At 71.3% G+C, this 54,005-nt stretch carries 58 protein-coding genes, 1 tRNA gene and 1 other RNA gene (1 of these 60 running past the window's edge); 18 read left to right on the forward strand and 42 right to left on the reverse strand.

The features are described from left to right. Positions 1-346: 346 nt before the first annotated feature. A tRNA-Leu gene (locus ACHAAC_RS11655) sits at positions 347-428 on the forward strand. Positions 429-475: 47 nt separating this feature from the next. Here the strand turns inward: ACHAAC_RS11655 and ACHAAC_RS11660 are convergent. Continuing rightward, positions 476-1,831 (reverse strand): ice-binding family protein, encoded by a 1,356-nt coding sequence (locus tag ACHAAC_RS11660; RefSeq protein ID WP_435716408.1) that lies wholly within the window; start codon positions 1,829-1,831, stop codon positions 476-478. Positions 1,832-2,134: 303 nt separating this feature from the next. Between ACHAAC_RS11660 and ACHAAC_RS11665 the strand changes: the two genes are divergently transcribed. Beyond that, positions 2,135-2,563 (forward strand): GAF domain-containing protein, encoded by a 429-nt coding sequence (locus tag ACHAAC_RS11665; RefSeq protein WP_435716409.1) that lies wholly within the window; start codon positions 2,135-2,137, stop codon positions 2,561-2,563. Between the two features lie 7 nt (positions 2,564-2,570). Here ACHAAC_RS11665 and ACHAAC_RS11670 read toward each other — a convergent pair whose 3' ends face one another. After that, positions 2,571-3,800: a Fic family protein gene (locus ACHAAC_RS11670; protein ID WP_435716410.1), complete on the reverse strand. Its 1,230-nt coding sequence runs from the start codon at positions 3,798-3,800 to the stop codon at positions 2,571-2,573. A 76-nt stretch (positions 3,801-3,876) separates the two neighbouring features. Between ACHAAC_RS11670 and ACHAAC_RS11675 the strand changes: the two genes are divergently transcribed. After that, entirely contained in the window at positions 3,877-4,785 is a 909-nt protein-coding gene (locus tag ACHAAC_RS11675) for a carbohydrate kinase family protein (RefSeq protein WP_435716411.1), read from the forward strand. Here ACHAAC_RS11675 and ACHAAC_RS11680 read toward each other — a convergent pair. Further along, positions 4,782-5,222 carry an SRPBCC family protein gene (locus ACHAAC_RS11680; RefSeq protein ID WP_435716412.1) on the reverse strand — a complete coding sequence of 147 codons (441 nt, stop codon included), beginning with the start codon at positions 5,220-5,222 and terminating at the stop codon, positions 4,782-4,784. The two genes, ACHAAC_RS11675 and ACHAAC_RS11680, sit on opposite strands and share 4 nt — an antisense overlap. A 26-nt stretch (positions 5,223-5,248) precedes the next feature. Here ACHAAC_RS11680 and ACHAAC_RS11685 point away from each other — a divergent pair, with 26 nt between their 5' ends. Then, complete coding sequence (locus tag ACHAAC_RS11685; RefSeq protein ID WP_435716413.1) at positions 5,249-5,713, forward strand: tRNA (cytidine(34)-2'-O)-methyltransferase; 465 nt, start codon at positions 5,249-5,251, stop codon at positions 5,711-5,713. Between the two features lie 102 nt (positions 5,714-5,815). Here ACHAAC_RS11685 and ACHAAC_RS11690 read toward each other — a convergent pair whose 3' ends face one another. Continuing rightward, positions 5,816-6,967, reverse strand: a complete 1,152-nt coding sequence (locus ACHAAC_RS11690; RefSeq protein WP_435716414.1) for an acyl-CoA dehydrogenase family protein — start codon at positions 6,965-6,967, stop codon at positions 5,816-5,818. 100 nt (positions 6,968-7,067) lie between these two features. Between ACHAAC_RS11690 and ACHAAC_RS11695 the strand changes: the two genes are divergently transcribed. After that, positions 7,068-7,775, forward strand: coding sequence for an SGNH/GDSL hydrolase family protein (locus tag ACHAAC_RS11695; RefSeq protein ID WP_435716415.1), 708 nt, complete (start codon positions 7,068-7,070; stop codon positions 7,773-7,775). A gap of 18 nt (positions 7,776-7,793) precedes the next feature. On the opposite strand, the gene rdgB is transcribed toward ACHAAC_RS11695, so the two are convergent. The 7 genes from rdgB to ACHAAC_RS11730 all read right to left on the reverse strand — a co-directional run bounded on the left by rdgB (position 7,794) and on the right by ACHAAC_RS11730 (position 14,157). Further along, positions 7,794-8,438: an RdgB/HAM1 family non-canonical purine NTP pyrophosphatase gene (gene rdgB, locus ACHAAC_RS11700; RefSeq protein WP_435716416.1), complete on the reverse strand. Its 645-nt coding sequence runs from the start codon at positions 8,436-8,438 to the stop codon at positions 7,794-7,796. Next, a complete protein-coding gene (rph, locus tag ACHAAC_RS11705; protein ID WP_435716417.1) occupies positions 8,438-9,175 on the reverse strand; it encodes a ribonuclease PH in 738 nt (245 codons plus the stop codon). The genes rdgB and rph overlap by 1 nt, the downstream gene beginning before the upstream one ends. A 59-nt stretch (positions 9,176-9,234) precedes the next feature. Then, positions 9,235-9,984, reverse strand: coding sequence for an MBL fold metallo-hydrolase (locus ACHAAC_RS11710; protein ID WP_435716418.1), 750 nt, complete (start codon positions 9,982-9,984; stop codon positions 9,235-9,237). Beyond that, the gene (gene murI / locus ACHAAC_RS11715) at positions 9,981-10,787 is read right to left on the reverse strand and encodes a glutamate racemase (RefSeq protein ID WP_435716419.1); all 807 of its coding nucleotides are present in this window, start codon (positions 10,785-10,787) and stop codon (positions 9,981-9,983) included. Before murI ends, ACHAAC_RS11710 begins: the two co-directional genes overlap by 4 nt. Before the next feature lie 56 nt (positions 10,788-10,843). Beyond that, positions 10,844-11,623, reverse strand: a complete 780-nt coding sequence (locus tag ACHAAC_RS11720) for an amino acid ABC transporter ATP-binding protein (protein ID WP_435716420.1) — start codon at positions 11,621-11,623, stop codon at positions 10,844-10,846. Continuing rightward, positions 11,620-13,086 (reverse strand): ABC transporter substrate-binding protein/permease, encoded by a 1,467-nt coding sequence (locus ACHAAC_RS11725; RefSeq protein WP_435716421.1) that lies wholly within the window; start codon positions 13,084-13,086, stop codon positions 11,620-11,622. The genes ACHAAC_RS11720 and ACHAAC_RS11725 overlap by 4 nt, the downstream gene beginning before the upstream one ends. Positions 13,087-13,179: 93 nt before the next feature. Next, the gene (locus tag ACHAAC_RS11730; RefSeq protein WP_435716422.1) at positions 13,180-14,157 is read right to left on the reverse strand and encodes a ribose-phosphate diphosphokinase; all 978 of its coding nucleotides are present in this window, start codon (positions 14,155-14,157) and stop codon (positions 13,180-13,182) included. 360 nt (positions 14,158-14,517) lie between these two features. On the opposite strand from ACHAAC_RS11730, the gene ACHAAC_RS11735 reads away from it, so the two are divergent. After that, complete coding sequence (locus ACHAAC_RS11735) at positions 14,518-15,096, forward strand: ArsR/SmtB family transcription factor (RefSeq protein WP_435716423.1); 579 nt, start codon at positions 14,518-14,520, stop codon at positions 15,094-15,096. After that, complete coding sequence (locus ACHAAC_RS11740) at positions 15,093-16,352, forward strand: MFS transporter (RefSeq protein ID WP_435716424.1); 1,260 nt, start codon at positions 15,093-15,095, stop codon at positions 16,350-16,352. The genes ACHAAC_RS11735 and ACHAAC_RS11740 overlap by 4 nt, the downstream gene beginning before the upstream one ends. Positions 16,353-16,800: 448 nt before the next feature. Here ACHAAC_RS11740 and ACHAAC_RS11745 read toward each other — a convergent pair whose 3' ends face one another. Further along, a complete protein-coding gene (locus ACHAAC_RS11745; protein ID WP_435716425.1) occupies positions 16,801-17,595 on the reverse strand; it encodes a helix-turn-helix domain-containing protein in 795 nt (264 codons plus the stop codon). A gap of 196 nt (positions 17,596-17,791) precedes the next feature. On the opposite strand from ACHAAC_RS11745, the gene ACHAAC_RS11750 reads away from it, so the two are divergent. After that, positions 17,792-18,718, forward strand: a complete 927-nt coding sequence (locus ACHAAC_RS11750) for an SDR family NAD(P)-dependent oxidoreductase (protein WP_435716426.1) — start codon at positions 17,792-17,794, stop codon at positions 18,716-18,718. Positions 18,719-18,834: 116 nt separating this feature from the next. Here ACHAAC_RS11750 and ACHAAC_RS11755 read toward each other — a convergent pair whose 3' ends face one another. Genes ACHAAC_RS11755 through ACHAAC_RS11765 form a run of 3 tightly spaced genes read right to left on the reverse strand, consistent with a single transcriptional unit; the run spans position 18,835 to position 20,591 of the window. After that, positions 18,835-19,785, reverse strand: coding sequence for a PLP-dependent cysteine synthase family protein (locus ACHAAC_RS11755; RefSeq protein ID WP_435716427.1), 951 nt, complete (start codon positions 19,783-19,785; stop codon positions 18,835-18,837). Continuing rightward, positions 19,782-20,096 carry a MoaD/ThiS family protein gene (locus ACHAAC_RS11760; RefSeq protein ID WP_435716428.1) on the reverse strand — a complete coding sequence of 105 codons (315 nt, stop codon included), beginning with the start codon at positions 20,094-20,096 and terminating at the stop codon, positions 19,782-19,784. Before ACHAAC_RS11760 ends, ACHAAC_RS11755 begins: the two co-directional genes overlap by 4 nt. Beyond that, positions 20,097-20,591 carry a Mov34/MPN/PAD-1 family protein gene (locus tag ACHAAC_RS11765; protein WP_435716429.1) on the reverse strand — a complete coding sequence of 165 codons (495 nt, stop codon included), beginning with the start codon at positions 20,589-20,591 and terminating at the stop codon, positions 20,097-20,099. A gap of 130 nt (positions 20,592-20,721) precedes the next feature. Between ACHAAC_RS11765 and ACHAAC_RS11770 the strand changes: the two genes are divergently transcribed. Next, the gene (locus ACHAAC_RS11770; RefSeq protein WP_435716430.1) at positions 20,722-21,366 is read left to right on the forward strand and encodes a GntR family transcriptional regulator; all 645 of its coding nucleotides are present in this window, start codon (positions 20,722-20,724) and stop codon (positions 21,364-21,366) included. Then, complete coding sequence (locus tag ACHAAC_RS11775; RefSeq protein WP_435716431.1) at positions 21,363-22,646, forward strand: ankyrin repeat domain-containing protein; 1,284 nt, start codon at positions 21,363-21,365, stop codon at positions 22,644-22,646. The genes ACHAAC_RS11770 and ACHAAC_RS11775 overlap by 4 nt, the downstream gene beginning before the upstream one ends. 17 nt (positions 22,647-22,663) lie before the next feature. On the opposite strand, the gene ACHAAC_RS11780 is transcribed toward ACHAAC_RS11775, so the two are convergent. Next, positions 22,664-22,798, reverse strand: coding sequence for a hypothetical protein (locus ACHAAC_RS11780; protein ID WP_435716432.1), 135 nt, complete (start codon positions 22,796-22,798; stop codon positions 22,664-22,666). A gap of 101 nt (positions 22,799-22,899) precedes the next feature. Between ACHAAC_RS11780 and ACHAAC_RS11785 the strand changes: the two genes are divergently transcribed. Next, positions 22,900-23,568 (forward strand): metal-dependent transcriptional regulator, encoded by a 669-nt coding sequence (locus ACHAAC_RS11785; RefSeq protein ID WP_435716433.1) that lies wholly within the window; start codon positions 22,900-22,902, stop codon positions 23,566-23,568. Positions 23,569-23,602: 34 nt separating this feature from the next. On the opposite strand, the gene ACHAAC_RS11790 is transcribed toward ACHAAC_RS11785, so the two are convergent. Beyond that, positions 23,603-24,181: a DUF2017 domain-containing protein gene (locus tag ACHAAC_RS11790; RefSeq protein WP_435716434.1), complete on the reverse strand. Its 579-nt coding sequence runs from the start codon at positions 24,179-24,181 to the stop codon at positions 23,603-23,605. After that, positions 24,181-24,462 (reverse strand): ATP-dependent Clp protease adapter ClpS, encoded by a 282-nt coding sequence (gene clpS, locus ACHAAC_RS11795; protein ID WP_435716713.1) that lies wholly within the window; start codon positions 24,460-24,462, stop codon positions 24,181-24,183. Before clpS ends, ACHAAC_RS11790 begins: the two co-directional genes overlap by 1 nt. A gap of 70 nt (positions 24,463-24,532) precedes the next feature. Here clpS and ACHAAC_RS11800 point away from each other — a divergent pair, with 70 nt between their 5' ends. Both ACHAAC_RS11800 and ACHAAC_RS11805 read left to right on the forward strand, forming a co-directional pair. Further along, positions 24,533-25,834 (forward strand): nicotinate phosphoribosyltransferase, encoded by a 1,302-nt coding sequence (locus ACHAAC_RS11800; RefSeq protein WP_435716435.1) that lies wholly within the window; start codon positions 24,533-24,535, stop codon positions 25,832-25,834. Beyond that, on the forward strand, positions 25,831-26,391 hold the full coding sequence (locus ACHAAC_RS11805; protein WP_435716436.1) for an isochorismatase family protein: 561 nt from the start codon (positions 25,831-25,833) through the stop codon (positions 26,389-26,391). Before ACHAAC_RS11800 ends, ACHAAC_RS11805 begins: the two co-directional genes overlap by 4 nt. A gap of 77 nt (positions 26,392-26,468) precedes the next feature. Here the strand turns inward: ACHAAC_RS11805 and ACHAAC_RS11810 are convergent, their stop codons facing one another. From ACHAAC_RS11810 to ACHAAC_RS11845, 8 genes are all read right to left on the reverse strand, one after another. Continuing rightward, positions 26,469-26,597, reverse strand: coding sequence for a hypothetical protein (locus ACHAAC_RS11810; protein WP_435716437.1), 129 nt, complete (start codon positions 26,595-26,597; stop codon positions 26,469-26,471). A gap of 82 nt (positions 26,598-26,679) precedes the next feature. Continuing rightward, positions 26,680-27,720 (reverse strand): LLM class flavin-dependent oxidoreductase, encoded by a 1,041-nt coding sequence (locus ACHAAC_RS11815; RefSeq protein ID WP_435716438.1) that lies wholly within the window; start codon positions 27,718-27,720, stop codon positions 26,680-26,682. Between the two features lie 114 nt (positions 27,721-27,834). Further along, entirely contained in the window at positions 27,835-28,419 is a 585-nt protein-coding gene (locus ACHAAC_RS11820) for an acyltransferase (protein WP_435716439.1), read from the reverse strand. Next, complete coding sequence (locus ACHAAC_RS11825; protein WP_435716440.1) at positions 28,400-29,302, reverse strand: oxygenase MpaB family protein; 903 nt, start codon at positions 29,300-29,302, stop codon at positions 28,400-28,402. Before ACHAAC_RS11825 ends, ACHAAC_RS11820 begins: the two co-directional genes overlap by 20 nt. Positions 29,303-29,361: 59 nt before the next feature. Further along, complete coding sequence (locus ACHAAC_RS11830; RefSeq protein WP_435716441.1) at positions 29,362-30,306, reverse strand: alpha/beta hydrolase; 945 nt, start codon at positions 30,304-30,306, stop codon at positions 29,362-29,364. 28 nt (positions 30,307-30,334) lie between these two features. Further along, the gene (locus ACHAAC_RS11835; RefSeq protein WP_435716442.1) at positions 30,335-32,029 is read right to left on the reverse strand and encodes a DEAD/DEAH box helicase; all 1,695 of its coding nucleotides are present in this window, start codon (positions 32,027-32,029) and stop codon (positions 30,335-30,337) included. After that, complete coding sequence (locus tag ACHAAC_RS11840; protein ID WP_435716443.1) at positions 32,022-32,303, reverse strand: DUF3039 domain-containing protein; 282 nt, start codon at positions 32,301-32,303, stop codon at positions 32,022-32,024. The genes ACHAAC_RS11835 and ACHAAC_RS11840 overlap by 8 nt, the downstream gene beginning before the upstream one ends. A 30-nt stretch (positions 32,304-32,333) precedes the next feature. Next, on the reverse strand, positions 32,334-32,885 hold the full coding sequence (locus tag ACHAAC_RS11845) for a YqgE/AlgH family protein (protein ID WP_435716444.1): 552 nt from the start codon (positions 32,883-32,885) through the stop codon (positions 32,334-32,336). A gap of 17 nt (positions 32,886-32,902) precedes the next feature. On the opposite strand from ACHAAC_RS11845, the gene ACHAAC_RS11850 reads away from it, so the two are divergent. Further along, positions 32,903-33,688: a MerR family transcriptional regulator gene (locus ACHAAC_RS11850; protein WP_435716445.1), complete on the forward strand. Its 786-nt coding sequence runs from the start codon at positions 32,903-32,905 to the stop codon at positions 33,686-33,688. A gap of 74 nt (positions 33,689-33,762) precedes the next feature. Here the strand turns inward: ACHAAC_RS11850 and ACHAAC_RS11855 are convergent, their stop codons facing one another. Further along, positions 33,763-34,290 (reverse strand): hypothetical protein, encoded by a 528-nt coding sequence (locus ACHAAC_RS11855; RefSeq protein ID WP_435716446.1) that lies wholly within the window; start codon positions 34,288-34,290, stop codon positions 33,763-33,765. Between the two features lie 142 nt (positions 34,291-34,432). Here ACHAAC_RS11855 and ACHAAC_RS11860 point away from each other — a divergent pair, with 142 nt between their 5' ends. Beyond that, positions 34,433-35,092: a TetR/AcrR family transcriptional regulator gene (locus tag ACHAAC_RS11860; RefSeq protein WP_435716447.1), complete on the forward strand. Its 660-nt coding sequence runs from the start codon at positions 34,433-34,435 to the stop codon at positions 35,090-35,092. A gap of 14 nt (positions 35,093-35,106) precedes the next feature. Here ACHAAC_RS11860 and ACHAAC_RS11865 read toward each other — a convergent pair whose 3' ends face one another. Both ACHAAC_RS11865 and ACHAAC_RS11870 read right to left on the reverse strand, forming a co-directional pair. Next, positions 35,107-36,102: a DUF3048 domain-containing protein gene (locus ACHAAC_RS11865; protein WP_435716448.1), complete on the reverse strand. Its 996-nt coding sequence runs from the start codon at positions 36,100-36,102 to the stop codon at positions 35,107-35,109. Positions 36,103-36,234: 132 nt separating this feature from the next. Then, positions 36,235-36,768 (reverse strand): DUF664 domain-containing protein, encoded by a 534-nt coding sequence (locus tag ACHAAC_RS11870; protein ID WP_435716449.1) that lies wholly within the window; start codon positions 36,766-36,768, stop codon positions 36,235-36,237. Between the two features lie 56 nt (positions 36,769-36,824). On the opposite strand from ACHAAC_RS11870, the gene ACHAAC_RS11875 reads away from it, so the two are divergent. Then, positions 36,825-41,450 carry an ATP-dependent helicase gene (locus tag ACHAAC_RS11875; RefSeq protein WP_435716450.1) on the forward strand — a complete coding sequence of 1,542 codons (4,626 nt, stop codon included), beginning with the start codon at positions 36,825-36,827 and terminating at the stop codon, positions 41,448-41,450. Next, entirely contained in the window at positions 41,437-42,216 is a 780-nt protein-coding gene (locus ACHAAC_RS11880) for a DNA-formamidopyrimidine glycosylase family protein (protein ID WP_435716451.1), read from the forward strand. Before ACHAAC_RS11875 ends, ACHAAC_RS11880 begins: the two co-directional genes overlap by 14 nt. 8 nt (positions 42,217-42,224) lie before the next feature. Here the strand turns inward: ACHAAC_RS11880 and ACHAAC_RS11885 are convergent, their stop codons facing one another. Further along, positions 42,225-42,833, reverse strand: coding sequence for a DUF998 domain-containing protein (locus ACHAAC_RS11885; protein WP_435716452.1), 609 nt, complete (start codon positions 42,831-42,833; stop codon positions 42,225-42,227). 34 nt (positions 42,834-42,867) lie between these two features. Continuing rightward, on the reverse strand, positions 42,868-44,355 hold the full coding sequence (locus tag ACHAAC_RS11890; protein WP_435716453.1) for a flavin-containing monooxygenase: 1,488 nt from the start codon (positions 44,353-44,355) through the stop codon (positions 42,868-42,870). A gap of 117 nt (positions 44,356-44,472) precedes the next feature. Between ACHAAC_RS11890 and ACHAAC_RS11895 the strand changes: the two genes are divergently transcribed. After that, entirely contained in the window at positions 44,473-45,099 is a 627-nt protein-coding gene (locus tag ACHAAC_RS11895) for a vitamin K epoxide reductase family protein (protein WP_435716454.1), read from the forward strand. A gap of 19 nt (positions 45,100-45,118) precedes the next feature. Here the strand turns inward: ACHAAC_RS11895 and ACHAAC_RS11900 are convergent, their stop codons facing one another. From ACHAAC_RS11900 to ACHAAC_RS11950, 11 genes are all read right to left on the reverse strand, one after another. Further along, positions 45,119-45,661, reverse strand: a complete 543-nt coding sequence (locus ACHAAC_RS11900; RefSeq protein WP_435716455.1) for a hypothetical protein — start codon at positions 45,659-45,661, stop codon at positions 45,119-45,121. A 182-nt stretch (positions 45,662-45,843) separates the two neighbouring features. After that, complete coding sequence (locus tag ACHAAC_RS11905) at positions 45,844-46,131, reverse strand: 4a-hydroxytetrahydrobiopterin dehydratase (RefSeq protein ID WP_435716456.1); 288 nt, start codon at positions 46,129-46,131, stop codon at positions 45,844-45,846. 25 nt (positions 46,132-46,156) lie between these two features. Further along, positions 46,157-46,996, reverse strand: coding sequence for an alpha/beta fold hydrolase (locus ACHAAC_RS11910; protein ID WP_435716457.1), 840 nt, complete (start codon positions 46,994-46,996; stop codon positions 46,157-46,159). Between the two features lie 33 nt (positions 46,997-47,029). Continuing rightward, entirely contained in the window at positions 47,030-48,196 is a 1,167-nt protein-coding gene (locus ACHAAC_RS11915; RefSeq protein WP_435716458.1) for a hypothetical protein, read from the reverse strand. A 75-nt stretch (positions 48,197-48,271) separates the two neighbouring features. Then, the gene (locus ACHAAC_RS11920) at positions 48,272-49,096 is read right to left on the reverse strand and encodes an alpha/beta hydrolase (protein ID WP_435716459.1); all 825 of its coding nucleotides are present in this window, start codon (positions 49,094-49,096) and stop codon (positions 48,272-48,274) included. A gap of 44 nt (positions 49,097-49,140) precedes the next feature. Then, a complete protein-coding gene (locus tag ACHAAC_RS11925; RefSeq protein ID WP_435716460.1) occupies positions 49,141-49,530 on the reverse strand; it encodes an SRPBCC family protein in 390 nt (129 codons plus the stop codon). A gap of 73 nt (positions 49,531-49,603) precedes the next feature. After that, positions 49,604-49,879: a YrhK family protein gene (locus tag ACHAAC_RS11930; protein WP_435716461.1), complete on the reverse strand. Its 276-nt coding sequence runs from the start codon at positions 49,877-49,879 to the stop codon at positions 49,604-49,606. A 295-nt stretch (positions 49,880-50,174) separates the two neighbouring features. Then, positions 50,175-50,544, reverse strand: a transfer-messenger RNA (tmRNA) gene (gene ssrA / locus ACHAAC_RS11935). A 113-nt stretch (positions 50,545-50,657) separates the two neighbouring features. Continuing rightward, the gene (locus ACHAAC_RS11940; RefSeq protein WP_435716462.1) at positions 50,658-52,031 is read right to left on the reverse strand and encodes an MFS transporter; all 1,374 of its coding nucleotides are present in this window, start codon (positions 52,029-52,031) and stop codon (positions 50,658-50,660) included. A gap of 70 nt (positions 52,032-52,101) precedes the next feature. Continuing rightward, positions 52,102-53,553 (reverse strand): cryptochrome/photolyase family protein, encoded by a 1,452-nt coding sequence (locus ACHAAC_RS11945; RefSeq protein ID WP_435716463.1) that lies wholly within the window; start codon positions 53,551-53,553, stop codon positions 52,102-52,104. A gap of 65 nt (positions 53,554-53,618) precedes the next feature. Beyond that, positions 53,619-54,005, reverse strand: partial view of an amidohydrolase family protein gene (locus ACHAAC_RS11950; protein WP_435716464.1) — the final stretch only. Its footprint extends 492 nt past the window's final position; only the last 387 of its 879 coding nucleotides appear in the window; the start codon falls outside the window, past its right edge — the gene reads right to left on this strand; its stop codon occupies positions 53,619-53,621.

Here is a 54,005-nt window from a genome sequence, read left to right on the forward strand (position 1 = left end):
AGCTGCACGGAATTCCTTCGTCTGCACGGGTTGCTTCCCGTGCAGATCGAGGAAACCGTGCAGGTGATGCGTGAGACGGAGGGCTTCCTCACGGCCCCTGCCGGACTCTCGTGGTCATCTCCCGCAGCGTGATCCGTCCTGCCACCGTTCTCCATCCCGGTGCGCGATCTCCGCGGCGTGGTTGACGAAGGGGCGTTTCCCCTGCGGCCCCTGCCGGACCCTGGAAGTCCTCCCCGGCAGCGCGATCCGTCCTGCCACCGTTCTCCATCCCGGTGCGCGAGTCTTGCTCGGGATGGATGACGGAGGGGCTCCGTCATCGTGGGCGTCGCCTATTGTCTTGGTGCGGGCCGGTGTGGTGGAACTGGTAGACACGCAGGATTTAGGTTCCTGTGCCCCAGGGCGTGCAGGTTCGAGTCCTGTCATCGGCACCCTCGTCCCCGGGGCGGTGGAGACCACCCGCCCCGGGGCGAAGCCCTCAGTGGCGACGAGGTGACAGCCGCCGAGCCAGGAGGATGCCGGCTCCCGCGAGCGCGACCAGCGCTCCGGCGACGATGAGGATCAGTGACGGTCCCCCAGCCTCCGGAAGCCAGCCACCCGGCGTCGAGCCTCCGGTGCTCGTCCCACCGTCCACGGACGTGCCGTCGGCATCCGCACCGTCCGCACTCGTGACATCGGCATCCACGTCGCTCCCAGCAGCATCCGCGCGCGCATCTGCGTCAGCGCCCGCATCGGTGCCGTCCGCATCGACGTCGGTACCGGCGTCTGCATCCGCGCCCGCATCGGCGTCGGTGCCATCAGCGTCGGTGCCATCGCCATCGGTGCCATCCGCATCCGCATCGCCGACATCTCCGTCGGCGTCGGCGACACCGCCATCGGCGTCGGCGTCGGTATCCGTGCCATCGGTATCCGTGCCATCGGTATCCGTGCCATCGGTATCAGTATCGTCACCGACAGTGTCGGTGTCACCGTCGTCGGCATCTCGCACACACGGCTCGGGTCGCGTGATCGTATTGGTGTCCAGCGTGACGGCGCCATCTATCGCCAGGAGCCGGCCTTCGAAGGTCGCCCCTGTCTGCGCCGTGATGGAGGCCTGGGCCATCACCGTGCCAACGAAAGGGGCAGTACCGGTGCCGGTGCCGGTGCCGAAGGTCGCGGAGCTGCCGACTTGCCAGAACACGTTGCAGGCCTGTGCTCCACCGGTCAGGGCCACCCCGCTGTTAGTTCCTATGGTGGTCAGGGTCTCGCTGGTCTGGAAGATGAAGACGCTGTTGGAGGGGGATCCGTCGGTGTTCCCGCCGTCGAGCGTCAGGGTCCCGTTGCTGAGCAGGAACGAAACGGGGGCTTCGTAGACGCCCCCAACGAGCCTCTCCCCGGCCAGCTCCGCGCCGATGCTCTCCCCCTCGGCAAGTGCGGCCTCCTCGTACGCCGTGTCGAGGTCGAGTTTCGCCTCCTGGGTGACCGCGTCACCCCCACGGTTCTGGCTCGGCGGAACGAGGTTCTGCTCGTCGTCGATGCCGGTGATGGGCGACGGAGGCTCGGACACGCCGATGTCGCCTTCGATCCTCGTCCGGTCGAGCACGGTGTCGGTGTTGGTGATGGCGGAGTAGGCCAGCACCCCGAACTGGTCGGCTGTGCCGAGCTCGACGGGTGTGCTGGCGTCCGCTGCTCTGGCATCGCCGCCGAACGAGGCAGTCATGGCGATGAGTGCTGCGGCGCCGACGCAGGCCACGAGGGGCTTCAGGCGTCTCAGGTCATGGGGTGTTCTCGTGCTGGTCATGGATCCTCCGAGGAGGCCGACGAGGTCGGCCGGGCAGTCGCTGGTCTTCGACACCTTCTCGACCTCGTCCCATGAGACGAGCGAACCGGTGCCGATCCTCTGCGCGAGTGGTTCCGGCGGGCCCAAGGGGGCCAGAGGCGCCGTGCGCTCACTGCGGGCCACCACGTGGCACCTGTGGCGCGTCGACCCTCCTTGGCCGCGCGACCTCGTCAGCACGGGGTCCGAAGGCCGGGTGCGGCGAATCTGGCGACTCGCTCCCTGGCGTGAGCCGCACCACAACTGTCTCACAAGTTCTGCAGAACTCGCGGTTACATTTTGCAGAGGCCATCTGGCCCCTGAAGGAACTACCGTCGTCACATGGACGAGACCACGGTGCTGCGGGCGCCGATGCGCTCGCGCCGCGACGAGGTTGACGTGGCCGCGACGGTCGCGCGGGCGCTGGCGCTGGGCCTCGTGGGGATGGGCCGGGCCAGCGACGCGCAGGCGGAGCGACGGCTCGAGCGCTACGCCCAGGCCGCGGACGGCTCCTTCGCCTGGACGCAGAGCGAGCAGGGCTTCCACCTCGGCCGGATCACGGGGGCCCTGCGCACGGACGACTCCCCCGAGGCCGTACGCGTCGACCTCGTCCACGTCCGTCCCTGCACCTGGGTGGCGGACGCGGTCGATCCAGTCCTGGTGCCGGAGCAGGTGACGTACGCCTTCTCCCGCGGCGGCCGGAACCTACAGACCATCGGCCTGGCCGGCGCCCTGGAGGCGACCCGGGACACGTGGCACCGACTCGCCTGAGACGGCCTCAGACGTTCCAACGACTCTTGGTGCGGCTCAGCGCGCCGATGCGGTCATTGAGGTCGGCGAGCTCGTCCAGGATGGACTGCGCCGCCCAGACGCGATCGCGCTTGCGCCTCGACGTCGGCTCGAGCACCCCCGCCTCGTGCAACCGGTTGATCGCCGAGTGCACGGTGCTCGTGGCGAGGTCGAGCCGCTCGGCCGCGTCGTCCGCGGTGAGGATCGGCCTCGACGGCAGGGAGGAGAGGATCCGGTGCACGCTCGATCCCGGCCGGACCGGGCCGAGGGCCTCGTCCCACTCCTGGCGGATATCCAGCAGGTTGGAGGCCGTGCGACGGGACTCGTGCGTCGCGATGGTCATGGCGGAGGTCAGCATCGCGATGAGCGTGTAGGCGTAGCCGGCCCGGTAGTCCCCCAGCGCGTCGAAGTACTGCTCACGGTGTGCCACGAGTCCCGAGGCGATCGGGACGGTGAGATTACGGGTGGTCTTGCGGCGACGCAGCACGGCGTGGATGAGGGTGCGCCCGATGCGACCGTTGCCGTCGATGAAGGGGTGGATGGACTCGAACTGCGCGTGCACGACGGCTGCTTGGACGATGACCGGGACATCGTCGCGATTCGCGAAGACGAAGAGGTCGTCGAGGTAGCCGTCCACGGTCTCCGGGGGCGGCGGGACGTAGAGCGCGTTGCGCGGCGAGTAGTCGCTGCCGCCGATCCAGTTCTGCACGGTCCGGACCTCCCCCGCGTGGTGCTGCTGCGAGGAGTGGTGGCGAAACAGGTCCCGATGGGCTGCGTGCAGCGCCTCCCGCCGGATCTCGCCGGTCTCGTCGACGTCGCGGATGATGCCCGAGAGCGCCTCGGTCGCGGCGGCCATCGAGACCGCGGAGGCGTTCGCGGCCGAGCCCATGACGGCCCGACCGTAGTCGGCCAGGCTCGCCTCGACGTTCTCGATCTTCGACGACGCCACGGACTCGGTGCGCAGCAGCAGCTGGTTCAGGCCGCCGAGCCGCCCCCGGTGCGTGCGGTCCAGCTGGGCGATGCCGCCGAGGGTGTTCTCCATCATCACGCGCAGCGGGCGATCGGCCGTGAACCGGGCGTCGCCGATGAACGGGGGGCGCCGGACCTCGATCTCCCGCAGGTCCCGGTCGGCCTTGGGGCCACGCCGCACGGACTGCTGCCAGGAGCGGATCTCGGGGGTGTGGGCCGGCCAGTCCCGCGAGCCGGGCTGCGACGTCATCACTCCGTCATCCTTCCAGACTCGCCGGGAGGACTGGGCGAACGACCCCGCACCGAGATGAGGCAGGATCGTGGGCATGATCCTCATCGCCGGAGAGGCCCTCGTCGACGTGGTGCATCGCGCCGACGGATCGACGAGCGCGCACGCCGGTGGGTCACCGGCGAACGTCGCCGTGGGCCTGGGTCGGCTGGACCTCCCGGTGCAGCTCGCCGCAACCATGGCGGACGACGGGCACGGTCGCCTGCTGCGCGAGCACCTCACCTCGGCGGGCGTGATGCGGCTCGACGGGCTGAACGTGCCCGAGCGCACCGCGAGCGCCGCCGCGACTCTCGACGAGGACGGCACCGCGACGTACGAGTTCGACATCACCTGGGATCCGGGCCGCATCGAGACCGACGATCCGCCGGAGATCGTCCACACGGGTTCGATCGCGGCGTTCCTGCCCCCCGGTGCCGACGAGGTCGAGGACCTCCTGCGCCGTCACGCCCCGACCTCCATCGTGACGTTCGACCCCAACATCCGACCGTCCCTCGTCCCCGACCGTGCCGCCACCCGTGAGCGAGTGGCCTCGCTGGTCCAGCTGGCCGACATCGTCAAGGTGAGCGATGAGGACCTGGCGTGGCTGGAGCCCGGCGAAGCGCCCGAGGACGTCGCTCGCCAGTGGCTCGGCCAGGGCCCCGCCGCCGTCGTCGTCACCCACGGCGGCGAGGGGTCCCGCACCCACACCCCCCTCGGATCGGTGGCCGTGCCGACGTCGGCTCGAAACGTCGTGGACACGGTCGGCGCCGGCGATGCCTTCATGTCGGGGATCATCGCCGCCCTGGTGGACGAGGGCCTGATGGGAATCACGGGGAGCTCACAGCTCCGGGCCGCCGACCTGACGCTCTGGCGGCGCGTCAGCGAGGTGGCGGCACGGTCCGCCGGCATCGTCGTGGGGCGCGCCGGGTCCCAGCCCCCGTGGCGCGAGGAGCTCTTCGGCGCCTAGGGCACCAGACGGGACAAGCCCTGCGGGATGCGGCGCTGCAGCACCGTCGCGACGAGCGCGGCGACACCGGGAAGGGCCGCGTCGAAACCGATGCGGTACTCCAGGCGCGTGCCGCCGTTGCCCGTGGGCAGGAGCCGCTGCTCGCCCCAGTGACCGGTGAGTGGGCTGCCCTTGCTGATCTCGTAGGTGATCAGGAATCCGGGCTCGGCCCCGGTGACGGTCTCCTCGAAAGCCGGGAGTGGACCGATCTTGAGCCGCCGGATGGAGCCCACCCCGTTGCGGCTGGTGTCCCCGTCGCGGACGCGGGTGATCGACGCACCGAACACGTCGCCCAGGTTCTCGTGCTCGGCGAGCGCCTCGAAGACGGAGTCGGGGTCGGAGGCGAACAGGTGGGTGACGTCGACGCGGACGGGGGCTGGGCGGACGGGGGCTGGCATGCGCCTCACTCTAGAGTGACGTCCTGATGTTCCGCATGCTGTTCCACGAGCCCCGCATCCCGGGCAACACCGGCAACGCGATCCGGCTCGCCGCCGCGACCGGGACCGAGCTGCACCTCGTCGAGCCGCTGGGCTTCGACCTCTCCGACGCCAACCTGCGCCGCGCCGGCCTCGACTACCACGACCTCGCCGTCATGACCGTCCACCCGGACCTCGAGACCGCGCTCGCGGCGCTGGGCGAGGCCAGGATCTTCGCCTTCACCACCGGGGCGACCCGCTCGTACACCGACGTCGAGTACCAAGGCGGCGACGTCCTGCTCTTCGGCGCGGAGCCGGACGGGCTGCCCGAGGACGTCCAGCGCCACCCACGTGTCACCGACCGGCTTCGCCTGCCGATGCTGCCCGGGCGACGCTCGATGAATTTGGCCAACTGTGCGTCCGTCGCGGTCTACGAGGCCTGGCGCCAGCACGGCTTCCCCGGCGGCGTCTGACCCGTCCCCTCCGAGATTTGTGAGCCCCAGCACCCGATTCCCCTGCAGAGAAGACCATGGCGGGCTGGCGTTCACACATTTCGAGTCCCGGCTAGGAGTGGGTCAGGTGAAGGCGCTGATGCCGGTCTCGGCTCGTCCGATGAGCAGCTTCTGCACCTGGCTCGTTCCTTCGTACAACGTCATCACCCGGGCGTCCCGCAGGTACTTCTGCACGGGGTAGTCATCGACGAACCCGTAGCCGCCGAACGCCTGCATCGCGGTGTTGGAGGCCCGGACGGCGGCCTCGGAGGCGAAGTACTTGGCCTTGGACGCCTCCACCCCGAACGGCTCGCCCCGGTCGATCAGGTCCGCGGCTCGCCACACGAGCAGCCGGGAGGCGTCGGCGTCGACGCTGATCTCGGCGATCATGTCCTGCACCATCTGGAACCCAGCGATCGGACGGCCGAACTGCTCGCGCGAGGTGGTGTACGCAACGACGGACTCCAGGCAGCCCTGGATGATGCCGGTGCAGCTCGCACCGATGGCGACGCGACCCTTGTCGAGGGTCTCCATCGCGATGCGAAAGCCCTTGCCCTCCGCGCCCAGCATCGCCGAGGCCGGCACCCGGACCCCGTCGAAGGCGAGCTCGGCGGTGGCCTGTCCACGGAGCCCCAGCTTGCCGATGATCACGGTGCGCTCCAGGCCGGGGCTGTCCGTGGGCACGAGGAAGGCCGAGATGCCCCGCGGTCCGTCCTCCCCCGTCCGGGCGAAGACCAGCGCGATGTCGGCCCAGGTCCCGTTGGTGATGAAGATCTTGGTGCCGTCGATGACGTAGTCCTCGCCGTCACGGCGGGCCCGGGTGCGCAGGTTCCCCGCATCGGAGCCGTGTCCGGGCTCCGTCAGCCCGAAGCAGCCCAACGACTCCCCGCTGGCGAGTCTCGGCAGCCATCGGGCCTTCTGCTCGTCCGTGCCGTGGGCGAGCAGCGGCTTGGCCACCAGCCCGGTCGAGACCGAGACGATGCCACGCACGGAGGAGTCCGCGCGGCCGAGCTCCTCCATCGCGAGCATGTACGTGAGGTGGTCCCCACCGACGCCACCGTGCTCCTCGGGGATCGTGAGACCGAAGAAGCCGATCGCGCCCAGCTTGGGCAGCAGGTCCAGATCGACGGACTCGGCCCGGTCCCAGTCCCGGCGGAACGGGACGATCTCGGCGTCACAGAACCTTCGGGCCAGGCTGCGGAAGCCGGCCTGCTCCTCGCTGAGGGTGAGATCCATGCCGCGCACGCTACCGCTGAGGTGACGATCCTGTTGCGATCCCCCGTTCGGACGTCCCCGCCGCGGACATCGTCGTACGGTGGTCGAAGAGGGGTGACTGATGAAGATCGCGATCGGACGCGGACGCGGACGCCGTGTCATGACGGCCGTGATGGCGCTTGCCCTCGCCGGCTCGCTCCTCGCCGTCCAGGCGGCACAGTCGGCGCACGCCGGTGACGGAGCCTTCCCCGACGGCATCGTCGTGGTCGGCGACTCGATCACCGCCCGCTACGGCGACGACGCCGGCGCGGACGACCAGGCCTGGTGGAGCTTCGTCGGCCGCCACTACGACGCCGACGTCCGGACGTACGCGCAGTCAGGGTCCGGGTACCAGCGGCACGGGCTGCAGTGCACCGGCGATCGCTTCATCGACCGGCACCAGGCCTTCGACGACCCGCCCTCGGTCTTCCTCATCCAGGGCGGCCGCAACGACTGGTCGACGTGCCGGGACGGGCGACGGGTGCGGTCCACCGACGCCGCGGTCGCGGACGCCGTGGTGACCTACCTGCGTCAGGCCCAGAAGCACCTGCCCCAGACGACGCGGATCGTCGTGTTGGGGCCGCCATGGGGCGAGATGCACCCGTGGGAGCATCGCCGCATCACCTCCATCGTCCGCACGGCCGCCTCTCGGGAGGACCTGGAGTACGTCAGCACCACGGGCACGTTGGATCGTCCCGGCCACACCGCCGACGGTGTGCACCCGACCCGGGCCGGCAGCATGGCGCTGGGCGAGCGCGTGATCGCTGCCCTCTCGCGACCACCGGGCTGAGGCGTCGAGCTCGGGCCGTCAAGCCAGGGCGGCCGCCACCGCCGGGGCGATGCGACGCAGTGCCACACCACGATGACTGATGCCGTCCTTGTCCTGCGGCGACAGCTCCGCGGTGGAGACGTCGTGCCCGTCCGCGGCGAACAGCGGGTCGTAGCCGAAGCCGCCCTCGCCCTGCTCGGACCGCAGGATGCGACCTGGCATCTCGCCGAGCTCCACGACCTCGTCGCCGCCTGGGGTGCAGAGGGCCACGGCACAACGGAACCTGGCCCCCCGCCGCTCGTCGGGGACGTCGGCGAGCTGGCTCAGCAGCAGCCAGTTGTTGGCCTGGTCGGTGCTCCAGCCCGTCGCCCATGGTCCCCGGCCGCCGTCGTCGTTCTTCGGCACGCCGGACCAACGGGCGGAGAGGACCCCGGGCATCCCTGCCAGGGCGTCGACGCACAGGCCGGAGTCGTCGGCGAGGGAGGGCAGTCCGGTGGCGGCCAGGCAGGCACGAGCCTTGATGAGCGCGTTGCCCTCGAACGTCGGCTCGGTCTCGGCCGGCTCGTCGTACGCGGCGACGTCCGCCAGCCCGAGCACCTCGACCCCGGGGACGAGCGGGGCGAGGATGCGCTGCAGCTCGGCGAGCTTCTTGGCGTTGTTGGACGCCAGGACCACCTGGGCCATCAGCGGCCCAGGGCCCCAGAGCCAAGGGAGGCAGTCTGCAGCGTCGTGAGGTCGGCGCAGCCCTTCTCGGCGAGGGCGAGCAGGGCTTCCAGCTCGGCACGGTCGAACGGAGCACCCTCGGCGGTACCCTGCACCTCGATGAAGGAGCCGCTGCCGGTCATGACGACGTTCATGTCGGTCTCGGCGCGGACGTCCTCCACGTAGGGCAGGTCCAGCATCGGCGTCCCGTCGATGATGCCGACGCTGACCGCCGCGACGGACTGCACCAGCGGCTCCCCGGCCAGCGCACCCTTGTCACGCAGGTGGGCGACGGCGTCGGCGAGGGCGACGTAGGCACCGGTGATGGCGGCCGTGCGGGTTCCTCCGTCGGCCTGCAGCACGTCGCAGTCGATGGTGATGGTGTTCTCCCCCAGCGCCTTGTAGTCGATGGCGGCCCGCAGCGAGCGTCCGACCAGGCGCGAGATCTCGTGGGTCCGTCCGCCGATCCGGCCCTTCACGGACTCACGGGCGGAGCGGTCGTGCGTGGCCTGGGGCAGCATCGCGTACTCGGCGGTGACCCAGCCCAGTCCGGAGCCCTTGCGCCAGCGCGGGACGCCCTCCTGGGCGCTCGCGGCGCACAGGACGCGGGTCTTGCCGAACTCGACCAAGCAGGAACCCTGCGCGTGGTCGAGCCAGCTGCGGGTCAGGGTGACGGGGCGGAGCTCATCGACGGTGCGGCCGTCCTCGCGGGAAGTCATGCCGCGAGACTACCGAGCGGTCCGGCGGGGCCGCCGCGCCCGGGGGCGGCGGCGGTCGCTCAGAGCTCGTAGACGTCGCCGGCGCGGACGATGTCGTACGGCCCGGCGTACGTGGTCTTGAGGTCCGCCTCGACCTCGGCGACGTCGGTCCACGAGGGGATGTGCGTCACGAGCAGGCGCCCGACCCCGGCCCGGGTGGCGTACTCACCGGCCTCGGCACCCGTGAGGTGCAGGTTGGGCGGATTCTGCTTGGACTCCACGAACGAGGCCTCGCAGAGGAACAGGTCGGCCCCCGCCGCGACGTCGACGAGGACGTCGATGGGCCCGGTGTCACCGGAGTAGGCGATGACGCTGCCCCCGGCCTCGATGCGGAATGCGTAGGCCGTGACGGGGTGGTCCACGAGCGTCGCGGTCACGGTGAACGGGCCCAGCGTCGTCGGCTCACCCTCCACCCAGTCGCGGAAGCGGAACTGGTTGGACATCTCCACGCCCTCGCTGCGGCCGTAGGCGCTGGAGAGGAAGGGCTCGGCACCGTCGGGGGCAAGGATCGGGATGCCGGGCAGGGCGCCGTCGGGGTGGTACTTGCTGACGACGAAGAAGCCCGTGAGGTCGAAGCAGTGGTCGGCGTGCAGGTGCGAGAGCCCCACCGCGTCGATGTCGCGCAGGTCGACGTGGCGCTGCAGGGGCCCGAGGGCGCCGCTGCCGAGGTCGAGCAGCAGGTGGTAGCCCTCGTGCTCGAGGAGGTAGCAGCTGGAGGCGGACTCCGGGCCCGGGAACGAGCCGGAGCAGCCGACGACCGTGAGCCTCACGCCTGCACCTGCGCGACCTGGTCGACGGACTCGAGCTCCGGGCCGAGGAAGCGACGGCCGAGCACGCCGAAGTCGTCGGGGCGGCCGGTGGTCAGGAACCGGTGCTGGGGGGCGGGCAGCGCCGGGTCGCGCTCGAGACCTTCGCTCACGAGGCGAGCGTAGACCTCCTTGGCGGTCTCCTCCGCACTCGACACCAGCGTGACGTCGTCGCCGAGGACGTAGGAGATGGCCCCGGTCAGCAGCGGGTAGTGGGTGCAGCCGAGCACGACGGTGTCGGCACCGGCCTCGCGCAGCGGCTCGAGGTACTCCCGTGCTGCCGCCTCGACCTCCGGCCCGCTGGTCACCCCGGCCTCCACGAAGTCGACGAACGCCGGACACACGCGGGTCAGGACCTGCAGGGTCACGTTGGCGGCGAAGGCGTCGTCGTAGGCGCCCGAGGACGCCGTCGCCTGCGTGCACAGGACCCCCACCACGCCGGTCCGCGTCGACCGCACCGCTCGGCGGACGGCCGGGACGATGACCTCGACGACCGGGACGTCGTAGCGCTCCCGGGCGTCGCGAAGGACCGCCGCGCTCGCTGAGTTGCACGCGATGACGAGGGCCTTGACTCCGCGTGAGACCAGGTGGTCCAGGCACTCCAGGGCGTACTCGCGCACCGCGGCGATGGGCTGCGGGCCGTAGGGCTGGCGTGCGGTGTCCCCCAGGTAGAGCACCGACTCGTGCGGGAGCTGGTCGATGACGGCGCGGGCGACCGTCAGGCCGCCGAAGCCTGAGTCCATGATGCCGATCGGTGCGTCCGCCACAAGGAGCGAGCCTACGGAACGACCCGGGGCGCCACCACCCGTACCGGCCGAGCGGCTCAGGGCACCTGCAGGATGCGGTGCAGGAAGCGCTGGGTCCGCTCCTCCTGTGGATCGGCGATGACCTGCTGTGGTGGCCCGTGCTCCACGACCACTCCCCCGTCGATGAAGACGACCTGGTCGGCCACCTGCTCGGCGAAGCGCACCTCGTGGGTGACGACGACCATGGTCCAGCCCTGGGTCGCCAGGTCACGGATCACGGCGAGCACCTCGCCGACGAGCTCGGGGTCCAGAGCCGACGTCGGCTCGTCGAGCAGCACGACCCGCGGGTGCTGCGCGAGCGCCCGGGCGATGCCGACGCGCTGCTGCTGACCACCGGACAGCTGTGCCGGGTAGGCGTCCTCCTTGTCGGAGAGCCCGACCTGCGCCAGCAGCTCGCGTGCCCGTTCCACGGCGTCGTCGTGCGGCACGCCCAGCACGTGCACGGGACCTTCCAGGAGGTTGCCGAGGACGGTGCGGTGCGGGAAGAGCTCGTGGGACTGGAAGACCATGGCGCTGCGGCGTCGCAGCTGCTCGATCTCTCGCCGCCGGGCGCGTCCTCGCGGCAGGGCCGCGAAGTCGACCTCGACGTCATCGACGCGCACGACCCCGGACTCCGGTGGGGTGAGGGCGTTGAGCGCGCGCAGCAACGTCGTCTTGCCCGATCCGGACGGGCCGAGGATCGCCGTGGTGGTGCCCTCGGGGACGTCGAGGTCCACGCCGTCGAGGACGATGTTGTCGCCGAAGGCCTTGTGGAGCGCTCTCGCCTCGACGACGGAGGTCTGGGTGGAGTCGGTCATGTCGTCACGTACCTGTTCAGTCGGGTCTCCAGTCGTTGCTGTGCGCTGGAGAGGACGGTGCAGACGATCCAGTAGTACAGCCCGGCGAGCGCGTACAACGGCAGGTACTGGAAGGACGCCGACGCCTCGACCTGGACGATCCGGAAGAGGTCGGTGAGCAGGACGACGGAGACCAGGGAGGTGTCCTTGACCAGCGAGACGAGGGTGTTGGACAGCGGAGGCACTGCGATGCGGGCCGCTTGCGGCAGGACGACGCGTCGCAGCGCCAGGGCTCGGCCCATCCCGAGCGTCGCGGCCGCCTCGTGCTGTCCGTTCGGCACCGACAGGAGCGCCCCGCGGACGCTCTCGGCCGCATAGCCTGCGACGTTGACGCTCAGCGCGAGCGCGCCGGCGACGTAGGACGGCAGGTCGATGCCGACCTGTGGCAGCCCGAAGAAGACCACGAAGAGCTGCAGCAGCAGAGGCGTGCCGCGCACGGCGGAGATGAACGCGCGGGCCGGCCACGACAACCAGCGTGACGTCGACATGCGGGCCAGCGCGATCGGCACCGACGCTGCCAGACCGACGGTGAAGCTGAGGATGGTGAGCGTCAGCGTGACCTTGACCAGCGCGACGAAGGCCGGCCAGGCGGTGTCCTTGACCACCTGCCACGGCGAGGCCCCACCCCGCCCCTCACCGACGTCGGCCTCCCCGCCGTCCTCGACGCTGACGTCGGCGCGGAAGTACTCCTCGCTGATCTCGGTCAGCGTCCCGTCGGCGCGCAGCGACTCCAGGGCCTGATCGGCCTCCAGCGCGAGCTGTTCGTCCTCCGGCCCGAACGCGAAGGCCTGACGGCTGATCTCGTCCCCCGCCTCGCCCACGACCTCGACCTGGTCGTCGCCCGTGCTCGCCAGGTAGTCGAGCACGGCGATGTTGTCGTTGACGATGGCGTCCACCCGGCCACGGGAGACCAGATCCGCGGCCTGGGCGAACTGCTCGACGTTCTCCACGCGCGCACCGGCGTCCTCGGCCACCTGCGACCAGTTGCTGGTGGCGGACTGGGCGGTCACCTTGCCCTCGAGGTCCTCCAGCGACGTGATCTCGTCGTTGTCCGTGGCCGCGACGATCACTCCGCGCGAGTACGTGTAGGGCTCGGAGAAGACGTAGGCCGCCTCCCGCTCGGGATTGATGGTGATCTGGTTGGCGATCATGTCGATCCGACCGGCGTCGAGGGCGCCGAACAGGGCATCGAACTGCGACTCGACGAACTCCAGCTCCCAGCCGGCGCGGTCTGCGACGGCCTGCACGACCTCGATGTCGTAGCCGGAGAGCTGACCTCCCTCGCTGAAGGAGAAGGGCGGGTACGTGCCCTCCGTGCCCACCCGGACCACGGGCCGGTCGTCCTGCGCAGCCACCGCCGTCGCGGCAGGCGACAGAGCGAGGGCGATCATGACGACGGCGAGCGCCCTCAGGACGATGCGCATGTGACCTCCCGATCGTGTCCGCGCCGAGACGACGCGATCCCCCGATGCTAGAAGATCGGTCGCAGCAGGTCCGCGGCGTCCGGCCCTCGGACCCTACAGCGGCAGCTTCGGCTGCGGTGGCGCGTGGGCGGGGTCCACGCCGTCGAACAGGCTCGAGACCGACTCGCCGGCGTGGATGCGGGCGATCGCCTCGGCGAACAGGGGCGCCACGGAGCGCACGGTGAGCTCGGGCCAGTCGGTGGGGGCGGGGACGGTGTCCGTGGTGACGACCTCCGTGATGCCCGCGTGGTGTCGCAACCGCTCCACGGCCTTGCCGGTGAACAGGCCGTGCGTGCACGCCACGGACGCCTGGGTGCAGCCCTCCTCCTCCAGCTTGTCCATGAGCTCGAGGATGGAGCCGCCGGTGGCGATCTCGTCATCGAGCACGATGGCCCGCTTGCCCGCGACGTCGCCGACGATGGCGTCGATGACGACCTTGTCGTCGGCCTTGCGCTGCTTGCTGCCGGCCGCGACGGGGACGCCCAGGAGCCGGGCGAAGAGTGACGCGGTCTTGGCGTTGCCGAGGTCCGGGGAGACGACGACCGCGTCGGAGAGATCCTTGCCGCGGTAGTGCTCGGCGAGCTCGCCGATCGCGGTGAGGTGGTCCACCGGGACGGTGAAGAAGCCGTGCACCTGCGGCGCGTGCAGCGTCATCGTGACCACTCGCTGGGCCCCGGCGGTGACGAGCATGTCGGCCACGAGGCGACCGCCGATGGAGATGCGGGAGGCGTCCTTCTTGTCGCTGCGCGCGTAGGCGTAGTGCGGCATGACGACCGTGATGGAGGCGGCCGACGCGCCACGGGCGGCGTCGATCATCAGCAGCAGCTCCATCAGGTGCTCCTGCGTCGGCGGCACGAGCGGCTGGATGATGTAGACGTCGCGCTGGCGGCAGTTGGCCAGCAGCTGCACCTGCAGGCAGTCGTTGGAGAAGCGGATGCAGTCCGACGGCGAGAGCGGCACGCCCAGGGCACTGCAGACGTCCTCGGCGAGGCTTCGATGGGCGTTGCCGGTGAACACCACGATGTCGCGCACGGGACGAGGCTAGCCCAGCCGACCAGTCACCGGGCAACCGTCCACGATCACCTCACGACCGACCCCGACATTTTCGCGAGCTCATCGCGGTCCGGGAGCTCTGTGCCGTCCCACGCGGCCGTCCCAAAAAGGCCACCTCCGGGGTCCAGGCTCCCTGGGTTCCGAGACACAGTTTCGGGACGCATGGACTCACGGACTTCCAGGGGGGTGCCCGTGAAGCGGTCGCGTCGTCCCGGAGACCACCGATCCTGGGATGCCATAGGAGCTGAGGTGGTCCGGCCACGTCACGGGGTCCGGCCGCTCTTCCAGAGGTGCACAACATCTATTGCACAATGGTTGTTGCAAAGTTAGCGTCGGCGCATGGCTGATCACGGAAGCCCAGACCTGACCACCGAGGCGAGCGTCCTACGAGCGCTCGCTCATCCCCTGCGGCGACGACTGCTGGACGTGTTGTCCGCGAAGGGACCCGCTTCGGTGAGCATCTTGGCCAGGGCGACGGATCAGCGTGTCGCGAACATCAGCTTTCACCTCAAGGTCCTGTCCTTGGCGGGCCTGGTCGAGGAGGCGCCGGAGAACGCTCGCGACGGGCGCGAGAGGTGGTGGCGCCACTCGGGGCCGGCGCGCTGGTCCTCTGAGGACTTCCAGGAGGCCCCGGCTGATCGGGCCGTGGCCGAGACCCTCCAACGAATGAGCCTGGAGCGACAGGTCGCGGCTGTCTCACAGTGGCTCGACGCCGAGTCCGGGAAGCGCTCCGAGTGGAGCAAGGGCTCGTTCTCGATAGAACGCTGGCTGTCGCTCTCGCCCGATGAGCTGGCATCCCTTGCCGGGGAGCTCGAAGAGGTGATGCAGCGCTGGAGTGAGCGCAGTGCTTCGACCGATCAGGTCGACGGTCGAGAACCGGTACTGGTCTTCGCCCACGGCCTGCCGTCTGAACCGTGACGGCCGACCCGTCCCCCGACCGTCGATCGGCTGCCCTGTCTCCGTTCTCGGCCCGGTACCTGTCTTTCGTCTCCGGCGTCGGGCTGTCCTCTCTGGGAGAGGCCGCATGGACAATCGCCTTGGCATCGACCTTGGCCGACCTGGCGGGCGCGAGCGCAGCCGGAGCGGGACTCGCTATTGCTGGAGTTCCTCGGATCATTGCGCTTCTTGGTGGGGGCGTCCTTGCCGATGCGCGGGGCCCCCGGTGGGTGATGATCTGGACCGACGCGGCCCGTGCGGCGCTGATGGCTGGCGCCGCGGTCGCGATCTTCATCTGGGAGGCGACCGTGCCGCTCTTGCTGATCGTGGCCGCGGTGCTGGCACTCCTCGGCGCTCTGTTCATCCCTGCCTCGGGCGCACTGCGCCCCCGACTGCTCGATGACGACCACTTGGTGCGAGGCAACGCGCTCTATCTGATCGGCCTTCGCTCGGGTCAAGCCGCCGGCGGTCCCGCAGGCGCGGCGATACTTGGCCTCGGCGGTCTAGCGATGGTGGCGGTCACCAACGCGATCGGCTTCCTGGTCGCAACGTTCACCGTGAAGTGGACCGCACCCAGCAGAATCGATGACATCGGGCGTCACCTCGACGGCGATCCCACGGGGCCCATCAGCCGCATCCGCGAAGGGCTGCGGGCAGCGTTTGCCGATCGTCTCCTCGCGACCCTGCTTTTCACCGTAGGAATCGTCGAGCTGTCGCTGTCGGGTCCGCTCAACCTCGGCCTCGTTCTCATCTCCAACGAGCTGTTGGATGCCGGGGCGCTCGGTGCCGGCGTCCTTCTCACCGCCTTCACGATCGGCGCCACGACAACATTCCTCCTCACCCTCGCCTTCCCCGTCGGCCACAGAGCGGGCGCCACCGCGATAGTCGCAATGGCGGCCGCGGCGCTCACTCTCGTGGCCGTGGGCCAGACCTCGAGCCTGGAAGTCGCCGCCGGACTCTACGCAGCGATCGGCGTCAGCTCGGCACTGCAAGGACTGGTGCTGACCTCTCTGGTTCAACGAGCCTCCCCCGAAGCCACCCGGGCACGCGTCATGTCGATCATGCTGCTCCTCGTGTTCGCCTCCGTCCCCCTGGGCAGCCTGACGATCGGCGTCCTCGTCGACTGGATCGGCGCCGGCACGACCCTCGCACTGCACGCGGCGCTAGCCATGACAGCCGCTGCAGTGTTCACCACCCGCCGCGAGCTCCGCCACGCATCCCTCGCCTCGAACACCTGAACCCGCCCCGACACACCAGATCTTCACGGGCCTTCGCATCTCAGAACGCTCGTTGACGAGGCGGGCCGCAGTCGACCGGCCCTGGGGCGGGGGCATTCGCGTCGCAATGTGACGTGGCCCTAGGACATGCCGCCAGGTCCGCGGTCACTCGTCCTCAGAAGGACCTGGAGGGCGTCGAGGAGGACGGCGACGACGATCGCCACCGCAGCCGCGATGACGCGATGAAGTGCCGGCATGAAGGCCCCGACGTGAACGACCATCGATGAATACACGACCCGAACCCCATGTGACTTGGGCCAGCAACAAGACCATCGAGCAGCCCTCGAGCAGGCGTTCCCACGTCATGAGGTCAGCTCGCGGCACTGCGGTCATGTGCACAGGGCGCTGTCGGCTGACGATGTCCGCAGATCCTCCGGCGCGCCCCGGACGTGACACCCGCCTCGACAGGTCATGCGGGTCGGGGCGTGAAGAGCATGACCCAGTGGTCGCTCTCGGGGTCGTGCAGCATCTCGCTGTCGAAGGTCAGCACACCTCTGGTCGGATGGTTGACCCGCTTCATCGCGGACCTCCACGTCCCGATCTCTCCTCGCTCCCAGTGCCGGTTGAACTCGGGACTGCTCGTGGACAGCTCGCGGAACACGGATCGAAGATGCTCGTCGTCTGGATAGACGCTGAGGGCCTTGCGAAGCTCCGCAGCGGCCACGCGGGCCAGCTGCTCCGCTCCCTCCTCCCCGAGCACGTCGCGGAGTCCGTCCGACGTGAAGGCCTGGAAGACGATGCTGTGGCCGTAGGGTCCGTCGCCGAAGATGGGCCCGAACAGGTCCGCCGCGGCCGCGTTGAACGCCAGCACGTCGAGTCGGCCGTCGTGGACGGTGACCGGCATGGTGTCGTCCAGACTGTCGAGCAGCTGGCGCAGACCCGGTCGGATCCCCGCGGCGGGGGCACGCGGTTGCGGAGGTAGCTCACCGGCGAGCCGGAACAGGTGCTCGTTCTCGGCCGTGGAGAGCTCGAAGGCTCGTCCCAGAGCGCCGAGGATCTCCCGCGAGGGCCGGGGAGCGCGTCCCTGCTCGAGGCGGGCGTAGTACTCCACCGAGATCCCGGCGATGTCGGAGAGCTCCTGGCGGCGCAGACCCGGCACGCGCCGCGCTGAGACGCGCTCCCTGCCGGGCCGGCCAGGCGGAGTCATCAACGCACGCCGGTGACGCAGGAACTCCCCGAGCTCCGGTCGACCGTTCGCCCCCACGGGTCCATTCTCCCACGGCTCGAGCATCCCGGGCCTCGGTTGCCTGGCCCTGTGGGTGCCAGTCTCACCAGGGTCTTCCTCCCTCTCGTGCCCGCCCGCACGATGGGAGAACCGGTGGGCATCCACCCGGCAGCGCAAAGGATTCCCTGCGCCGCCAGCGCGACCACCGATTCTTCCCACGACCCAGAGGCATGAGATGACCACAGCAACCCGCACCATCGTCATGACCGGTGCCACCCGCGGCATCGGTCTCGAGGCGGCCCGAGAGGTCCTGCGCCGCCAACGCGACACCCATATCGTCGTTCTCGGGCGAGCCTCCTCCGCTGCCGAGGTCCTGCCGGGCCTGCTGGACATCTCTGCGCACGTCTCGACGGTCGACGTCGATCTGTCGAGCAGGGCGAGCGTCGCCGTTGCCGGTGCAGAGCTGGAGGATCGTCTCGACTCCGGCGATCTGCCCGCCCTGCGTGGCCTCGTCTTCAACGCGGGCGTCCACCTCTCCAACGCGATGCAGAGCACCGTCGACGGGTTCGAGAGGACCTTCGCCGTGAACGTCATGTCCACCCACCAGCTCCTGCGGCAGCTGCACCCTCACATCCAGGCGCCGGCGCGCGTCGTCGTCACCGTCAGCGACGCCCACTTCGGCGACCTCCGGCACACCGGAGGGACCATGCCCGCGCCCCGATGGGCCATCCCGGAGATCTCCCGACCCGGGGCGTTCGACCGCTCCGAGAACGTCCGAGCCGGCCGACGCGCGTACGTGACGAGCAAGCTCGGTGGCATCCACCTGGTCCACGAGTGGGCCCGCCGGCTGCCCGCCGGGATCGACATCGTCTCCTACAACCCGAGCCTCGTGGTCGGGACCGGGCTCGCGCGCGAGACCGGCGGGGCCTTCCCCTTCCTGATGTCCCAGATCATTCCCATGCTCACGGTCACGTCACTCGTGGACACCCCGGTTCCCGCAGGTGCGAAGCTCGCCGACGTCATCCTCGGCGGCACCCCCGCCGAGACCGGCTCCTACGTCCACCGAACGAGGACCATGGCGTCATCGGCCGAGTCCTATGACACCGACCGCGAGCGCGCCCTCTGGAACTGGCTGGAGCAGGTCGCGCAGAGCACCGGCTGAGCGAGGCCTGCCCTCACCGCCGCCCACGACGAAGAGATGCACCCGTCGCCGTGACCACAGAGGGTCGGGAGCACAACCCCCGGGGGCCACCGCGCCGAGTGTGATCGCCGCAGCGGTCAGGCCCAGAGCTGGCCCTCCAGGGCGTCCTCGGCCTCGTCGAGCGTGCCCTCGTAGGCGCCGGTGGAGAGGTACTTCCAGCCGCCGTCGCACACGATGAAGGCGATGTCGGCACGCTCCCCGGCCTTGACGCACTGGGCGGCCTGAGCCAGCGCGGCGTGCAGGATGGCGCCGGTGGAGATGCCGGCGAAGATGCCCTCGGCGGCGATGAGCTCACGCACCCGACGCACGGCGTCGCGCGGTCCCACCGAGAACCTGGAGTCGATGAGCGACTCGTCGTACAGCTCGGGGATGAAGCCCTCGTCGAGGTTGCGCAGGCCGTAGACGAGCTCGCCGTAGCGAGGCTCGGCAGCGACGATGCGTACGTCCGGCCGGTGCTCGCGGAAGTACCGGCCGGCGCCCATCAGGGTGCCGGTGGTGCCCAGACCCGCCACGAAGTGCGTGATCGTGGGGAGGTCGGCGTGCACCTCGGGCGCTGTGCCGTGCTGGTGCGCAGCCGCGTTGGCGGGGTTGCCGTACTGGTAGAGCATCACCCAGTCCGGGTTCTCCTGCGCCAGGCCCTTGGCCACGCGGACGGCCTCGTTGGAGCCGCCGGCGGCGGGAGAGTCGATGATCCGCGCGCCCCACATCCCCAGCAGCAGGCGGCGCTCCTGCGACGTGTTCTCCGGCATGACGCACACCAGCTCGTAGCCGCGCTGCGCCGCCACCATCGCCAGGGAGATGCCGGTGTTGCCACTCGTGGGCTCCAGGATCGTGCACCCGGGGGTCAGCCGGCCCTCCGCCTCGGCCTGGTCGATCATTGCCAGGGCGGCGCGGTCCTTGATGGAGCCAGTCGGGTTCTGGTCCTCCAGCTTGGCCCAGAGCCGGACCTCCGGGCTCGGGGAGAGCGTCGGCAGGCCGACGAGCGGCGTGTGGCCGACGGAGTCGACCAGCGAGTCGTAGCGCGTCACACCGGCAGGGGCGCTGGGGTGGGGGCGCTGCCTCCGGCGACGGCCGGGAGGATCACGACGGTGTCGCCGTCGGAGAGCGCGGTGTCCAGGCCACCTGTGAAGCGGACGTCCTCGTCGTTGACGTAGACGTTCACGAAGCGACGGATGGCGAGCGCCGACCCGTCGTCCTCGACGAGGCGCTCCTTGATGCCGGGGTGGGCCGACTCGAGGCTCTCGACGAGCTCGACGACGGTGCCGCCGCTGCTCTCGACGGCGCGCTCACCGTCGGTGTAGGTGCGCAGGATGGTCGGGATACGAACCTCGATGGCCATTCAGGACGTCGCTCTCTGGTCGGGGGCGCCCGGTGGGGGTGCCGGGCTGGGGGCGTCGGAGGGCCCGGTGTCGTAACGCTCGACGACGCTGACTTCTTCCTCCGCCACCTCGCCGTCGACGATGCGGTAGGACCGGAAGTCGACCGGGCCGGACTCGTGGGCACCGTCGCGCGTGGACACCAGCACGTAGTGGGCGCCCGGCTCCTGCGCGAGGCTGATGTCCGTGCGGGACGGGTAGGCCTCGGTGGCGGTGTGCGAGTGGTAGATGACGACGGGCTCCTCGTCGTTGTCGTCCATCTCGCGGTAGAGCCTCAGCAGGTCCGTGGAGTCGAACTCGTAGAACGTGGGCGACATCGCGGCATTGAGCATGGGCACGTGGCGCCGGGGCACGTCGGACCCGATGGGCCCGGCGACGACCCCGCACGCCTCGTCGGGATGGTCACGGCGGGCGTGGTCGACGATCGCATCGTGGGTGGCTCGGTCGATGGTCAGCACGCCCGCGAGTCTAACGATCACGATCACCGAGGGGTCGACGATGCCGGGACGTGAGACGACCTCGCCGGGTAGCGCCGACCGTGCGCCGAGAGCGGCGGTCGGCCTTGGTCGCCTCCCCTAGACTTTTGGTATGCCAAAATCGCGGAGCGCCTCGACGCTGGACAGCGAGCTCGCCGCCCGGAAGCTGCGCTCCCTCATCCGGTCCGGGGAGCTCGCTCCCGGCGACCGCCTCGTGGAGCGGCCGCTCGCCGAGCGGCTCGGCCTCTCTCGCGTTCCCGTCCGCGAGGCCCTCCGCGAGCTCGTCACCGACGGGTTCGCGGCCGAGCGCCCCACCGGAGGTGTCGTCGTGCGACGCCACAGCACCGCGGAGGTCGAGGAGCTGCTGGAGATCTCCCACGCCCTGGACGCCGTTGCCGTGAGGCGCCTGCTCGACGAGCCGTCGTCGCGTCTCGAGCCGGTGCGACGCGTCCTCGCCGAGGCCGAGAAGGCGCTCCGGGGTGACGACACCGTGATGGCCGTCGAGGCCAACGCCCGCTTCCACGCCGTCCTGCTCGACGTCGCGCCGACGCCGATGCTCCGTGAGCTGACCACACCACTGCGCGGACGCCTGCACTGGCTGCTCCAGCAGCATGCGGACCCGGCCGACATCCATCACGAGCACGCCGCGCTCGTGGAGGCGATCGCCGCTGGTGACCGCGCCGCCACCGAGCGCCTGCTCGCCACCCACCTGGCGACCAGCCGGGCAGCCCTGCGCCAGGACGAGGAGAACCGATGAGGTCACCCTGGACGAGGATCCTCGCGGTGACCGTCATCGTCGCCCTGACCCTCACGGCCTGCAGCCAGGCCACGCCGTCCGGGCCCGCTCCGGCAGCATCGCCCAGACCGTCCGCGACGCCCAGCCCGACGCCGTCACAGCAGGAGAAGACCTTGAGCGACGAGGAACAGGCCCGTCTGGACGCCCGGCTGCGCGCATCGGCGTGGGACGACGACGTCGCAGCGGCCGGCGAGCTCATCGAGCGGGGCGCGGACGTCAACGCCAAGGACGACACCCAGCAGAGCGCCTTCCTGATCGCAACGAGCGAGGGCTATCGGGACCTGCTCGACCTCACGCTTCGACACGACGCCGACGTGGACGCCCTCGACTCCTTCCGAGGGACCGGCGTGATTCGTGCTGCCGAGCGGGGGCACGCAGGCGTGGTGGGGCGCCTGCTCGAGCACGGCGTCGATCCTGACCACGTCAACCGACTGGGCTGGGTCGCCCTGCACGAGGCGCTGGTCTTCGCCAAGCCCGAGCAGCGCCGCGAGTACGTCGAGACGACGCGCGTCCTGGTCGCCTCCGGTGCCGACGTCACGATCCGGTCCGAGCGGGACGGCCAGACTCCGGCCCAGCTGGCACGGACGCACGGCCTCGACGCCCAGCTGCGGCTGATCGAACGCGCCGCAGACACCCGCCCGGCCGCCCCCGAGGACGCTGACCGCCGGCTCCTGCGGGCCGCTGGGGACGGGGATGCCGACGAGGCGGCCCTCGCCCTGCGGCAGGGTGCACGGCTGGAGACCCGCAACGATCGTGACCAGACGCCCCTGCTGGTGGCTGCGGCGGCCGACCACCTCGCCGTCGCCCGCCTGCTCGTCCACCTCGGCGGCGACCCCGACGCGCTCGACGCCCGTCACGACACGCCGTGGCTGGTCACCGGCGTGACGGGAAGCGTCGCGATGGGCCGGGTGATCCTGGCCGCCGGGCCGGACCTGAGGATCGAGAACCGCTTCGGCGGACTCTCCCCGATCCCGGCCGGCGAGCGCGGACACGCCGACTACGTCCGCTGGGTGAGCGAGACCGACGTCGACCTGGACCACGTGAACGACCTGGGCTGGACCGCCCTGCTCGAGGCAGTCGTCCTCGGCGACGGCTCTCGTCCCTACCAGGACATCGTGAGCACCCTGGTCGACGCGGGCGCCGACCGCTCGATCACCGACCGCCAGGGCCGAACGGCACTGGACCACGCCCGCGCTGAAGGGTTCGACGAGATCGTCGCGAGGCTGTCCTCCGACCGTTGACCCGACGGGGTCGAACGTCAACCGGCGAGGCGGCTGCCCAGGGCCACGAACGCCACGAACACCGCGACGAAGGCTCCGGTGCGGACCAGGCCCCGCAGCAGCGCGCCCTGGACCGCGTGCCCACCGCGCGGCTCGGGAGTGATGGCTGCCATGCCACGAACTCTAGTGTTCGTATCGACGAACTTCAACCGCTCCCGACCCGAATCATCGCCGATCCCGGAGCACGGGGGCCCGGTCCTCTAGCCTGAGGGGCGTGCCCTCCCCCGAGCTGCCGTCCGCCTCGCAGGACTACCTGAAGGTGATCTGGACGTCTCGGGAGTGGTCGGACGAGAAGATCTCCTCGCGTGCCATCGCCCGTCGGCTCGAGCACTCCCCCTCGACGGTCTCGGAGACCATCAAGCGGCTCGCGGCCCAGGGTCTGGTGACGCACGAGCGTTACGGGGACGTCGAGCTCACCGCGGACGGCCGCCGGGTGGCCGTGGCCATGGTGCGCCGACACCGCCTCATCGAGACGTTCCTCGTGGAGTACCTCGGCTATGCGTGGGACGAGGTCCACGACGAGGCCGAGGTCCTCGAGCACGCCGTCTCCGACGACTTCGTGGAGCGCCTCGCGGCCCGGCTGGGCCACCCCGAGCGCGACCCGCACGGCGACCCCATCCCGTCGGCGTCCGGCCGGCTGCCCGACCTCGACGCGACCCGGTTGAGCGAGCTGGCAGCACCGGCGAGCGTTCGGGTCGCCCGGGTCTCCGATGCCGACGGCGAGCTGCTGCGCTACCTCGACGAGCACGCCATCGCGCTCGACACCGCGGTGCAGGTCGTGGAGCGGCACGACGCGGCGGGCACCCTCGCGGTCGACGTCGCCGGGACCCGCCTGCAGCTCGGCCTGCAGGCGGCGGAGGCCATCTGGGTCGTGCCGGCCTGAGCCGTCCTGCGGTGGACGGCTCCCGCGGAGTCTCTCAGTCGAGCGAGACGACCAGGGACTCCTGGACGTAGCCCAGCCAGTCGTAGACGTCCGACATCGCCGAGACCGCCTCGTCGTCGCTGTGCTGGGCGATCAGGGCGTCCTCGTCGGTCTCGATGCCCAGGCGCACCGCGATGGACAGCCGGATGTCGGTGAGCGAGCGCAGCCAGGCCTGGACCGACGCCTCGTCGAGCTCGACCTCGACCGCCTCCGTGGCCTCCTCGCCGACCGGGGCGAGCCCTCCGTCGGCCAGGGAGGCGATCACCCGCTCGGCGTGGGCGACCTTCGTCGAGGCCAGGGACTTCTCGGTGAAGCGACGGAACTCCGCGGCATCCTCGGCGTCCTCGGTGTAGGCGTTCGGCAGCAGCCGACGCAGCACCGGGTCCTCCGGCACGGTGGCCGGGCCGCCGAGCCCGAGCTCGTTGCCGAGCGGGTCCGCGCTGGACTCCTCGGCACCGTGCCGATCACGCAGCAGCTCGACGACCTGTCGGGCGAGACTGGCGAGCACGTGCGCCTCGGCCGGCTCGAACGTCGCGGTGATGCCGCCGCGTCGGCGTCGCTTGAACGGCTTCATCAGATGACGTCACCGCGCTGCAGGGTGGCCCAGAGGCCGTACTCGTGCATGGCCTGGACGTGGCGCTCCATCTCCTCGCGACTGCCGCTGGAGACCACCGCCTTGCCGTCGTGGTGCACCGCCAGCATCAGCTCGTCCGCCTTCTCCTCGGTGTAGCCGAAGTAGTTGCGAAAGACGTAGGAGACGTAGGACATCAGGTTGACGGGGTCGTTCCACACGATCGTGACCCACGGCTTCTCGAGCTCGACGACCTCGGCGGTCTCGGGCTGCTCGGTCTCCATGGGAGCTGTCTTGGTCACGACCCCATTGTGGCGCAGCCGCCCCGACGGACGAAATGCCTAGGGTGGAGGGGTGACCACCGCACTGTTGACCGACCACTACGAGCTGACGATGCTGCAGGCCGCGCTCGCCGACGGCACGGCGCACCGCCGCTCGGTGTTCGAGCTGTTCGCCCGGCGACTGCACGCGGGCCGTCGCTACGGCGTGGTGGCCGGCACCGGCCGGCTGCTGGACGCGCTGGAGGACTTCCGGTTCGACGAGGCCGCCGTCGCCTGGCTGCGCGAGAACGACGTGGTCGACGGCGTCACCGCCGACTGGCTCGGCGACTACCGCTTCAGCGGCGACGTCCACGGCTACGCCGAGGGTGAGCTGTTCTTCCCCGGCTCGCCCGTGCTCGTCGTCGAGGGCAGCTTCGCCGAGGCCGTCGTCCTGGAGACGGTGTTCCTCTCCATCCTCAACCACGACTCGGCCATCGCCTCCGCTGCCGCCCGGATGATCGGAGCGGCCGGCGAGCGGCCCTGCATCGAGATGGGCTCGCGCCGCACGCACGAGTGGTCCGCCGTCGCCGCGGCCCGGGCCGCCTACGTCGCAGGGTTCGCCGCGACGTCCAACCTGCAGGCCGGACGCTCGCACGCCATCCCCACCACCGGCACGAGCGCGCACTCCTTCACGCTCCTGCACGACACCGAGCGCGACGCGTTCACGGCCCAGGTGGACTCGCTCGGCGTGGGGACGACCCTGCTCGTGGACACCTACGACATCGCCGAGGCGGTCCGGCTGGGCGTCGAGGTGGCGGGGACGTCCCTGGGAGCCGTCCGCATCGACTCCGGCGACCTCGTCTCCCTCGCGCACGCCGTGCGACACCAGCTCGACGAGCTCGGTGCCACCGGGACGAGGATCGTGGTCACCTCGGACCTGGACGAGCACGCCATCGCCACGCTCGCGGCAGCCCCCGTCGACGGCTACGGCGTCGGCACCGCGCTCGTCACGGGCTCCGGTGCGCCGACCTCGGGATTCGTCTACAAGCTCGTGGCCCGGGAGGGCAACGACGGCACGCTGCTGCCCGTGGCCAAGAAGAGCCTCGACAAGGCCTCGGTCGGCGGCCGCAAGTACGCGCTGAGACGTCGGTCACCGCAGGGCGTCGCGCAGGCCGAGGTCGTCGGCATCGGGGAGCCGCCGGTCGATGACGGCGACGACCGGACGCTCCTGGTACCCATGGTGCGAGGCGGTCGACGAGTCCACCACGACACCCTCGAGGACGCCCGGGCCCGACACCGGGACGCCGTCGCCGAGCTGCCGGCTCCGGCTCGCCGGATCTCGCGGGGCGAGCCCGTCATCGAGACCATCATCGAGAGCCCTGAGGAGCACCCATGACCGTGCCAGCATCCACCGCACTCGTGGTCGTCGACGTCCAGAACGACTTCTGCGAGGGCGGGTCGCTCGCCGTCGCCGGCGGCGCATCGGTGGCCGCCCGCGTCGCGGACCTGCTCGCGAGCGGCACCTACGACACCGTCGTCGCGACGCGTGACCACCACATCGATCCTGGCGACCACTTCTCCGACGAACCGGACTTCGTGGACTCCTGGCCTCGGCACTGCGTCGTCGGGACCCCCGGGGTGGAGCTGCACGCTCCCCTGGACACCGCGATGTTCGCCGCCGTCTTCGACAAGGGCGAGTACACGGCCGCCTACTCGGGCTTCGAGGGCTCGTCCGCCGACGGCGAGACGCTCGCCGCGTGGCTGCGGCATCGAGGGGTCACCGACCTGGACGTGTGCGGGCTCGCCACCGACCACTGCGTCCGGGCCACGGCCCTGGACGGCGCCAGGGAGGGCTTCGGCGTGCGGCTGCTGGAGGACCTCACGGCCGCGGTCGACCCAGGCAACCTGTCCGCCGTGCGCCGCGAGCTGGCCGATGCCGGCGTCGGGACCTGATGGCCCGGTCTGCATGCTCCCCGCTGGGTGTGACGTCTCTGCCCTCGAGTGCTGGTTTCAGGGCTGAGACGTCACGCTCAGCGCAGTGCTGCCGTGACGAGCGCGGACTCGTGCGTGGGCCCGTCGGCCTCGTCGGGCTCCAGGAGGGCGAGGAAGCCGGCGAGGGCCAGGACGGGCACCACGGCCAGCAGACGTCGTGTCTTCATGCCCCCACGATGAGGGGCGGAACGGACCGCGCGACGGCCCGACGGTGAACGGGGGACGAACGTCTCACCACGGGCATGAACGTCAGCCGAGCAGCTCCTTGGCGAGCAGCTCCAGCGTGTGGTCGCGTGCGAGCGAGGCCCGCGGATCGGCGCCGCGACGCTCCGAGCCCACGGGGTGGACCATCACCTCATCGACGTCGAACTGCTCGGCGAGCTCGCGCACCTGGGCCGCGGCCGCGGCCGGGTCGCCGATGACCGGGCGAGCCGCCCCGGAGTCGACCATGGCCTGCTGCTGCGGCGCGAGCACGGCGGCCTCTGCGTCCTCGACGAGGTCCAGGGCCGTCAGCGACTGCCCGGTCCGCAGCCGCGCCATGTTCTGCAGGTTCGGCAGCGCACGGGCCACGGCCTCCTGCAGCGTCTCGGCGACGGAGGCGTTGACCGTCAGGAAGGTCTGGGGGCGGTCGGCGTGCTCCGACGGCCGGAAGGCCTGCCGGTAGTGGTCGAGCGCCTCCTGCGTGCCGTGGCCGGAGAAATGGTGCGCGAAGACGTAGGGCAGGCCCTTGGCCGCCGCCAGCTGCGCGGAGTACATCGAGGAGCCCAGCAGCCACAGGGCCGCGACCGAGCCGGCCCGGGGTGTCGCCTTGAGCACGTAGTGCTGGCGCGGGACGGCGACCCTGACCCCGTCGGCCCCCATGAGGGCCATGACGTCGTCGAGGTACTGCGGGAAGTTCTGGACGTCCGTGTCGTCTCGACCGGCGGCGCCGCGCAGGGCCATGGACGTCACGGGGTCCGAGCCCGGCGCACGGCCGATGCCCAGGTCGATGCGCCCGGGGTGGGCGGCCTCGAGCAGGGCGAACTGCTCGGCGACCGCGAGCGGTGCGTGGTTGGGCAGCATGACGCCGCCTGATCCCAACCGGATCCGCTCGGTGGCGGAGGCGAGATGAGAGATGAGGACCGGCGGGCTCGTGGCGGCGACGGCGGGCATGTTGTGGTGCTCGGCGACCCAGTACCGCTGGAAGCCGAGCCGGTCGGCGGTCTGGGCCAGCTGCGTCGACGCCGCGAGGGCGTCGGCGCTGGTCTGGTCGGTGCGCACGGGGACGAGGTCGAGGACGGAGAGCCGCATTCCGGTGTCAACGCCGACGGGGCCCGCAGACTTCCCGCCCCGGTCCAGGAGATCGACTCGACCCTGCCACCGCGCCCGCACCGGGCATCGCCCATGCCATGACTCGGGTCGTCGTCACCGCAGCGAGCGGATCACCCGGGCGGGCGACCCCACGGCCACGGACCAGGCCGGGATGTCGTGCGTGACGGTGGCGTTGGCCCCGATGACGCACCGCTCGCCGATCGTGACCCCGCTGGTGACGACGGTGTGCGCGCCGAGCCAGCAGTTGTCGCCGATGGTCGTCGGTCCGCGGCTCACGAAGCCCTGCCAAGGGACCGGGAGCTCGGGGTCGGAGACGGCATGGTCGGCATCAGTGACCACGCACCCGTTGGCGAGCATGCAGTGCGCCCCGATCGAGACGTGGTCCAGGGCGGCCACCATGACCCCAAGGTTCAGGAACGTGCCCTCGCCGACGTCGATGCGCCCGGCTCCCGTGAGCCACACGTCGGGCTCCAGCAGGACCCGCGAGCCGAGTCGGAGGCGGCCCTCCCGCAACATCTCCAACGGCTCGCCGAGCACCCGCCCGCGAGCATGGACGCGGCGCCGAGCCAGCTCGTGGGCGAGTGCGAGGCGGTTCCACGGCAGTCGGCCGCGCCGGTACCAGCGCCAGGTCCGCCACGCCTCACGACGCCACCCGACCTCAGGCGGACCGGTGGACACGATCGCGGATCTGCTCGTCGTCGGGCATGGTCGAGGGGAAGGTGCCCAGCCGCTCGACCATGAAGCCACCGGGGTAGGAGCGCACGCGGTGGGACCCGGCCGCACGCCACGGCCGCCGCCGCGGCGGCATGAGCCGGACGACCCGGCCGCGCAGGGCCAGGCTGCGGTGGGCGAGCTCGCAGACCCAGGCGGGCGGCTTGTCGTAGCGGAAGGCGCGCAGCAGGTGATCGTCCATGATCGCCCGGGCGAAGAGCCGCATCGCCGGTCGCAACGGTCGCGGGTAGAACGTCGTGAACAGCTCCAGCGTGGAGTCGGCGACACGGCGTGCACCCTCGTCGTAGCCGAAGTGGGCGGCCTCGTACTCATCGAGCAGCCGCTCGAAGCCGTCGAAGCCCTGGGGCATGCCGCGAATGCCCATGAGTCGCCCGAGCCGGACGTAGTAGTAGGTCGTGGCCCTCACCTCGTTCTCGGTGGGGCTACGCCAGCCGTAGCGTCGCAACCAGCGCACCGGCGTGACGACGAAGGTCGACAGCACGTAGAGCATGTCGTCGTCGGATATGTCGTAGCTACCGTGCATCTGGTTCATCCGCCGCACGGCCGTGCGGCCGTCCCGGCTCTCCAGGCCCTCGTCGAGCACCGTCTCCAGGACGAGCGTCGTGTCGTCGTGGCGCTTCTGCGTCCGTTCGGTGAACTCGTCCGTCGATGCCAGGAGGTTGCCGATGCTGGGGACGGCGTACGTGCGGAACAGGGCGAAGCTGAGCGCCTGCTGCACGTCCCAGGGGAACTCGTGCTGGGACAGGATGCGGGAGATCTGCTCGTGGTCCGCGGCCGGGTCGAGCCCGTCGGTCACCCGCCGCCAGTGATCACGCCGCCAGGGCCTCATGCCTGCACCCTACTGTGACAGTGACGCTGTCACAATGGCGCTCGCCGGCCGCCCTGGCCTCAGAACCGGTCGTCGAGGAACTCCGAGACGGATCGCACCGCTCCCGCCGCCTGTGGCTGGACGCCAGGCAGGCTGACGAAGCCGTGGATCGCGTCGTGGAACTCCTCGAGCCGGACCTGGACGCCGGCGGCGCCGAGCCGCTCGGCGTAGCGTCGCCCGTTGTCCGCGAGCGGGTCGACCCCTGCGACGACCACGAGCGTCGGGGGCAGCCCCGAGTGGTCCTCGTGGCGGATCGGTGACGCCCGCCAGTCGAGCGTGCCGTGCTGCTCGCCGAGGTAGAGGCGGACGAACGTGCGCATGTTGCGGGAGGTCAGCACGGGGGCGTTGGCGTGCTCGTCCTCCGAGGGCCAGCGGTCGTAGGCCTCCACCCCCGGGTACAGCAGGACCTGCGCCGCCAGGCGAGGAGCACCCGCGTCCCGAGCCAGGAGCACGACCGTGGCGGCCAGACCGCCCCCGGCGCTGTCGCCCATCACGGCGATCCTGCCGGGATCGACATCGAGGCAGTCGCCCTCGTCCGCAAGCCACGACAGGGCCGCCCAGGCGTCCTCGACCGCTGCCGGGAACGGCTCCTCGGGGGCCAGCCGGTACTCCGGCGAGACGACGACGACGCCGGTGCGGGCGGCGACCCGGCTGGCGAACCACGCCGACTGCTCCGGGTTGCCCTGCACCCAGCCACCGCCGTGCAGGTTCAGCACGGCAGGCAGGCCCGTGCCGGCGTGTGGTCGGTGCACGAGCAGCCGTCTCGGACGGCCGCCGATGCGCACCGTCCGCTCGAACGTCTCGACCCCGGGGTCCGGGGTGCCGAAGATCGCGCGTCCGACCGCTGACCGCTGGAGCCTGAGCCGGCCCTCTCGGCGTGCCGGGAAGTCCTGCACGTCCTCGATCGGTCGGCCGAGCATCTGCTCGAGCCGCATGAAGGCAAGGGTTCTCAACGGAAGGGGCACGCGAGCACCCTAGGACACGTCGTGAGCCTCAGCCCGAGGCGCGCAGCGCCCAACGCCGCAGCAGGTCGATGCGTTGCTGCAGCTGGTCCGACGTCGCCTGCGCGGCCGGTGGGCCGCCGCAGGACGTCCGCAGCTGGGTGTGGGTCACGCCGTGCGGCTGACCCGTGCGGTGGTGCCATGCGCCGACGAGGCCGTTCAGCTCGCGCCGCAGCTCGGCTCGACGCTCGAACACGGCGTCCTGGTCGACCGCTGCAGGAGCCTGCTCCTTGGCCCGCCCCTTCTTGGAGCGCGAGCTCTTGAGCAGCGCGGCCACCTGGTCCGGCTCCAGCAGCCCGGGGATCCCCAGGAAGTCCAGCTCGTCCTCGTCGAGCTGCTCCACCGCCCCGCCGTACTCGCCGCCGTCGTAGACCACCCGGTCGAAGGAGGCGTCGCTGCCGAGCGCCTGGTAGGTGCCGAGCTCGTCGTCGGAGGCACCCTCGTCCCGCTGCGCCTGCGCAAGCATCTCGGCCTCGGCGGCGTAGAGGTCGTCCTCGTCGCTCACCGGCCGGCCGACGACGTGGTCGCGCTCGGCCTCCAGGTCGGAGGCGAGCGCGAGCAGGCCGGCGACGCTGGGCAGGAAGATCGACGCCGTCTCCCCCCGGCGACGGGCTCGCACGAAGCGACCGATCGCCTGGGCGAAGTACAGGGGCGTGGCCACCGTTGTGGCGTACACGCCGACCGCGAGACGCGGGATGTCGACGCCCTCGCTGACCATGCGCACCGCCACGAGCCACGGCGTCATGCTCGCGGAGAACTCGGCGATCCGTCCACTCGCGCCGACCTCGTCGGAGAGCACGACCGTGGGCGCGTCGCCGGTGATCTGCGTCAGGAGTGCGGCGTACTGACGGGCAGACTCCTGGTCGCCGGCGATGACCAGCCCGCCCGCATCGGGGATGTCGCGCCGCACCTCGACGAGGCGACGGTGAGCGGCCTGCAGGACCGTCGGCATCCAGGACCCCTGCGGATCCAGCGCCGTCCGCAGCGCCTGGGCGGTGGCATCCTTGGTGAGCGGCTCGCCCAGCCGGGCCGCGACCTCGTCGCCCGCACGGGTGCGCCACTGCATCTGGCCCGAGTAGGCCATGAACAGCACGGGCCGGACGACCCCGTCCCGCAGCGCAGAGCCGTAGCCGTAGGTGAAGTCGGCCATGCTCTGCAGCGTGCCGTCGGCCTGCGGCGCGTAGGTGACGAACGGGATCGGGTGGTCGTCGGAGCGGAACGGCGTGCCGGTCAGTGCGAGCCTGCGCTGGGCGGGGTCGCAGGCCTCGCGCACCGCGTCTCCCCAGGACAGCGCGTCCGCCGCGTGGTGGACCTCGTCGAGGATCACCATCGTGCGTCGGGCCTCGATGCGCACCCTGTAGGCGTTGGGGTTGACCGCCAGACCGGCGTACGTGACGGCGAACCCGTGAAAGTCCGCGGCGAGCGCACCCTGCCCGGCCAGCGCTGGATCGAGCCGGATCCCGAGCCCCGACGCCGCGAGCGCCCACTGGGTCTTGAGGTGGTCGGTCGGCGTCACCACGACGACCCGCTCGACGACGCCCCGGGCCATCAGGTCGGCCGCGATCGTCAGGGCGAAGGTGGTCTTGCCGGCACCCGGCGTGGCGACCGTGAGGAAGTCGCGCGGCTGCGCGCGTTCGTACTGCTCGAACGCCGCTCGCTGCCAGGCCCGAAGGCGCTGGCTAGCCATCCGAGCCGGAGCTCCCCTCGCCGTCGGACTTCATGCCGTCCCAGATCTCCTTGCACTCCGGACAGACCGGGAAGCGCTCGGGGTCACGACTGGGCACCCACACCTTGCCGCACAGGGCGATGCAGGGCGAGCCGGTGACCATCGCCTCGGTCAGGGTGTCCCGAGGGACGTAGTGGGAGAACCGCTCGTGGTCTCCGTCCCCCGCACTCGGCCGAGTGCGCTGCTCGGTGCGCTCGTCCTGGACCGTCTGGGTGCCGCCGCCGAAGATTCCCACGTGGTCATCCTAGGCCACCCGGACCCGTGGTCAGTTGGCGCCGGGGTCGGCGGGGAAGGTGGTCCAGAAGCGCAGGTCGTCGTCCTGACGTCGCAGGACCTCGCGCCAGAGCTGCTCGGGCTGCGGCGAGATGAGGTCGGCATCCTCGGCCTGCACGACGAGCCAGGAGCCCTCGGCCACCTCCGCCTCCAGCTGGTCGGACGACCATCCCGCGTAGCCGGCGAAGACCCGCAGCCCGAGCAGCTGGCCGACCCCGGGCAGCGGACCCTCGAGGTCGACGAGACCGACGCGACCGCCCATCGGCCGCCACCCGTCCAGGGGCGGTCGTGACGTCGCGAGCACCCCGACCGCGAGGGCGGAGTCCATCGCCACCGGCCCACCTCCGAACAGGCACACCGGGGCGTTGACGTGGGCCCCCCAGTCGGGCAGCACGTCCTCGACGCCGGCGTCGAGCGGGTGGTTCACCACCACCCCCAGCGCACCGTCCTCGTCGTGGTCCAGGAGGTACACGACGCTGCGCAGGAACGGCCCCGACGCGATGGCCGGGGTCGCCACCAGCAGGCGACCTCGCAACGACTCCATGGACCTATGATGCCCACATGAGCGAGCCCGTGCGTCCGATCAGCTCGTCCGACGCCGGCGCGTCGGATCCCACCGAGGAGTACACGATCGACGAGCTGGCCGCACGCGCCGGAATGACGGTGCGCAACGTCCGGGCCTACGCCGGTCGCGGTCTCATCGCAGGTCCCCGCCTGGAGGGACGCACCGGCTACTACCGCCAGGAGCACCTGCAGCGGCTGCAGCTCGTCCGGGAGCTCGTCGACCGCGGCTACACCCTGGCCGCAGTCGAGCAGGCCGTACGGGCCAGCCCGGCCTCGGCCGCTGGTCACACGATGGACCTGCTGAACCTCCTGGACCAGCCCCAGCGGGAGGTCGAGCCGGAGATCATGACGGTGGAGGCCCTCTCGTCACTGGCCGGCGTCACCCACGACGACTCCCTCATCCGGGCGATGGCCGAGTTCGGCCTGCTGGAGCCCGTCGAGGACGACCCCACCCGGGTCCGTCTGCTGCTGCCGAACGTGGTGCGCTCCGGTGCGGCCGCGGTGGCGCTGGGGCTGCCTGCGTCGGCGGTCATCGAGATCTTCCCGGTCGTGCAGGAGAACCTGCGCACGATCGCCGACGAGTTCGTCGAGCGGGTGGCCGCTGCCATCGTCCAGCCCTTCCTCGATGCGGGCCTGCCCGAGGAGCAGTGGGCCGGGATCTTCGAGTCGATCCAGACCCTGCTCTCGGTCGCGAGCCAGGTGACGCTCGGGATCTTCCGGCACGAGCTCAGCGAGTCGATCGATGCCGAGATCGGCACGCTCCTGGGGCAGATCGACCAGTAGTCCAGACGGGCACACCCCGCCCCGCGTCAGGGAGGGAGTGCGACGCGGGACGAGGTGGCGAGTGTGGGCCGGCCTCAGGCGGCCAGCGCGTCACGCAGTCGGGCCATCAGCCCGCCGCGCGGCTCGCGGACGAGCTCGAGCGTCCGCTGCTCGTCGACGGCCGAGCGTGCCTGCTCCCGCAGGCGGTCACCATGGCCGTCGAGATCGGGATGCAGGGGCGGGACGCCGGCCATGGTGGCCAGCAGGGCCCGCTCCTTGGCGAAGGCGCGGCTGAGCTCACCCCTCGCCTCGGCAGCGTCGAGCAGCACCCGGGCTCCGGGCATCATCGACGCGGCACTCGCCCACGCCTGCACGACGGCCTCCTCGTGCGCGACCGAGTCGTCGCCGACCCCGTCGCCGATGAGCATGTCGGCCCGACCACGAACGCGCTGCACGAAGAGCATCTGCGCGTCGAAGAGGGCGATCTGCGGGTCGTCGAACGCCTCTGCGGCGCCGGGAACGGTCTGGATCAGCTCCTCGAGGGTGCTCTCACGGTGGCGGTCGGCCAGGGCGAGCATGTCCTTGAGGGCGGTCTTGCGACGGTGGTAGGCATCCCAGGTCATGGAGGTGCTCCTTTCATCTACCGTCGTGGCCCGAGGGACCATACCCTCGGTACGTACTCTCAGTATGTCCGCACGTCGCCGCGTGGACAACACATGGGACTGTGAGAGTCGGCACGTCGGGACCGCGGCGTAAACTCCCCCCATGACCCATCCGGCCAAGGTTCTGCGCGCTGCCCGCAAGTCCTCCCGTCGTCAGGACTTCTCCTCCAGCACCAAGCGCGCCCTGCTGGACAACGCGGCGCAGCTCTTCACCGCCCACGGCTATGCGGGGACCTCGCTCGATGAGGTCGTGGCGGCGGCCAGGGTCACCAAGGGCGCGCTCTACCACCACTTCCCGAGCAAGCTGGCCCTCTTCGAGAGTGTCTTCCTGCGCATCCAGGAGCAGACCACCGAGCAGATCCGCCAGCGGATCAACACCGAGAAGGACCCCTGGCAGCGTGCCCAGGTCGGCCTCGCCGCCTTCCTCGAGGGATGCCGCGAGCCCCAGTTCCGACGGATCTGCATGCAGGAGGGTCCGGTCGCACTGGGCCACGAGCGCTGGGCCGACGCCGAGCGCGCTGCGGCCCTGGGCATCGTCAAGGCGACCGTCGATGACCTGCTGGCCGAGCTGGGAGACGGCGCGAGCGAGCTCTCCGACGCCTTCGCCGCGATCTTCTACGGCGCGATCCGCTCTGCCTCGGAGTACGTGGCCGACGCCGAGGACGCCGACCACGCGGCCGAGCAGGTCCAGGCCTCGATCACGGCCATCCTGGCCGGCATGCGCCTGCTGCCCGACGCCGCGCAAGAGCCGGTCACCCGCTGAGGTGGCCGCTGCGCCTAGCTGACGTCCACCGACCCCTCGCCCGCGGGAACGAGCTCGATCCAGACCTTGCCGGGATCGATCGTGATCTCCTCGCCGTCGACCGTGAACGTCAGGGTCGAGCCGATCTTCTTCTTGCTCCACGTGGCCCGCACGACGCCGTCCTCGGTGAGGATCGTCGCCTTGCCCTTGCCCTTGAGGATCGTCTCGGGGACGGGGTTGCCGGCCGCGTCGGTGTAGCCGGCGTCGGTGACCTTCGCCTCCAAGGTGATGAGCGTGTCCGCCGCGAACTCCTTGTCCGCGTGGCCGTTGGTGCGCTTCCAGGTGCCCTTGCTCAGCTTCCAGCTCGTCGTGGAGTCCGGCGAGAAGCGCACCGACGCCGAGGTGGCCTTGGTGGGCTCGGGGCCGGTCGCCTCCTCATCGTCGGGGGTCCAGGGAAGGTAGGGCCCGGGGGCCGCCACGTCCTTGGCCTCCTTGACGGCCTTCTTGAGGTCGATGAGGCGGTTGTACGGCGCGGACTTGGCCGGGTCCATCCGGAAGGCCGACGAGCCGTCGTCCTCGGTCACGGCGCCCAGGTCGTTGCCCTTGACCCGGTCGACGACGCCTCCGGCGCCACCGGAGGCGACGATCGAGGCGCCCACCGGCTTGGCGAGCGAGATGTCCGTCGTCCGCAGCGAGCGCACGTGGCCCACGGTGCCCGGCAGGGTGGAGTAGTAGAAGGCGGCGAGTCGGGTCATGCCGCCCTCCACCAGCTGCTCGACGACGAGGTCGGCCTTGGCCAGACCCTGCTGCGGCGCTCCGGCCGCCGTGTTCTCGATCTTGACCAGCATGATCGGCCGGTCCGGCAGGCCACCGTCGATGGTCTTGCCGGTCAGGGGCGAGACCTCGACGAGTCGGCTGTTCTCCCCCTGGGCGGGGTCCGGATCGGCGGCCGGTTCCTCGGAGGAGCAGCCGGCGAGCACCAGGGCCAGCGCGGCGAGGGAGGCGATCAAGGAGGTGGGGCTGTTCTTCATGCGGTCAGGATGCCTCACCGATCCCGGCGTCCGGGCCACCCCCTCCCGCGAGTCCTCCGTGCGTTGCAGGTCGCTCGGGGCCGTGTCGCCGGGGTGAGAGCGTCAGACGACGTTCCCCGTCCGCACGAGCTCCTACTGACCCGTCCGCCCGTCGATGCACTCGCGCAGCAGGTCGACGTGCCCGATGTGGCGCGCATACTCCTCCACGAGGTGCACCAACACGTCCCTGACCTCCGTCTGCTCGCCGTGGACCTCGACGAGCCGGTCCCACGAGGTCTCCTGCTCCAGCCAGGCCTCGGCGGCCGCCACCTCACGACGCCAGGTCGTCCAGGCCTCCTGCACGACACCCTCGTCGGCCACTGCCCCGTCGAAGTCCGCCCCGGGCTCATCGGCCGTGACGTAGAGACGCGGCTCGGCGCGGCCCTGCAGCACGATGACCGACCAGAGGTGCTCGACCTTGGCCAGGTGTCGCAGCAGGCCCAGCAGCGACAGCCCCGACGGCGGGACGGAGCGCCGGGCCAGCTGCTCGGCGTCCAGGCCCGAGAGCTTGAGCTCCAGCGTGAGCCGGTAGTGCCGGAGGTACCCGGTCACCACGTCGCGCTCACCGCGTGGCTGCGGGACGCCCTCGCGGGGGTCCTCGGCGGGGTCGATCCACTGTCCGTCCATGCCGCTCATCGTCGCACGGGGAGCGGGTGTCGGTGCCTGCTGGAACGATGGGGTCCATGCCCCCCGCCCACCCGTCGCTGGCCCGCTTCGCCCCGGCCACGCGGGCCTGGTTCACGGACTCCTTCGCGGCCCCGACCCCGGCCCAGGCAGGTGCGTGGGACGGGCTGGACGCCGGTGCCGACGTCCTCGTCGTCGCCCCCACGGGCTCGGGCAAGACCCTGGCGGCCTTCCTGTCCTCCGTCGACCGACTGCTGCACGCCGAGCCGCCCGAGGAGCGCGAGCACCGCACCCGCGTCCTGTACATCTCGCCGCTGAAGGCGCTCGCGGTCGACGTCGAGCGCAACCTGCGCTCCCCGCTCGTCGGCATCACGCAGGCGGCCGCCCGCCTCGGTGAGGAGTTCACGCCGGTCACCGTGGGCGTGCGCTCCGGCGACACCACGCAGCAGGAGCGGCGCCGGCTCGCCTCCCAGCCGCCGGACATCCTCATCACCACGCCGGAGTCACTGTTCCTGATGCTCACCTCCGCCGCGCGGGAGTCCCTGCGCGGCATCGACACGGTGATCGTCGACGAGGTCCACGCCGTGGCCGGCACCAAGCGCGGTGCGCACCTGGCGCTGTCCCTGGAACGGCTCGACGCTCTGCGTGCGGGATCGCAGACGGCCCAGCGCATCGGCCTGAGCGCCACGGTCCGGCCGCACGAGGAGGTGGCCCGCTTCCTCGGCGGGCGCTCCCGGGTGGAGATCGTCGCGCCACAGACGCCGTCGCTGCTCGACCTCGACGTCGTCGTGGCCGTCGACGACATGACCGATCTCTCGCGCCCACCACAGGAGGGTCAGCAGGAGACCAGCCGATCGGCGGCTCGTGGCGTGGAGGACGAGTCCGGTGGCAGCATCTGGCCGTTCGTCGAGCACGACGTCATCGAGCGGATCCTGCAGGTGCGCTCGACGATCGTCTTCTGCAACTCGCGGGGGCAGGCCGAGCGGCTCACCTCGCACCTCAACGAGCGGTACGCCGAGCGCCTGGAGAACGACTCGGGTGGGGCACCGTTGCGGGCTGGCTCGTCCGGTCCCCCGTCGCAGGTCGGGGGCGCCAGCGGCACCTCGGAGGGGGCCGAGCCGATCCTCGCCCGAGCCCACCACGGGTCGGTCAGCAAGGACCAGCGGGCACTCATCGAGGACGACCTCAAGTCCGGGCGGCTGCGCTGCGTCGTGGCCACCTCGAGCCTGGAGCTGGGCATCGACATGGGCGCAGTCGATCTCGTCGTGCAGATCTCCACACCGCCGTCGGTGGCCAGCGGGCTGCAGCGGGTGGGGCGTGCCGGGCACCAGGTGGGCGAGGTCTCCCGCGGGCTGATGTACCCGACCACCCGGCACGACCTCGTCGGCGCAGCCGTCACGGCCGAGCGGATGCGCGAGGGCGGCATCGAGCAGCTCGCCGTGCCGGCCAACCCGCTCGACGTCCTCGCTCAGCAGACCGTGGCCGCGACGGCGCTGGAGCCGCTCGACGTCGAGGAGTGGTTCGACCTCGTCCGCCGGGCCGCGCCGTTCGCGACGCTGCCCCGCTCGGCCTACGACGCGACGCTCGACCTCCTCTCGGGCCGCTACCCCTCCGACGAGTTCGCCGAGCTGCGTCCGCGGCTGGTCTGGGACCGCGCCGCCGGCACCATCACCGGCCGGCCTGGCGCCCAGCGCCTCGCCGTCACGAGCGGGGGCACCATCCCCGACCGCGGCATGTTCTCGGTCGTGCTGGCCACGGGGGTCGACGACGCTGCCGGCCCCGGCGGGAGTGCCGGGCCGAGGGCGGCGAACGGCACCGCGCCGCGCAAGGTCGGCGAGCTCGACGAGGAGATGGTCTATGAGTCCCGCGTCAACGACGTCTTCGCGCTCGGCGCCACGAGCTGGCGGATCCAGGACATCACCCACGACCGCGTGATCGTCACGCCGGCGTTCGGCGAGCCGGCCCGACTGCCCTTCTGGCGCGGTGACTCCGAGGGGCGGCCCGCCGAGCTGGGCGAGGCCATCGGCGCCTTCCTGCGGCGCGTCGGCGAGAGCGGCCCCCCGGACTCCCTCGATGAGCGGGCCACCCGCAACCTCACCACGTTCCTCGGGGACCAGCGCGAGGCCACGGGCGTCCTGCCGACGGACCGTGAGCTGGTGCTGGAACGGTTCCGCGACGAGCTCGGCGACTGGCGGCTCGTCCTGCACTCGCCGTACGGCAGGCGGGTCCACGCGCCGTGGGCGCTGGCGGTCGGCGCCCGTCTGCTGGAGCGCTACGGCGTCGACGGCTCCGTGGTGGCCAGCGACGACGGCATCGTCGCCCGGGTTCCGGACCTCGCCGACGACCCGCCCGGCGCCGACCTGTTCGTCCTGGAGCCTGACGAGCTGGAGCAGCTCGTGACCACCGAGGTCGGCGGCTCCGCGCTGTTCGCGGCACGATTCCGCGAGTGCGCGGCGCGGGCCCTCCTGCTGCCGCGACGCAACCCCGGTGCCCGGGCGCCGCTGTGGCAGCAGAGGCAGCGCGCGGCGCAGCTGCTCGACGTCGCCCGCAAGTACCCGGACTTCCCGATCCTGCTGGAGACGGCTCGCGAGTGCCTGCAGGACGTCTACGACCTGCCGGCTCTCATGACGCTCATGAAGCGAGTGGCAGGACGTGAGATCCGTCTGAGCGAGGTCACCACGGAGCGGGCCTCCCCCTTCGCCCAGACCCTGCTCTTCGGGTACGTCGCGTCGTTCCTGTACGAGGGAGACACCCCTCTGGCCGAGCGCCGCGCGGCGGCCCTCGCGCTGGACCCGAGGCTGCTGGCCGAGCTGCTGGGCCGCGCCGAGCTGCGCGAGCTGCTGGACCCGGACGTCATCGCGCGCACCGAGGCCGAGCTGCAGAGGCTCAGCGACGATCGGCGGGTCACGGGCGTCGAGGGCGTCGCCGACCTGCTGCGCCTGCTGGGTCCGCTGACCGTGGCCGAGGTCGCCGAGCGCATCACCGACGATGCGGCTGCTCCGCTGCTGGAGGAGCTGCGGGCGGACCGACGCGCGCTGGAGGTCCCGGTGGCAGGCGCCCCGCACTGGGTCGGGGTGGAGGACGCCGGCCGGCTGCGCGACGCCCTCGGCGTGGCGGTCCCGCTCGGAGTCGCCGAGGCGCACCTGCAGTCCGTCGACGATCCCCTCGGCGACCTGCTCTCCCGCTACGCGCGCACGCACGGCCCGTTCACGACCGCCGAGTCAGCAGCCCGGCTCGGCCTCGGCACGGCGGTGGTCGCGGACGCGTTGAAGCGGCTCTCCCGCGACGGCCGGCTCACCGAGGGTGAGTTCCGGCCGGCCGCCGACGGTGCGGAGTGGGTCGAGCCAGGTGTGCTGCGGCGCCTGCGCAGCCGTTCACTGGCGGCCGCGCGCCAGCAGATCGAGCCCGTCGACCCGGACGCCCTTGCACGCTTCCTGCCCGCCTGGCAGGGGGTCGGGTCCTCGGCACGTGGGGCCGAGGCCGTGCTCGGCGTCGTCGACCAGCTCGCCGGTGTGACGCTGCCGGCCTCGGCCTGGGAGTCGCTGGTGCTCCCCGCCCGGGTGCGGGACTACTCCCCCGGCATGCTCGACGAGCTGCTCGGTGCGGGCGAGGTGGTGTGGACCGGTGCCGGCGCGCTGCCCGGCACCGACGGCTGGGTGCAGCTGCACCCCGGAGACCTCGTGCTGCCCTCGCTGCGCGAACGACCCGAGACCACCCCGGCCCAGGACCTGCTGCTCGAGGCGGTGAGCGGCGGCGGTGCCTACCTCTTCCGCCAGCTCGTCGAGCACCTCGCCGTCCACGCGGACTCCATGCCCGAGGACACCGAGGTGGTCGACGCCCTGTGGGAGCTGGTGTGGGCCGGCCGGGTCGGTGGGGACTCGTTCGCCCCGATCCGGGCCCGACTGGGCGGGCGAGGGACCCACCGCTCGCGGGCGGGTGCGCCCCGGGCCCGGGCCGGGCGGTACGGACGCGCCGCCGGACCCCGGCGGGCCCAGCTCGGCCCACCGACGGCCTCCGGACGCTGGTTCGCCGTCCCCGAGCCGCTGCAGGGCACGGCTCTGCAGCTGGCCCGGACGGAGGCGCTCCTGGCCCGGTACGGCGTCGTCACGCGGGGCCCTGTGGTGGCCGAGCAGACGCCCGGGGGCTTTGCCGGTGCCTACCGCGTGCTGCGCGAGCTGGAGCAGACCGGCGCGTGCCTGCGAGGGTACTACGTCGACTCCCTGGGCGCGGCGCAGTTCGCCGCCCCGTCCACGGTGGACCGGATGCGCGGCTTCCAGCGAGACGACGACTCCCCCACCGATGCCGACGCCGTCCTTCTGGCTGCCACCGACCCGGCCAACGTGTACGGCGCGGCCCTGGACTGGCCCGAGGTGGTCGATGCCCAGGAGGGCACTCGCCACCGCCCCGCCCGCAAGGCGGGAGCCATGGTCGTGAGCCACGACGGCCACGCCGTGCTCTACGTCGAGCGTGGCGGCCGCAAGGTGCTCGCCTTCACCGACGACGCTGCGCGCCTGGAACCGGCCGCACGCGCGCTCGCGGGCGCCGTCCGCTCCGGCCGGCTGTCCAGGCTGACCGTCGAGTCGGTGGGTGGCCGGCCCGCGTCGTCGTCGCCCCTGGGCGAGGCCCTGCTCGTTGCGGGCTTCGACCGCCACCCGAAGGGACTGCGCCTCGATGCCCGAAGGTGACACTGTCTGGCGAGCCGCGCACCACCTGCGCGAGGTGCTCGCCGGGCGGGAGCTGACCCGGACGGACTTTCGCGTCCCCGCCGTCGCGACGCTCGACCTCTCCGGCGAGGTGGTCGACGAGGTTCTCAGCCGCGGCAAGCACCTGCTGATCCGGGTGGGCGAGGCGTCCCTCCACTCCCACCTGAAGATGGAAGGCGCGTGGCACGTGCACCCGCTCGGCACCTCGTGGCGTCGACCGGCCCACCAGGCCCGGGTGGTCCTGGACACCGCCGAGCACCAGGCGGTGGGCTTCTCCCTCGGTGTCCTGGAGGTGCTGCGCCGCGAGCACGACACAGCGGCGCTCGACCACCTCGGGCCGGACCTCCTGGGGCCGGACTGGGACCCGCAGGAGGCGGTCCGGCGCGTCCAGGCCGACCCGGACCGGCCGGTCTTCCTCGCCCTGCTCGACCAGCGCAACCTCGCCGGGCTCGGCAACGAGTACGTCAACGAGCTGCTCTTCCTGTCCGGCGTGGCACCACAGCGGCGCGTCGCCGACGTCCGCGACGTCGCTGCCGTCGTCGAGCGCGGCCAGCGGATGCTCGACATCAACAAGGCACGCATCGAGCGCTCGTTCACCGGCAGCACGCGACCCGGAGCAGAGCGCTGGGTCTACCGTCGCGAACGCGGGCGCTGTCGCCGCTGCGGCACCCGACTGCGCTCCGGCCGGCTGGGCGACCTGCCCACCACCGAGCGCAACACCTTCTGGTGCCCGCACTGCCAGACCTAGCGGCCCGGTCAGGCGACCTGCTCGGGATCCAGCGAGCGCGCGAGCAGCCACGCCAGCCAGCCCAGGGCCGCCGTGAAGGCCACCCGCTGGGCCAGGCCGGTCCAGTCGCCGTCCGGGTCGAGCGAGCTCGCCAGCATCGCCCACAGCGCCACCGTCGAGGCCACGAAGGACGTCACCGTCTCTCGACGTCGCAACCGCTCGCCCCGCCACCGGGCCGCCAGCAGGAACCCCGCGGCAGGCAGCAGCGCACCGATGACCAGGGTCGCCACCGTGCCGTAGGTGGCGGCCGGGTCGTCCTCGGCCAGCACCTCTCCCACCTGCGCGGCCGGCGTGACCGCCAGCAGGACGAGGGCGACGCCTCCGAGCTGAAGCAGCAGCGCCGCCGCACCGGGGCGCGAGCGCGGATCGAGCCGGCGCAGCGCGGGGCGCGCCGCCAGCACGACGAAGAGGCCGGCCACCAGGCAGGTCAGCTGCCACAGGAGTGCCCCGGCGCCGTCCGCGAGCCTGGAGACCGGGGTGGCCGGCAGGTCACCGGCCACGAGGCCCAGCGTCCAGAGCAGGACCACCACGATCGTCACTGCCCCCGCGGCGACGGTCGTCAGGGGCTGGGTACGCACAGGCAGACCCTACTCATCGAGCCACCGACGTCCCTCAGGCGACGTGCTCGGCCGCCGCCCCCGAGGCCGGGACGTCCTCGGCCCGGGTCCAGACCATGGCCTCGTCGAGGTCGGTCCGCCGGGTGTCCCAGGCGTCGAGGAACCAGTTCTGCCGGATGGTCCACGGGGATGAGGAGCCCTGCTGGGGCAGCTCACCGGCGACCCGTTGCACGTAGCCCGAGGACAGGTCGATGATCGGCGCGGGCTCCCCGGACGCGCCGGCCGGGTCGGGCATCCCGAACGCGTAGCCGTGCTCGTCGAGGTGGTTGAGGTACCGCGTGACGTACTGCGCCGTGAGGTCGGCACGCAACGTCCACGACGCATTGGTGTAGCCCACGCACCACGCCAGGTTGGGCAGACCGCTGAACATCAGGCCCTTGTAGACGTACACGTCGTGCGGATCGATCGCGCGGCCGTCGACCTCCAGCGCGATCTTGCCGAAGGAGACCACCTTGAGCCCGGTGGCCGTGACGACGATGTCGGCGTCGAGGTGCTCGCCGGAGCTCGTCCGGATGCCGTCCGCGGTGAAGGTGTCGATCGTGTCGGTCACGATGGAGGCTCTGCCGTGGCGCAGGGTCCGGAACAGGTCACCGTCGGGCACGATGCAGAGCCGCTGGTCCCACGGGTCGTAGCGCGGGGTCAGGTGCTTGGGGTCGAAGTCTCCGGGGACGGACCGACCGGCCCGGGTGAGCAGGATCCTCTTGGCCAGGGACGGGAAGCGCCGACAGAACTCATAGAACCCGATCGCGACCGTCGCGTTCTTCAGCCGGGTGGCGCGATGGGCCGCGCCGGCCGGCAGGACCTTGCGGAGCAGGCTCGCCAGCTTGTCGCCCTGCGGCAGGGAGGTGATGTACGTGGGCGAGCGCTGCAGCATGGTGATGTGCTCTGTGCGGTCGGCCATCGAGGGGATGAGCGTCACCGCCGTGGCGCCACTGCCGATCACGACGACGCGCTTGCCGTCGTACTCCAGGTCCTCGGGCCAGAACTGGGGGTGCACGACCTGCCCGCCGAAGTCCTCGACGCCCGGGAAGTCGGGCGTGTGCCCTTCGTCGTAGTCGTAGTAGCCGCTGCACAGGTACAGGAAGGAGGACGTCATCACGCGGGTCTCGCTGCCGACCTCGGACCTCACCGTCCAGCGGGCGTCCTCGCTGGACCAGGCGGCGCTCGTCACCCGATGCCCGAAGCGGATCCTCTCGCCGCTGCCGAACTCGCGAGCGGCGTCGCGGATGTAGGTGCGGATGTCCTCGCCGTCGGCGATGGCCTTCGCGTTCGTCCACGGCTTGAAGGGGTAGCTGAGGGTGTACATGTCGGAGTCCGAGCGGATGCCCGGGTAGCGGAACAGGTCCCACGTGCCGCCGATGGCGTCGCGCGCCTCCAGGATCGCGTAGGACTTGTCGGGGCACTCCGTGCTGAGCCGATGGGCCGCGCCGATTCCGGAAAGCCCGGCGCCGATGATGAGTACGTCGACGTGGTCGCTGGACATGCGAGGCCTCCTGCGGGATCGGACCGATTCACATACCGTCGGTATCTCGACGACGTTAGGCCAGCGCGCGGCCGTCGTCAACCGGCCCGGCTGTGGCCGCTCGTCTACCATCGGTGCGTGACCACCGACCAGACGCTCGGCGAGGACCGCACCGCGCCCTCCGAGAGAGCCCCCGTCACTGCCACCGCCGTGACGATGCTGCTCACCGCCGCGGTGGGGCTGACCTCGGCGATCGTCCTGCTGGTGGAGAAGGTGAACTTCCTCACCGCCGAGGCCGAGGGTGGTGACACGACGCTGGGCTGCGACGTCAACGCCTTCGTCAGCTGCGGCGGCGTCATCAACACCGACCAGGCGAGCGTCTTCGGCTTCCCGAACCCCATCATCGGCGTCGCCGGCTTCGCGGCCGTCGCCACGCTCGCCGTCGTCCTGCTCTCGGGGACCCGGCTCCCGACCTGGATGTGGTCCGGCCTGCAGGCCGGGGCGCTCTTCGGTGTCGGGTTCGTGACCTGGTTGCAGTACCAGAGCATCTACGTCATCCAGAAGCTCTGCCCGTGGTGCATGGTGGTGTGGGCCATCATGATCCCGCTCTTCGTGGTCGTCACCGCCCGCCACCTCAAGGAGCGTGACCCACACTCCCGGGTCGGTCGGTTCCTGTCGGACTGGACGGTCCTCATCGTCCTGCTCTGGTACGTCGCGATCGCCAGCGCCATCTGGTTCCAGTTCGGCTCCGACCTCTGGGCCTGACCGCGCACGGCCGAGCCCGTCAGGTCCGGTGCTGCGCAGCCTGCCAGCGGTCCCACGCCCGGTGGGCGCCGACCCCACGGATGTACGCACCGCTCGGCCCGAGCCACAGCAGGCCCACGGCCACGAGTCCGATCAGTGCCTGCAGCACCCCCAGCACCGCCGAGGTCGTGTCCTGGGTCGCCATGGTTCCCAGCTCCGAGGCAGCCTCGTCGGAGACCGAGACCGTCACGGCCCACAGCCCGACGGTGAACATCGTCGACATCGCGTTGTACGCCGCCAGGCACGTGGCCGTGATCCGAGCCCATCTCAGGCCCCGGGCGTTGACGATGATCATCCAGACCCACAGGCTCAGGACCACCACGGCGAAGAAGGCGAGCATCGCGACGATGCCGATCATCATCGCGTCGAGGAACCGGTCGCCCAGAACCTGTGGGGCCTGCGAAGAGGGGCGCATCTGGGACTCCAGGTCCTCCCGCAAGGCACCGACCCGCGTCCCGGTGTAGATCTGCAGGGCCACGTAGGCCACCGCGCCCGCGGCCATGGTCCACAGCGCGGCAGTCACCGTCCCCGGCCGGCCCGGCACTGGCCCCGTCGGGCGTTCAGGTGGCGTCGGAGGCGAGGGCCAGGTCCCAGCCGACGGGCCTGGAGCAGCCGCGGCCCGGCGAGGGGCGGGGCCGGTCCGGGACCGGCCGTCGTCACCCTCGGGAAGCTCCCCGGGGTACGGCGGGTAGGGGTCCCGTGGGCTCACCCCCTGGCCAGGTCGTCCAGCAGGCCGGCCAGGCGGACGTCGCGATCGGTGACACCGCCGACGTCGTGGCTGCTCAACGAGACCTCCACCCGGTCGTAGACGTTCGTCCACTCCGGGTGGTGGTCCATCTCATCGATCGGGCCCGAGGCCCGGTTCATGAAGGCGATCGCCGACACGAAGTCCTCGAACCGGTAGGTCTTGCTGAGTCCGGCGGTGTCCCCGGACCACCCCTCCAGACCCGAGAGGGCCTCGTCCACGGCTGCACGGTCATATGAATCGCTCATGTACCGACGCTAGTGCGACCGGGAGTCAACCGCGAGCCCGGGCGAGGATGATCTCCGCGAGCCGTTCCGGCTCCTGGTCGGGGATCCAGTGGCTGGCTCCCTCCATGACCTCGAGCCGGTAGGGCCCGGTGACGTAGCGCTCGGTGAGGTCCGCCCCCTTGCGCACGAGGGCGATGTCGCCGGAGCTCCAGACGTGCGTCGTCGGCACCCGGACCCGCCCGCCGAGCGATCGCGCCGAGAACGGCAGGCCACGGTAGTAGTTGATCCCCCCGGTGAGCGCACCACCGGCGAGCATCTCCACCTCCACGCGCTCACGGAGCTCGCGGTCCATCCCGGCACCGGCGAGCGCTCGGTGCAGGACGCCCGGGAAGCGCGTGAGGACGAGCTCGGGCAGGAACGGGAGCTGGAAGAAGGCCATGTACCAGGACTTCAGGGGTTGTGTGCTGCCGATCATGGACTTCACGAAAGCGGCGGGGTGCGGGACGGACACCGACGTGTGGGTGCGGACGAGCTCGGGGTGCTGGGCCGCGACGAGCCAGGAGATCGCCGCGCCCCAGTCGTGGCCCACCAGATGGACCGGCTCGCCGACGTGCTCCAGCAGCGCGGCGACGTCGGCCACGAGCAGCGACGTGCGGTAGGCACGCCGGCCGCGCGGCCGGGCGCCGGGTGAGTAGCCGCGCTGGTCGGGGGCGAGGGTGCGCAGGCCGCTCGCGTGCAGGATCGGCGTGACCCGGGCCCACGAGGTCGACGTCTGCGGGAAGCCGTGCAGCAGCACGACCACCTCACCGTCGAGAGGGCCCTCGTCCACGACGTCGAAGGTCAGCCCGTCGTGGGTGTAGCTGGTGATCCGCTGGGCAGGAGACATGCGTGGCAGGCTACCGCGGGCCCACGCCGCACCTCAGCACCTGCGAGCGGGCAGGTACTCCAGGCGATTGGCGACCCAGCGCGCGATGCGGTCCACCTTCGCGCGGGCGGAGCGGAAACCACCATCGGCCAGGATGGAGACGCCGTAGGCTCGGCCGTCGGAGAGCTTGACGATCGCAAGCTGGCGCACGACCGAGCCCCCGTACCCCACCTTCTGCGACGTCCGCTTGGCGAGCTTGGTGCCCAGCATCCCGAACCGGTGCGACGTCTGGGCCTTCTTCATGTGGACGCGCGCGGGCTTCGCCACGCGCGAGCACGCAATACGCGAGGCGTACTTGGACTGGTGCGAGACACCCCACTGGGTGAGCCCCGCCCCCGATCCGTGGACGCTGGTGCGCTTGTCCCCGTACTTGCGCAGGTGGCGGGTGACGTCTGTGCGCCGGTTCCCGCCGAGGGACTGGTAGACGCGGTTCGCGGCCGCGTTGTCGGAGTAGCGCAGAGCGCCCTTCTTGTCCGCCGCGCTGCCCCTGCGGAGCCGGTCGGCGGTGATCACGATCGGCACCTTGATCGTCGACCACGCCCGGTCGCGCCGGTGGTCGCCGATCGTGATGGGGCCCTGGCCGAGGGGCGTGACGGACACGCTGGCGTTCTTGATGCCCAGGCTGGGGTAGCCCGTGTGCCACTTCGCGCGCGAGTTGACGTTTCGGGAGCGCGCGAAGGTGTAGCCCGTACGCGGGCGGACGGTCACGCGCAAGGTCGAGAAGGGGACCTTGGCGAACGTGTAGACGCCCTTCGCGTTGCTCTTCCTCACCCGCAGGGTGATCCAGCGCTTGCCGTTGTGCCGCTGGAGGACGAAGGTCGAGCGGGCGCGGGAGCTGCTCGCGGCCCGCACGGCCGGCAGCGTGTACTTCGTGGTCAGCGAGACCGAGACCTTCGGCTTCCTAGGCTTCGTGGGCTTGGGCGGCTGGGGCTTCGGCGGCGGGGTCGGCTCCGGTTCTGCTTCCAGCTCTGCTTCGGACTCCGACTCCGACTCCGAGGTCGCCGTGGGCGGAGCCGGTGGCGTGGCCGTGGCCGCCGGATCGGCGGGATCCTCCGCCGCCGTGGCCGCCGGGGTCCCGAGGGAGGCGGCCAGCGCGAGGGTGAGGCCGAGCGAGATCAAGGCGCCGGCACGGCGTCCGCGCACCGCGAGAGGGACCGTCATGGCCGAACCCTAGCGACTCCGGGGTCCGGCGGAGGGAGGTGTGACGCATCCGTTCGTGTCGATCGGTCCAGCGGCTCAGCCCGCGACGTGGTCGGCCAGGCGGACCATCGCGTCGACGACCGGCCGGCCGAACATCTCGGCGTCGTTGTGCCCGACCCCCTCGAGCACCACCTCCTCGACGAGACGACCGGCGACGTCGGCCACCTCGACGCTCTGGTCGGAGGGCACGACCTCATCGGCCGTTCCGTGGAGGACGATCACCGGGACGTCGCTCTCGCGCAGGTGCTTCACCACCGGGAACCTGTCTCGCAGCAGCGCGCGCACCGGAAGGTACGGGTATTGGTGGGCGCCGACGGCCGCGAAGTCGGTGAACGGGGAGCGCAGGAGCATGCCGGCGGGCGGCACGTCGGCCTGGAGCCGGGCGACCACGCCGGTCCCGATGGACTCGCCCAGATACAGCGTGCTCCCAGCGTCGAAGCCCTCGGCACGGAGTGCCTCGACACCGGCCCGGGCGTCGCGTCCCAGGCCCTCCTCCGACGGGCTGCCGGGGTTCCCGCCGTAGCCGCGGTAGTCGATGAGCAGCAGGGTGAAGCCCTCGGCGACCAGGCCGCGGGCGATGTCCAGACGGCCGGCCCGGTTGCCCCCGTTGCCCGGCGCATACAGGACCGCCATCCCCCGATCCACCGAAGGAGCGGGGGCCAACAACCACGCACCCAGCTCGAGGTCGTCGCTCGTCCTGAGCGTCACCTCCCGGACGTCGTCGGGCGCCTCGACCGGGGCGGAGTCCGGCACGAACACCAAGGATCGTTGGAAGGCCCAGGCAGCACCGACGAGGAGGCCACCCAAGCCGAGCACCAGACCTGCGGCCACCAGCACGCGCCGCCACCTCCTCGTCACCATCGCTCGATGGTTGCACGAGTGGTCGGCGCCTCCCCTGAGCCCGGTCAGCCCGTGGATCGAGCAGCCACCGCGGCCAGGCGATGGGTGAACAGCGCGACCACGGGTGCGTAGGCAGCCATCAGCGGGCCGGGGGCGTCGATGGTCATCGAGACCGAGCAGCCGGCCGACGTCGGCTCCACGGTGTGGACGAGGTGGACCGGGCCGACGCTCCAGGCCCATGATCGCCCCGGGTCGACGGCGTCGATGCGCGCCGGCACCGGCAGCACGCCGAGCAGCCGGGCCGCCCCGCGGCGACCCGCCTCGACCTCCGGCGACCCCAGGCCCCACGCACCCCGCACGTGGGGCGCCCACTGCGACCACCGAGCCGGCTGCGCCATCAGCGCCCAGACCACCTCGGGCGGGGCCGTTGACGTCGCGGTGCAGGTTCGCGTCATGCCGTCACGCTACGGCGCCCCACCCGGCCGGGCACGTCAGAAGTCCCTCGCCACCAGCCCACGGAGCCCGCCGCTAGAAGTCCCGGCTGGTGTCGGAGTAGCCCGAGTCACCCACGCGTTGCAGGTGAACCCGACGCGTGAGCCGGATCATGGGCCGCAGCATCAGCTGCAGGCTGCCGACCAGGAAGAACCACGTGCCGATCGTGGTCGTGGACTCGAAGAAGAACAGGATGCTGCCCACCACGAACCACAGCGCCACCAGCAGGTCGTTGAGGATGCTGAGCACCTCATAGCGCCGGCGGATGACGAGCTCGTCGTGGCCCAGGGTGATCGTCAGGGACGTGTCCATGACAGGCAGCACATCACAGGGGCGGCGCAGAGGGCTCATCCGCGAGGTGCAGAGCAGCGAGGTCGCTGGTGGGTCGCGGTCCGAGGGCCGCTCGCCGAGACGAGCTGGAGCGAGCTGCCGGGATCCCTCGCGGCGCCGAGGGAGCTGCCGGGATCCCTCGCGGGACGCGGTCCCGGCAGGCGGCTTCGCCGCAATGGGACCGCGTGGTGGTGGGGCCCGACTCGATTCACGGTGCCTGATTCACGACATGAGGAAGCCCCTCGCCCCAAAACCGGGGGCGAGGGGCTTCCTCATGTCGTGGAGCTGCCGGGAATCGAACCCGGGTCCTCTGGCGCTGAGTCAGGACTTCTCCGGGTGCAGTTCATCTGACGCATTTCTCGGCCCCGGTGCTCGGATGAACGCGTCACCGACAGGCCCAGTCACAGAAAAGTCCCGATCACGCCCTGTGACACAGCGTGACCAGCAAGTCCCCTAGATGAGACAGACGATCCGGGACGGGAACACTCCCGGGTCTGCCCTTCACCAGTCGCTGTCAGGCAGCGAGGGCGAAGTCAGTGCGCTTGGAATCGGCACTTATAGGTTGCAACGATCGTTTGAGAGATGACGTTGCCTTCTCTACCCGCTTCTCCTGAGTCGAACGACCAAAGTCGAAACCGATCAGCCCCTCTTGAGTTGTCACGCCCCTTGCGGGGTATCTATGAGTGTACAACCGATCCCGGACGCTGGGCATTCCCGCGAGGGACCTCGTCGGCCACACGGCACCGGGCGGACTGCCGGATCACTCGTCGGACAGGTTCTCCGGGGCGACGGCAGGGCCGCGCACGAGCGCAGCGGCGCACCCGGACGCCACCACCAGCAGTCCCGCACACATCCACGTCCCCGACCGAAAGCCCGGCCCGAAGACCTCGGGCGAGGCGAAGTCCGGCCCCGCGATACCGGCCAGCGGCGGGATGGCGGCCACGGCCAGCAGGCCCGCCGTCCGGGAGAGTGCGTTGTTGATCCCCGACGCGATGCCGGTCTGCTCGTCCGGGGCTGCTGCCAGGACGGCCGTGGTCAGCGGTGCGACCAGCAACGTCACACCGGCGCCGAACAGGGCCGCCCCGGGCAGGACGTCGACCCAGAAGCTCGCCCCCGGCCCGATCCGCAGGTACAGCAGCAGCCCGGCGGCCGAGACGAGCGGGCCCACCGTCATCGGGACCCGCGGCCCGATCCGTTGACCCAGGGCGCCGGCACGGGAGGAGAACAGCAGCATCAGGACCGTCAGCGGAAGGGTGGACAGCCCGGCCTGCAGCGGCGAGTAGCCGGCCACGTACTGCAGCTGCAGGACCAGGAGGAACATGGACCCGCTCAGGGCCGCGTAGATGGCGAAGGTGCAGAGGTTGGCCGCGGTGAAAACCCGGTCCGCGAAGAGGGTCAGCGGGACGAGCGCGTGCGGAGCTCGCCACTGGTGGCCGACGAAGACGCCCAGGAGCACGACCCCGGCCGCGGCCGGGGCCCACTGCTGCTCCACGAGCCCGTAGGTGAGGAAGGACAGCGTCCCCACCGTCAGGAGCGCACCCTCGACGTCGAGCCGCTCCTGTGCACCCGACGACTCCGGCACGTGCCGCACCGTCACCCACACGACGACCGCCGCGAGCGGCACGTTGATCCAGAAGACCGAGCGCCAGCCCACGGACTCCACCAGCGTTCCACCCACGAGCGGTCCGAGTGCCGTCGTGACGCCGGCCAGGCCCGACCACAGGCCGATGGCTCGACCACGGTCGTCGGGGTGGATGGAGGCGGAGATGATGGCCAGGCTGCCGGGCGTCAGCAGCGCCCCGCCGATGCCCTGCAGGGCTCGCGCCACCACCAGGATCTCGACCGTCGGCGCCGCTGCGCACAGCACCGAGGCGACCGCGAACCAGGTCACGCCCACCAGGAAGACCCGTCGCCGCCCCCACCGGTCGCCCAGGGACCCGCCGACGAGGATGAGCGAGGCCAGCGTGAGCGTGTAGGCGTTGATCGTCCACTGCAGGCCCGCCACGCCGGCGTCGAGGTCACCGCCGATGGCCGGCAGTGCGAGGTTGACGATGGAGCCGTCCAGGAAGGCCATGCCGGTGCCGAGCACCATCGCGGCCACGAGCCAGCGCCCCGACGCGCTCGAGAGCCTCATGGTCCGATCTCGCTCGTGACTGGCACGGCCGTCGGGGGAACCGTGCCACCTCCTCGAGCAGCCGACTGTCTCACCAGTGCTCCCGGTTCCTCTCCTGCTCCACGACGTCCTCGCGGTCGGCGAGGCGGGCGAGCCCGGCGAGAGGCTGCTTCATCCGGTGGTTGGCGCGGATGCGCGACTCCACCCGGTCGAGGAAGGCCCAGTACCCCGCGGTGAACGGACACGCGTCCTCCCCGAGCCGGACCCGTGGGTTGAAGGCGCAGGACCCGCAGTGGTCGGTCATCCGGTTGAGGTAGGCGCCGCCGGCCGCGTAGGGCTTGGTGGCCACGATGCCGCCGTCGGCATGCTGGCTCATCCCCACGACGTTGGCCGGCATGACCCACTCCGTGCCGTCGACGAAGGCATCGGTGAACCAGCGGGTCAGCTCGACCGGGTCGTGCCCGCGCTGCAGCGAGAAGTTGCCGAGCACCATCAGGCGCTGGATGTGGTGCAGCCAGCCGCCCTCCCCCAGGCGTCCCAGTGCGTGGGAGAGGCAGGCGGCCTCCACGTCCTCGCCGTCCAGGGCCCAGTACGCAGCGGGAAGGGGTTCATGGGCGTCGAGGTGGTTGTTCGAGGTCGTGTAGTCCGGACCGAGGTGCCAGTACAGGTGCCAGACCCACTCGCGCCATCCGATGACCTGACGCACCATCCCCTCGACGCTCGCGATCGGGGCCTCGTCGCGCTCGTGCGCCGTCACGACGGCCTCGACCACCTCTCGAGGGTGCAGCAGGCCCAGGTTCATCGGGACGCTCAGCAGAGAGTGCGCCATCGTCGGGTCCTCGGTGAGGACGGCGTCCTCGTGCGGGCCGAACGCAGGCAGCCGGTGGGCCACGAAGTCCTGGAGCGCCTCCAGCGCCTCGGTGCGGGTGGCGGCGAAGGCGCGAGGGCCGTCCCGGCCCAGGAACTCGACTCCGTCGGCGGCCATCGTGTCGAGGTCGGCGCGGACCTGCTCGTCGATCTCGTCCTCTTGCGGTTGCCACGGCGCGGGGAGGCCAAGGGTGGAGTGCCCCTTGGGGGCCGGCTCGCGGTTGTCGTGGTCGAAGTTCCAGCGGCCGCCGGCCGGGTCGTCGGGTCCCTTCATCAGGATGCCCTCGCGAGCGCGCACCTCGCGGTAGAAGTCCTGCATCACGAGTCGTCGGCGCCCGTCCACCCAGCCGGCGAAGTCCTGCTCCGACGTCACGAAGCCCCGACTGGGCAGCACCGACCAGCCGAGCTCGTCTGCCAGCTCCCGCGCGGCCCACGACGTCGGACCGACGGCCTCCAGAGGGCCCTTGTCCTGCAGCGCCTCGCGGAAGGACTCCGCCCGGTGCACCGGCACGTCCAGCTCGGCCGCGCGGTGCCGGATGGCTGAGAGGAAGAGGTGCGCACGCTGGCGGTGGATCGGCCGACGGGTCAGCTCGTCGGCGGCCTCCACGAGGACGACGTCCTCTGCGTCATCGGTGAAGTGCGGGCCCAGCTGGTCACCGAAGAGCATCCTGGCCATGGGTCGACGCTAGTACCAGCGGAACGCACGGCAAGCCGACGCATGGTCGGGCCGGGCGGACGACGTCACGCGGCGTCCGGGGGGCCGAACAGGCCGACGGCGTTGTGCCACAGGACGTCGCGCAGCCAGTCGTCACCGAGCTCGAGGCGCTGCAGCACCTCCACCTGGTGCGCGTAGGCATAGGGGATGTTCGGGAAGTCCGTGCCGAACAGGATGCGTGGGCGCAGGTCACGCAGGCGTGGGACGAGGGACGGGTCGTGCGGCACGTCGAAGAAGTCGACGAAGGCCATCGTCGTGTCCAGCCGCAGCTCCTCGTGCCGGTCGGCCAGGTCCAAGAACTCGTGGTACTCCGGCATCCCGAGGTGGGCGATGACCAGGCGCAGGCCGGGAAACCGTTCGAGGACACGGGCCACGCCGCCCGGGCCGGTGTGGGCCCCGGGAGCCGGACCGGA

It is taken from the genome of Aeromicrobium sp. CF4.19 (assembly GCF_051262555.1).
GTDB lineage: Bacteria > Actinomycetota > Actinomycetes > Propionibacteriales > Nocardioidaceae > Aeromicrobium.

Bases quoted from the DNA above. Each gene is read 5' to 3' on its own strand.
- ACHAAC_RS11665 (WP_435716409.1), top strand. From the start codon at position 2,135: ATGGACGAGACCACGGTGCTGCGGGCGCCGATGCGCTCGCGCCGCGAC.
- ACHAAC_RS11670 (WP_435716410.1), bottom strand. From the start codon at position 3,800: ATGACGTCGCAGCCCGGCTCGCGGGACTGGCCGGCCCACACCCCCGAG.
- ACHAAC_RS11675 (WP_435716411.1), top strand. From the start codon at position 3,877: ATGATCCTCATCGCCGGAGAGGCCCTCGTCGACGTGGTGCATCGCGCC.
- ACHAAC_RS11680 (WP_435716412.1), bottom strand. From the start codon at position 5,222: ATGCCAGCCCCCGTCCGCCCAGCCCCCGTCCGCGTCGACGTCACCCAC.
- ACHAAC_RS11685 (WP_435716413.1), top strand. From the start codon at position 5,249: ATGTTCCGCATGCTGTTCCACGAGCCCCGCATCCCGGGCAACACCGGC.
- ACHAAC_RS11690 (WP_435716414.1), bottom strand. From the start codon at position 6,967: ATGGATCTCACCCTCAGCGAGGAGCAGGCCGGCTTCCGCAGCCTGGCC.
- ACHAAC_RS11695 (WP_435716415.1), top strand. From the start codon at position 7,068: ATGAAGATCGCGATCGGACGCGGACGCGGACGCCGTGTCATGACGGCC.
- rdgB (WP_435716416.1), bottom strand. From the start codon at position 8,438: ATGGCCCAGGTGGTCCTGGCGTCCAACAACGCCAAGAAGCTCGCCGAG.
- rph (WP_435716417.1), bottom strand. From the start codon at position 9,175: ATGACTTCCCGCGAGGACGGCCGCACCGTCGATGAGCTCCGCCCCGTC.
- ACHAAC_RS11720 (WP_435716420.1), bottom strand. From the start codon at position 11,623: ATGACCGACTCCACCCAGACCTCCGTCGTCGAGGCGAGAGCGCTCCAC.
- ACHAAC_RS11725 (WP_435716421.1), bottom strand. From the start codon at position 13,086: ATGCGCATCGTCCTGAGGGCGCTCGCCGTCGTCATGATCGCCCTCGCT.
- ACHAAC_RS11735 (WP_435716423.1), top strand. From the start codon at position 14,518: ATGGCTGATCACGGAAGCCCAGACCTGACCACCGAGGCGAGCGTCCTA.
- ACHAAC_RS11750 (WP_435716426.1), top strand. From the start codon at position 17,792: ATGACCACAGCAACCCGCACCATCGTCATGACCGGTGCCACCCGCGGC.
- ACHAAC_RS11760 (WP_435716428.1), bottom strand. From the start codon at position 20,096: ATGGCCATCGAGGTTCGTATCCCGACCATCCTGCGCACCTACACCGAC.
- ACHAAC_RS11770 (WP_435716430.1), top strand. From the start codon at position 20,722: ATGCCAAAATCGCGGAGCGCCTCGACGCTGGACAGCGAGCTCGCCGCC.
- ACHAAC_RS11775 (WP_435716431.1), top strand. From the start codon at position 21,363: ATGAGGTCACCCTGGACGAGGATCCTCGCGGTGACCGTCATCGTCGCC.
- ACHAAC_RS11780 (WP_435716432.1), bottom strand. From the start codon at position 22,798: ATGGCAGCCATCACTCCCGAGCCGCGCGGTGGGCACGCGGTCCAGGGC.
- ACHAAC_RS11790 (WP_435716434.1), bottom strand. From the start codon at position 24,181: ATGAAGCCGTTCAAGCGACGCCGACGCGGCGGCATCACCGCGACGTTC.
- clpS (WP_435716713.1), bottom strand. From the start codon at position 24,462: ATGGAGACCGAGCAGCCCGAGACCGCCGAGGTCGTCGAGCTCGAGAAG.
- ACHAAC_RS11805 (WP_435716436.1), top strand. From the start codon at position 25,831: ATGACCGTGCCAGCATCCACCGCACTCGTGGTCGTCGACGTCCAGAAC.
- ACHAAC_RS11810 (WP_435716437.1), bottom strand. From the start codon at position 26,597: ATGAAGACACGACGTCTGCTGGCCGTGGTGCCCGTCCTGGCCCTCGCC.
- ACHAAC_RS11815 (WP_435716438.1), bottom strand. From the start codon at position 27,720: ATGCGGCTCTCCGTCCTCGACCTCGTCCCCGTGCGCACCGACCAGACC.
- ACHAAC_RS11825 (WP_435716440.1), bottom strand. From the start codon at position 29,302: ATGAGGCCCTGGCGGCGTGATCACTGGCGGCGGGTGACCGACGGGCTC.
- ACHAAC_RS11835 (WP_435716442.1), bottom strand. From the start codon at position 32,029: ATGGCTAGCCAGCGCCTTCGGGCCTGGCAGCGAGCGGCGTTCGAGCAG.
- ACHAAC_RS11845 (WP_435716444.1), bottom strand. From the start codon at position 32,885: ATGGAGTCGTTGCGAGGTCGCCTGCTGGTGGCGACCCCGGCCATCGCG.
- ACHAAC_RS11850 (WP_435716445.1), top strand. From the start codon at position 32,903: ATGAGCGAGCCCGTGCGTCCGATCAGCTCGTCCGACGCCGGCGCGTCG.
- ACHAAC_RS11855 (WP_435716446.1), bottom strand. From the start codon at position 34,290: ATGACCTGGGATGCCTACCACCGTCGCAAGACCGCCCTCAAGGACATG.
- ACHAAC_RS11860 (WP_435716447.1), top strand. From the start codon at position 34,433: ATGACCCATCCGGCCAAGGTTCTGCGCGCTGCCCGCAAGTCCTCCCGT.
- ACHAAC_RS11865 (WP_435716448.1), bottom strand. From the start codon at position 36,102: ATGAAGAACAGCCCCACCTCCTTGATCGCCTCCCTCGCCGCGCTGGCC.
- ACHAAC_RS11870 (WP_435716449.1), bottom strand. From the start codon at position 36,768: ATGGACGGACAGTGGATCGACCCCGCCGAGGACCCCCGCGAGGGCGTC.
- ACHAAC_RS11875 (WP_435716450.1), top strand. From the start codon at position 36,825: ATGCCCCCCGCCCACCCGTCGCTGGCCCGCTTCGCCCCGGCCACGCGG.
- ACHAAC_RS11880 (WP_435716451.1), top strand. From the start codon at position 41,437: ATGCCCGAAGGTGACACTGTCTGGCGAGCCGCGCACCACCTGCGCGAG.
- ACHAAC_RS11890 (WP_435716453.1), bottom strand. From the start codon at position 44,355: ATGTCCAGCGACCACGTCGACGTACTCATCATCGGCGCCGGGCTTTCC.
- ACHAAC_RS11905 (WP_435716456.1), bottom strand. From the start codon at position 46,131: ATGAGCGATTCATATGACCGTGCAGCCGTGGACGAGGCCCTCTCGGGT.
- ACHAAC_RS11910 (WP_435716457.1), bottom strand. From the start codon at position 46,996: ATGTCTCCTGCCCAGCGGATCACCAGCTACACCCACGACGGGCTGACC.
- ACHAAC_RS11915 (WP_435716458.1), bottom strand. From the start codon at position 48,196: ATGACGGTCCCTCTCGCGGTGCGCGGACGCCGTGCCGGCGCCTTGATC.
- ACHAAC_RS11920 (WP_435716459.1), bottom strand. From the start codon at position 49,096: ATGGTGACGAGGAGGTGGCGGCGCGTGCTGGTGGCCGCAGGTCTGGTG.
- ACHAAC_RS11925 (WP_435716460.1), bottom strand. From the start codon at position 49,530: ATGACGCGAACCTGCACCGCGACGTCAACGGCCCCGCCCGAGGTGGTC.
- ACHAAC_RS11930 (WP_435716461.1), bottom strand. From the start codon at position 49,879: ATGGACACGTCCCTGACGATCACCCTGGGCCACGACGAGCTCGTCATC.
- ACHAAC_RS11940 (WP_435716462.1), bottom strand. From the start codon at position 52,031: ATGAGGCTCTCGAGCGCGTCGGGGCGCTGGCTCGTGGCCGCGATGGTG.
- ACHAAC_RS11945 (WP_435716463.1), bottom strand. From the start codon at position 53,553: ATGGCCAGGATGCTCTTCGGTGACCAGCTGGGCCCGCACTTCACCGAT.